The organism is Natranaerobius trueperi (assembly GCF_002216005.1).
In the GTDB taxonomy this organism is placed as follows: Bacteria; Bacillota; Natranaerobiia; order Natranaerobiales; family Natranaerobiaceae; genus Natranaerobius_A; species Natranaerobius_A trueperi.
Genome location: NZ_NIQC01000013.1, coordinates 1 through 57,671 on the forward strand (window position 1 = coordinate 1; position 57,671 = coordinate 57,671).

General features: G+C 33.7%; 56 protein-coding genes, 5 pseudogenes and 1 riboswitch (1 of these 62 running past the window's edge). Of the genes and pseudogenes, 20 read left to right on the forward strand and 41 right to left on the reverse strand.

Features of this window, described 5'->3' with window-relative positions; genetic code table 11:
- Window positions 1-560: 560 nt before the first annotated feature.
- The 7 genes from CDO51_RS06895 to CDO51_RS06925 form a co-directional block, all read right to left on the reverse strand.
- A complete protein-coding gene (locus tag CDO51_RS06895; RefSeq protein WP_089023569.1) occupies window positions 561-1,508 on the reverse strand; it encodes an RnfABCDGE type electron transport complex subunit D in 948 nt (315 codons plus the stop codon).
- Between the two features lie 18 nt (window positions 1,509-1,526).
- Window positions 1,527-2,840, reverse strand: coding sequence for an electron transport complex subunit RsxC (gene rsxC, locus CDO51_RS06900; protein ID WP_089023570.1), 1,314 nt, complete (start codon window positions 2,838-2,840; stop codon window positions 1,527-1,529).
- Between the two features lie 22 nt (window positions 2,841-2,862).
- Complete coding sequence (locus CDO51_RS06905) at window positions 2,863-3,624, reverse strand: 4Fe-4S dicluster domain-containing protein (RefSeq protein ID WP_089023571.1); 762 nt, start codon at window positions 3,622-3,624, stop codon at window positions 2,863-2,865.
- A 47-nt stretch (window positions 3,625-3,671) separates the two neighbouring features.
- Complete coding sequence (locus tag CDO51_RS06910) at window positions 3,672-5,912, reverse strand: molybdopterin-containing oxidoreductase family protein (protein ID WP_158212361.1); 2,241 nt, start codon at window positions 5,910-5,912, stop codon at window positions 3,672-3,674.
- Window positions 5,905-6,465, reverse strand: a complete 561-nt coding sequence (locus CDO51_RS06915) for a TorD/DmsD family molecular chaperone (protein ID WP_158212362.1) — start codon at window positions 6,463-6,465, stop codon at window positions 5,905-5,907. The genes CDO51_RS06910 and CDO51_RS06915 overlap by 8 nt, the downstream gene beginning before the upstream one ends.
- Window positions 6,466-6,999: 534 nt before the next feature.
- On the reverse strand, window positions 7,000-7,188 hold the full coding sequence (locus CDO51_RS06920) for a hypothetical protein (protein WP_089023574.1): 189 nt from the start codon (window positions 7,186-7,188) through the stop codon (window positions 7,000-7,002).
- A 38-nt stretch (window positions 7,189-7,226) separates the two neighbouring features.
- Window positions 7,227-7,676 carry a hypothetical protein gene (locus tag CDO51_RS06925; protein ID WP_089023575.1) on the reverse strand — a complete coding sequence of 150 codons (450 nt, stop codon included), beginning with the start codon at window positions 7,674-7,676 and terminating at the stop codon, window positions 7,227-7,229.
- Between the two features lie 304 nt (window positions 7,677-7,980).
- On the opposite strand from CDO51_RS06925, the gene CDO51_RS06930 reads away from it, so the two are divergent.
- Window positions 7,981-8,613, forward strand: coding sequence for a cyclase family protein (locus CDO51_RS06930; RefSeq protein WP_089023576.1), 633 nt, complete (start codon window positions 7,981-7,983; stop codon window positions 8,611-8,613).
- A gap of 410 nt (window positions 8,614-9,023) precedes the next feature.
- On the opposite strand, the gene CDO51_RS06935 is transcribed toward CDO51_RS06930, so the two are convergent.
- The gene (locus CDO51_RS06935; protein ID WP_089023577.1) at window positions 9,024-9,422 is read right to left on the reverse strand and encodes a transposase; all 399 of its coding nucleotides are present in this window, start codon (window positions 9,420-9,422) and stop codon (window positions 9,024-9,026) included.
- Between the two features lie 60 nt (window positions 9,423-9,482).
- Window positions 9,483-9,626 (reverse strand): hypothetical protein, encoded by a 144-nt coding sequence (locus tag CDO51_RS13775; protein WP_158212364.1) that lies wholly within the window; start codon window positions 9,624-9,626, stop codon window positions 9,483-9,485.
- Between the two features lie 202 nt (window positions 9,627-9,828).
- Here CDO51_RS13775 and CDO51_RS06940 point away from each other — a divergent pair, with 202 nt between their 5' ends.
- A complete protein-coding gene (locus CDO51_RS06940) occupies window positions 9,829-10,608 on the forward strand; it encodes an Mrp/NBP35 family ATP-binding protein (protein WP_089023578.1) in 780 nt (259 codons plus the stop codon).
- Between the two features lie 365 nt (window positions 10,609-10,973).
- On the opposite strand, the gene CDO51_RS06945 is transcribed toward CDO51_RS06940, so the two are convergent.
- Window positions 10,974-12,620 (reverse strand): peptide ABC transporter substrate-binding protein, encoded by a 1,647-nt coding sequence (locus CDO51_RS06945; protein WP_089023579.1) that lies wholly within the window; start codon window positions 12,618-12,620, stop codon window positions 10,974-10,976.
- A 121-nt stretch (window positions 12,621-12,741) separates the two neighbouring features.
- Here CDO51_RS06945 and CDO51_RS06950 point away from each other — a divergent pair.
- A pseudogene (locus CDO51_RS06950) lies at window positions 12,742-12,988 on the forward strand (IS6 family transposase); the annotation flags it as partial.
- A 203-nt stretch (window positions 12,989-13,191) separates the two neighbouring features.
- Here the strand turns inward: CDO51_RS06950 and CDO51_RS15345 are convergent.
- From CDO51_RS15345 to CDO51_RS06980, 4 genes and pseudogenes are all read right to left on the reverse strand, one after another.
- A pseudogene (locus CDO51_RS15345) lies at window positions 13,192-14,228 on the reverse strand (IS256 family transposase); the annotation flags it as partial.
- A complete protein-coding gene (locus CDO51_RS14960; RefSeq protein WP_276207002.1) occupies window positions 14,165-14,299 on the reverse strand; it encodes a hypothetical protein in 135 nt (44 codons plus the stop codon). The pseudogene CDO51_RS15345 and the gene CDO51_RS14960, both read right to left, overlap by 64 nt.
- A 147-nt stretch (window positions 14,300-14,446) precedes the next feature.
- Entirely contained in the window at window positions 14,447-16,105 is a 1,659-nt protein-coding gene (locus tag CDO51_RS06975) for a peptide ABC transporter substrate-binding protein (protein WP_089023584.1), read from the reverse strand.
- 129 nt (window positions 16,106-16,234) lie between these two features.
- The gene (locus CDO51_RS06980; protein WP_089023585.1) at window positions 16,235-17,893 is read right to left on the reverse strand and encodes a peptide ABC transporter substrate-binding protein; all 1,659 of its coding nucleotides are present in this window, start codon (window positions 17,891-17,893) and stop codon (window positions 16,235-16,237) included.
- Window positions 17,894-18,103: 210 nt separating this feature from the next.
- Between CDO51_RS06980 and CDO51_RS06985 the strand changes: the two genes are divergently transcribed.
- The 4 genes from CDO51_RS06985 to CDO51_RS07000 are packed head-to-tail and all read left to right on the forward strand — an operon-like array spanning window position 18,104 to window position 21,974.
- Window positions 18,104-19,036 carry an ABC transporter permease gene (locus CDO51_RS06985; RefSeq protein ID WP_089023586.1) on the forward strand — a complete coding sequence of 311 codons (933 nt, stop codon included), beginning with the start codon at window positions 18,104-18,106 and terminating at the stop codon, window positions 19,034-19,036.
- Between the two features lie 10 nt (window positions 19,037-19,046).
- Window positions 19,047-19,985 carry an ABC transporter permease gene (locus CDO51_RS06990; RefSeq protein WP_089023587.1) on the forward strand — a complete coding sequence of 313 codons (939 nt, stop codon included), beginning with the start codon at window positions 19,047-19,049 and terminating at the stop codon, window positions 19,983-19,985.
- Between the two features lie 16 nt (window positions 19,986-20,001).
- Entirely contained in the window at window positions 20,002-21,021 is a 1,020-nt protein-coding gene (locus CDO51_RS06995; RefSeq protein WP_089023588.1) for an ABC transporter ATP-binding protein, read from the forward strand.
- A complete protein-coding gene (locus CDO51_RS07000) occupies window positions 21,018-21,974 on the forward strand; it encodes an ABC transporter ATP-binding protein (RefSeq protein ID WP_420811484.1) in 957 nt (318 codons plus the stop codon). The genes CDO51_RS06995 and CDO51_RS07000 overlap by 4 nt, the downstream gene beginning before the upstream one ends.
- 17 nt (window positions 21,975-21,991) lie before the next feature.
- Here CDO51_RS07000 and CDO51_RS13780 read toward each other — a convergent pair whose 3' ends face one another.
- The 3 genes from CDO51_RS13780 to CDO51_RS07010 all read right to left on the reverse strand — a co-directional run bounded on the left by CDO51_RS13780 (window position 21,992) and on the right by CDO51_RS07010 (window position 24,559).
- Window positions 21,992-22,177 (reverse strand): hypothetical protein, encoded by a 186-nt coding sequence (locus tag CDO51_RS13780; RefSeq protein ID WP_158212366.1) that lies wholly within the window; start codon window positions 22,175-22,177, stop codon window positions 21,992-21,994.
- Between the two features lie 146 nt (window positions 22,178-22,323).
- A complete protein-coding gene (locus CDO51_RS07005; protein WP_089023590.1) occupies window positions 22,324-23,610 on the reverse strand; it encodes a glycine/sarcosine/betaine reductase component B subunit in 1,287 nt (428 codons plus the stop codon).
- Window positions 23,611-24,286: 676 nt separating this feature from the next.
- Window positions 24,287-24,559, reverse strand: coding sequence for a hypothetical protein (locus CDO51_RS07010; RefSeq protein ID WP_158212367.1), 273 nt, complete (start codon window positions 24,557-24,559; stop codon window positions 24,287-24,289).
- 273 nt (window positions 24,560-24,832) lie between these two features.
- Between CDO51_RS07010 and CDO51_RS15350 the strand changes: the two genes are divergently transcribed.
- The 6 genes from CDO51_RS15350 to CDO51_RS07035 all read left to right on the forward strand — a co-directional run bounded on the left by CDO51_RS15350 (window position 24,833) and on the right by CDO51_RS07035 (window position 30,668).
- A complete protein-coding gene (locus tag CDO51_RS15350) occupies window positions 24,833-24,952 on the forward strand; it encodes an ABC transporter ATP-binding protein (protein WP_420811485.1) in 120 nt (39 codons plus the stop codon).
- Between the two features lie 160 nt (window positions 24,953-25,112).
- Window positions 25,113-26,558 (forward strand): spore germination protein, encoded by a 1,446-nt coding sequence (locus CDO51_RS07015; RefSeq protein WP_158212368.1) that lies wholly within the window; start codon window positions 25,113-25,115, stop codon window positions 26,556-26,558.
- Window positions 26,555-27,640, forward strand: a complete 1,086-nt coding sequence (locus CDO51_RS07020; protein ID WP_089023593.1) for a GerAB/ArcD/ProY family transporter — start codon at window positions 26,555-26,557, stop codon at window positions 27,638-27,640. Before CDO51_RS07015 ends, CDO51_RS07020 begins: the two co-directional genes overlap by 4 nt.
- Window positions 27,633-28,763, forward strand: a complete 1,131-nt coding sequence (locus tag CDO51_RS07025; RefSeq protein WP_089023594.1) for a Ger(x)C family spore germination protein — start codon at window positions 27,633-27,635, stop codon at window positions 28,761-28,763. Before CDO51_RS07020 ends, CDO51_RS07025 begins: the two co-directional genes overlap by 8 nt.
- A 73-nt stretch (window positions 28,764-28,836) precedes the next feature.
- Window positions 28,837-28,931, forward strand: a riboswitch (THF riboswitch).
- 77 nt (window positions 28,932-29,008) lie between these two features.
- Window positions 29,009-29,566, forward strand: a complete 558-nt coding sequence (locus tag CDO51_RS07030) for a folate family ECF transporter S component (protein WP_089023595.1) — start codon at window positions 29,009-29,011, stop codon at window positions 29,564-29,566.
- A 160-nt stretch (window positions 29,567-29,726) separates the two neighbouring features.
- Complete coding sequence (locus CDO51_RS07035) at window positions 29,727-30,668, forward strand: M15 family metallopeptidase (protein WP_089023596.1); 942 nt, start codon at window positions 29,727-29,729, stop codon at window positions 30,666-30,668.
- Window positions 30,669-30,743: 75 nt separating this feature from the next.
- Here the strand turns inward: CDO51_RS07035 and CDO51_RS07040 are convergent, their stop codons facing one another.
- The 7 genes from CDO51_RS07040 to CDO51_RS07065 form a co-directional block, all read right to left on the reverse strand.
- Window positions 30,744-31,178 carry a DMT family transporter gene (locus CDO51_RS07040; RefSeq protein ID WP_089023597.1) on the reverse strand — a complete coding sequence of 145 codons (435 nt, stop codon included), beginning with the start codon at window positions 31,176-31,178 and terminating at the stop codon, window positions 30,744-30,746.
- 19 nt (window positions 31,179-31,197) lie between these two features.
- On the reverse strand, window positions 31,198-31,791 hold the full coding sequence (locus tag CDO51_RS07045) for a class I SAM-dependent methyltransferase (RefSeq protein ID WP_089023598.1): 594 nt from the start codon (window positions 31,789-31,791) through the stop codon (window positions 31,198-31,200).
- Window positions 31,781-32,323: an ECF transporter S component gene (locus tag CDO51_RS07050; protein WP_089023599.1), complete on the reverse strand. Its 543-nt coding sequence runs from the start codon at window positions 32,321-32,323 to the stop codon at window positions 31,781-31,783. The genes CDO51_RS07045 and CDO51_RS07050 overlap by 11 nt, the downstream gene beginning before the upstream one ends.
- A 255-nt stretch (window positions 32,324-32,578) precedes the next feature.
- On the reverse strand, window positions 32,579-32,980 hold the full coding sequence (locus tag CDO51_RS07055) for a DUF885 family protein (protein WP_143824692.1): 402 nt from the start codon (window positions 32,978-32,980) through the stop codon (window positions 32,579-32,581).
- A gap of 24 nt (window positions 32,981-33,004) precedes the next feature.
- On the reverse strand, window positions 33,005-33,280 hold the full coding sequence (locus CDO51_RS07060) for a zinc ribbon domain-containing protein (protein WP_158212369.1): 276 nt from the start codon (window positions 33,278-33,280) through the stop codon (window positions 33,005-33,007).
- Window positions 33,258-33,407 carry a hypothetical protein gene (locus tag CDO51_RS13785; RefSeq protein ID WP_158212370.1) on the reverse strand — a complete coding sequence of 50 codons (150 nt, stop codon included), beginning with the start codon at window positions 33,405-33,407 and terminating at the stop codon, window positions 33,258-33,260. Before CDO51_RS13785 ends, CDO51_RS07060 begins: the two co-directional genes overlap by 23 nt.
- 250 nt (window positions 33,408-33,657) lie before the next feature.
- Window positions 33,658-35,079: a hypothetical protein gene (locus tag CDO51_RS07065; protein WP_089023602.1), complete on the reverse strand. Its 1,422-nt coding sequence runs from the start codon at window positions 35,077-35,079 to the stop codon at window positions 33,658-33,660.
- Window positions 35,080-35,176: 97 nt separating this feature from the next.
- Here CDO51_RS07065 and CDO51_RS14965 point away from each other — a divergent pair, with 97 nt between their 5' ends.
- Complete coding sequence (locus CDO51_RS14965; RefSeq protein ID WP_276207003.1) at window positions 35,177-35,308, forward strand: hypothetical protein; 132 nt, start codon at window positions 35,177-35,179, stop codon at window positions 35,306-35,308.
- A gap of 235 nt (window positions 35,309-35,543) precedes the next feature.
- A complete protein-coding gene (locus CDO51_RS07070) occupies window positions 35,544-35,936 on the forward strand; it encodes a hypothetical protein (protein ID WP_089023603.1) in 393 nt (130 codons plus the stop codon).
- An 8-nt stretch (window positions 35,937-35,944) separates the two neighbouring features.
- Here CDO51_RS07070 and CDO51_RS07075 read toward each other — a convergent pair whose 3' ends face one another.
- From CDO51_RS07075 to CDO51_RS07120, 12 genes and pseudogenes are all read right to left on the reverse strand, one after another.
- Window positions 35,945-36,373, reverse strand: a complete 429-nt coding sequence (locus CDO51_RS07075) for an MBL fold metallo-hydrolase (protein WP_089023604.1) — start codon at window positions 36,371-36,373, stop codon at window positions 35,945-35,947.
- A 237-nt stretch (window positions 36,374-36,610) separates the two neighbouring features.
- Entirely contained in the window at window positions 36,611-37,069 is a 459-nt protein-coding gene (locus CDO51_RS07085; RefSeq protein ID WP_089023606.1) for a hypothetical protein, read from the reverse strand.
- Between the two features lie 2 nt (window positions 37,070-37,071).
- Window positions 37,072-37,629: a helicase-related protein gene (locus CDO51_RS14970; RefSeq protein ID WP_276207004.1), complete on the reverse strand. Its 558-nt coding sequence runs from the start codon at window positions 37,627-37,629 to the stop codon at window positions 37,072-37,074.
- A gap of 9 nt (window positions 37,630-37,638) precedes the next feature.
- Window positions 37,639-38,091: pseudogene (locus tag CDO51_RS14975) on the reverse strand (SNF2-related protein); the annotation flags it as partial.
- 7 nt (window positions 38,092-38,098) lie between these two features.
- Complete coding sequence (locus tag CDO51_RS15355) at window positions 38,099-38,437, reverse strand: MBL fold metallo-hydrolase (RefSeq protein ID WP_143824693.1); 339 nt, start codon at window positions 38,435-38,437, stop codon at window positions 38,099-38,101.
- Between the two features lie 102 nt (window positions 38,438-38,539).
- Window positions 38,540-39,850 (reverse strand): PDZ domain-containing protein, encoded by a 1,311-nt coding sequence (locus CDO51_RS07095; protein WP_089023608.1) that lies wholly within the window; start codon window positions 39,848-39,850, stop codon window positions 38,540-38,542.
- Window positions 39,851-39,852: 2 nt separating this feature from the next.
- On the reverse strand, window positions 39,853-41,274 hold the full coding sequence (locus CDO51_RS07100; protein ID WP_089023609.1) for a S41 family peptidase: 1,422 nt from the start codon (window positions 41,272-41,274) through the stop codon (window positions 39,853-39,855).
- 118 nt (window positions 41,275-41,392) lie between these two features.
- Window positions 41,393-42,595, reverse strand: coding sequence for a murein hydrolase activator EnvC family protein (locus CDO51_RS07105; protein ID WP_089023610.1), 1,203 nt, complete (start codon window positions 42,593-42,595; stop codon window positions 41,393-41,395).
- A 34-nt stretch (window positions 42,596-42,629) separates the two neighbouring features.
- Window positions 42,630-43,535 carry a permease-like cell division protein FtsX gene (ftsX, locus tag CDO51_RS07110; RefSeq protein ID WP_089023611.1) on the reverse strand — a complete coding sequence of 302 codons (906 nt, stop codon included), beginning with the start codon at window positions 43,533-43,535 and terminating at the stop codon, window positions 42,630-42,632.
- Window positions 43,525-44,211: a cell division ATP-binding protein FtsE gene (gene ftsE / locus CDO51_RS07115; protein WP_089023612.1), complete on the reverse strand. Its 687-nt coding sequence runs from the start codon at window positions 44,209-44,211 to the stop codon at window positions 43,525-43,527. Before ftsE ends, ftsX begins: the two co-directional genes overlap by 11 nt.
- A gap of 226 nt (window positions 44,212-44,437) precedes the next feature.
- A pseudogene (locus CDO51_RS15360) lies at window positions 44,438-44,503 on the reverse strand (helix-turn-helix domain-containing protein); the annotation flags it as partial.
- Between the two features lie 145 nt (window positions 44,504-44,648).
- Window positions 44,649-45,398 (reverse strand): annotated as a pseudogene (locus CDO51_RS07120) (IS1595 family transposase); the annotation flags it as partial.
- A 442-nt stretch (window positions 45,399-45,840) separates the two neighbouring features.
- Between CDO51_RS07120 and CDO51_RS07125 the strand changes: the two are divergent.
- The 5 genes from CDO51_RS07125 to CDO51_RS07145 are packed head-to-tail and all read left to right on the forward strand — an operon-like array spanning window position 45,841 to window position 51,537.
- Window positions 45,841-46,818: an ABC transporter permease gene (locus CDO51_RS07125; protein WP_089023613.1), complete on the forward strand. Its 978-nt coding sequence runs from the start codon at window positions 45,841-45,843 to the stop codon at window positions 46,816-46,818.
- Between the two features lie 22 nt (window positions 46,819-46,840).
- On the forward strand, window positions 46,841-47,758 hold the full coding sequence (locus tag CDO51_RS07130; RefSeq protein ID WP_089023614.1) for an ABC transporter permease: 918 nt from the start codon (window positions 46,841-46,843) through the stop codon (window positions 47,756-47,758).
- A gap of 2 nt (window positions 47,759-47,760) precedes the next feature.
- Entirely contained in the window at window positions 47,761-48,798 is a 1,038-nt protein-coding gene (locus CDO51_RS07135) for an ABC transporter ATP-binding protein (protein WP_089023615.1), read from the forward strand.
- A 1-nt stretch (window position 48,799) separates the two neighbouring features.
- Window positions 48,800-49,822 carry an ABC transporter ATP-binding protein gene (locus CDO51_RS07140; protein ID WP_089023616.1) on the forward strand — a complete coding sequence of 341 codons (1,023 nt, stop codon included), beginning with the start codon at window positions 48,800-48,802 and terminating at the stop codon, window positions 49,820-49,822.
- A 44-nt stretch (window positions 49,823-49,866) separates the two neighbouring features.
- On the forward strand, window positions 49,867-51,537 hold the full coding sequence (locus CDO51_RS07145) for an ABC transporter substrate-binding protein (RefSeq protein WP_089023617.1): 1,671 nt from the start codon (window positions 49,867-49,869) through the stop codon (window positions 51,535-51,537).
- 439 nt (window positions 51,538-51,976) lie between these two features.
- Here CDO51_RS07145 and CDO51_RS07150 read toward each other — a convergent pair whose 3' ends face one another.
- The 5 genes from CDO51_RS07150 to CDO51_RS07170 all read right to left on the reverse strand — a co-directional run.
- Complete coding sequence (locus CDO51_RS07150; protein ID WP_205842139.1) at window positions 51,977-53,917, reverse strand: TRAP transporter permease; 1,941 nt, start codon at window positions 53,915-53,917, stop codon at window positions 51,977-51,979.
- Complete coding sequence (locus CDO51_RS07155; RefSeq protein ID WP_089023618.1) at window positions 53,910-54,425, reverse strand: DUF1850 domain-containing protein; 516 nt, start codon at window positions 54,423-54,425, stop codon at window positions 53,910-53,912. The genes CDO51_RS07150 and CDO51_RS07155 overlap by 8 nt, the downstream gene beginning before the upstream one ends.
- Window positions 54,425-55,378, reverse strand: coding sequence for a TAXI family TRAP transporter solute-binding subunit (locus tag CDO51_RS07160; RefSeq protein WP_089023619.1), 954 nt, complete (start codon window positions 55,376-55,378; stop codon window positions 54,425-54,427). The genes CDO51_RS07155 and CDO51_RS07160 overlap by 1 nt, the downstream gene beginning before the upstream one ends.
- Window positions 55,379-55,541: 163 nt before the next feature.
- Window positions 55,542-56,501 (reverse strand): DNA-binding domain-containing protein, encoded by a 960-nt coding sequence (locus CDO51_RS07165; RefSeq protein WP_158212371.1) that lies wholly within the window; start codon window positions 56,499-56,501, stop codon window positions 55,542-55,544.
- Window positions 56,464-57,671, reverse strand: the 3' portion of a protein-coding gene (locus tag CDO51_RS07170) for a sensor histidine kinase (RefSeq protein WP_089023621.1). 154 nt of this gene lie beyond the right edge of the window; 1,208 of the gene's 1,362 nt are visible here — the last part of the coding sequence; the start codon falls outside the window, past its right edge; it ends in the stop codon at window positions 56,464-56,466. Before CDO51_RS07170 ends, CDO51_RS07165 begins: the two co-directional genes overlap by 38 nt.

The window sequence follows — 57,671 nt, forward strand, 5'->3', positions numbered from 1 at the left end:
AGTTAGTACTCCGCGCTTCCTTGGTACTCTCTGGTTCCACCATACCCTTGTAAGGGTAGCCTGTTTTCACAGTTTTCTGCTCTCTTTACAGTATCTCACCTTCTCTCTAGTTTAAAAGACTACCATTATTCGGTCCTTCCCGTATCCGGTACTATGACCTCGGCTGACTTCTTACGGTTCAACCGTGCATCACTGCACGATTTGTCGCTGTGGGTTGTTGGTTAAACCCTCTTGTCGGCAACCCCCGTAAGACCTCCCCTGTTAAGAACGGTACCTTTCCTCTCATACATCTGCCACATTTACACCGTGGGGTTCGGGTGGTATTGGACTTTGTGTTGATATGCACACTCATCCACCCCACGTATGCCTTGTATGTGGTTTCTATTCGTCAGACCAAGAGTTTGCATTAGGCTTCCTTCAGACTCCACCTCGCGATGGACGCCCTTGCCATTTGCTAACAGTTCCTACCACCAAGCCTGTAGCGGACTTTCACCGCCTAGACACCGCCCATGCAGGGCAAACATACTAAAACGGCTCAGTAATAGCTGAGCCGTTTTATTTTAACCAGGAAACTTATCAAATTTGGGTTCTGCTAGTGAAGGATGTTTAGTCACATTTTCTATTTGAGGTACTAACACATTCATTATTAGTATAGCCAGTGCTACTCCTCCTGTCGGTGGGAGTAACATTCTAAACATAACTATTAATACACCTATACCAATTCCATAAATTATCATACCCTTATTATTAACTGGAGAAGTTACCCAATCAGTCGCCATAAAAAATGCACCCATTATTAATCCACCGCTTAGTATAAAATAAACTGGATTTACATCAAAGGGAAGTACCAATAGAAAGCTTGTAGCTAAAATACTGACAGGGATCCGCCAGTTTATGTGTTTTTGATATATTAAATAAACACCACCTAGAATAACTGCTAGTGCAGATGTCTCAGACAACGCTCCTCCTGGATATGCTAATAGTAACTCCCAAATTGCAGGAGGGTCCATTTGTGTTTGTATCATTGTTAAAGGTGTCGCTTGGGATATTCCATCAACAGACGTAATTTTTATATCAGAGCTAGCTAAAAATGGAAAAAAGCGTGCTAATATCAAGGTTATTACATATCCAAACAAAGCCGGGTTAAAATAATTCCAACCCAGTCCACCTACTAATTCTTTAGCAATACCTATTGCAATTACACTAGCAAATACAGCACGCCAAACAGATGAGAAGGGTGATAACAATAATCCTATAAATAAACCGATTAGTACTGCACTTCCATCTTGTATCGTTATTTGTTCACTTTTTAGTTTTTTAGCTACAATTTCTGTTAACACTGAAGATGTAATACTAACTAATATTAAAAATATTGCTTGCGCCCCATAAAAATATATTGAAGTTAGTGTCACAGGTACTAGTGCCAGCATTATATCCCTCATGGCACTTTCTAATTTTATCCCACTATCTAAGTGAGGGGACGCCATATTTAAATTGGGTTCACTCACATTTATCCCTCCTTTTATCTACCTATTTTTCTTTTTAATAATTGGCTTTACTTTTTGGATATACTTGATTATGGGTCTATAACTAGGACACACGAAGGCACATAACCCACATTCAGCACAATCAGTTACATTCCACTTCTCGCATTCATCAAACATATCAGCTTCAGCGTAAATACTTAGTTTATTTGGATATAAGTGCATAGGGCAGTACTCTACACATTTACCACATCTAACACAATCGTAATGATCTTTCTGCATTCTAGATATTTCAGATGGTAAAACAATCACACCTGTAGTGTTTTTAACTACTGGGGCATCTAAATGGCTTTGGGCTGCTCCTGTCATAGGCCCTCCCATAACTACAGTAGATTCATCTAAATCTTCTACACCAACTTGTTCTAATATAAATTTTACTGGTGTACCAACTCTGATAATATAATTACCTGGTTTTTTTACCTTTGGTCCTGTTACAGTAACAACTCTTTCATATAGTGGTTTGTTGTACGCACATGCTTCATAGATAGCTACAGTAGTCCCAACATTTCTTACTAAACAACCAATTTCTGCCGATCTAGCACCTCTAGGTACATCTCTTCCAGTTACAGCTTTTATAATATTCGTTTTATAACCTTGAGGAAACTTACAATCTAATGGTACAACTTCAAATCCCTCTATATTTTTAGTTTCTTGATTAAGTGCTTCTATTGCGTCTGGTTTATTAACTTCTATACCGAAGTAACAATTATCAGCTTCAATAATTTTAGCCATTATTTTTGCTCCCTTTACAAGCTCTTTTGCATACTCTGCCATTTGACGATGATCACAGGTTAAAAAAGGTTCACATTCTGCACCATTTATGATTAGTGTATCTATCTTTTTTGATTGGTTCACTTGAACATATGTTGGAAAGGAGGCACCACCCATTCCGACAATCCCAGCTTCTTTAATAGCTTTTTTTAACTCATCAATATTCATTTCATCAATATTTCTCTTGGCAACATCTTTAAAAGATTGCTCTTGTTCTTTAGAAGTTTTAACTACCACACAAGAAACCTCTGACCCATCATAAATAGGACGTTTCTCTATTTTTTCTACTACACCTGTCACACTTGAATGAACAGGAGCACTTATATACTCATCTGAGTCACCTATTTTATCCCCAACTTTAATTTTGTCTCCTTTTTGAACTAGACTTTCACAGTGAGCGCCAATATGCTGACTTAAAGGAATAACTACACGCTCAGGAACTAGAAAATTCGTTATCTTCTTTTTTTCAGTAAACTCTTTATAATGGGGAATATATGCTCCTCCGACAAAGCTCTTTACTTCCACACTTTAACCCCCCTTTAAACTACTATTCTGATCCATATTCATCTGAATCAGTGGATTTATTGATCTTATCTTTAAACTTTCGATTATGAAAGAAATTAAAAGCTACTAAAAAACCTCCTGCTATTAATACAGTTGGTCCAAGTGGTAATTTGTTCCACAAAGAAAGACTTAATGGTATTTGTGGATCTTTTGGTAGGCTATATTTTTCAGGATCATACCTTAACACCGATAAAACCTTTAACCCACCTAATTGTTTTTCACCATACAAGTTAGCCTCATTAAAACCTTGTTCTTTTAATTTTTCTACCCTTTTCCTGCCATATCTTATCATCTCATCTCTAGAACCTCCTTTAATTGCTCTAGTAGTACAAGTTTCCTTACATAAAGTGTCTTTACCTTCTCTAAGCCTTTCTTCACACATGCTACATTTTTCCATGACTCCATTAGATCTATCAGGAGCTATATAACCAAATGGACAACTAGTGACACACCAATTACAGTTAATACATACATCACTATTCATGACAGTTAAACCTTCTTCTGACTTATGACAAGCACCAGTAGGACATGCTTTGATACAAGCAGCATCTTCACAGTGATAACAAGCATTTTTATTAAATACAGAAGCTACATTTGGAAAATCTCCCCATTCAATTTCAGCCATTTTAGTCCGAAAAACTTCATTTGGAAGTTCGTGTATCTGTTTACATGCTACTGTACAAGCTTCACATCCAGCACAAATTGACTCATCAAATAACATAGTATAATCTTGTAAATTAACCATAGTAACTAGCTTTGCCTCCTTTCATCTATTAATTTAACTTCATTATTTTAAGCTTTAAATACTTTAACACAGAAGTCTGACATACATGCTCCAGCTCCAGGATCATTTATATTTCGCATTTCATCTACAGTCATATCAGGAATCAGATCACCTTCATTAGCACCTTTTGAGTGTGCTACAGAAAGTTCTTTACTCCATCTTCCAAATCCGTGTTTAACCATTACACAATCAGGTCTAATTCCCTCTATAAGCTTTGCATTAACTTTTATTTGAGAAACTTTAGACTCAACAATTACTTCATCTCCATCATTTATACCTAATTCTAGTGCTGTTTTTGAGTTCATAACCGCATGGTTTTCGGGACTAATTTCATTAGCTATAGGATTATTTTGAGTACTATGCATTTTATGAACTGAAGGTCTAGAAATTATAAAATAAAAGGGATACTCTTCACTAGGCTCTTCTCGTTTTGCCTTCCAGTATGGAAGTGGATCATATCCATTTTCTTTTAATACTGTAGAATATAATTCGATTTTTCCACTTGGAGTGTCAAACTCTGTCGTTGGTTCAAAAGGTAGTTGTTTACTCCAAAGCCCATCTGGGTCATTTGAAAGCTCTTCCCAACTAGTACCTATACCTTTAAGTTGTTTGTCATTCCACTTTTCTCCTGATACACCTTCGAAATATTCTCCATAACCCATTCTTTTAGCGAGATCAGTAATGATAGAACTAAAACCTCTAGTATCGTGTAGCCTTTCACTTGCAGGTAAACGTACTGCAACTTGAGGATGAAGACAATGATACCCCCTATCACTAAACCCTGAACTTTCTAACCAGTGTGGTTCAGGAAGTACTATATCTGAAAGCTGTACAGCTTCTGATGGTAAAATTTCAAAAGTAACAAGAAAATCTAGCTTTGTAAGAGCTTTAGTCATTCTTTTAGCATTAGGAAAACTAAGTGTAGTATATCCCCGTAATAAAGCTGCTTTTACTGGATAAGGATTCTCTGTTAAAATCCCTTCAGCTAGAGTCGCAAAGTCACCTCTATACATTTCTGATATAATTGGATGCTGTTCAAAGCCATCAATCCTTTGTGTTTTTGGTTGTGGAAATTCAGGTGATGGAAAAACTTCATCAAATCCAGGAAAACCAGGATTTCTTGATAAAATAGCCCCTCCTTTTCTATCTATACTACCAACTAGTGCATTTAAAATAATTTGAGCCTGAGCTAGTCTAGAGCTATTAGAATAATTAGGACCAGCAGCATCTCTTTTATGACTTGGAATAAAAGCAGGTTTATTATTTGAAAATTCTCTTGCTATTTTAACTATCGTATCTTTTGGTATCTCAGTAATTTTTTCTGCCCATTCAGGTGTATAGTCCTTTACAAATTCTTTAATCTCGTCTATCCCCTCTGTGTATTTATTCACAAAATCTTTGTCATATAAATCTTCTTCAACTATAACTTTTATCATAGCTAATGCAAAAGCTAAATCAGTACCTGGTTTTATAGGAATCCACTCATGTGCTCTAGAAGCGGTAGTAGACTTTCTTGGATCTAGCACCACTAATTTAGCACCATTTTCTAAAGCACTTGCAGTATTTCTTAAATGCATGTTCTTTGCCTTTCCTAATAAGTCACACCCAAAGGAAAGAATGTAATTACTGTTTTCTAGATCATAAGTCCAAGGTTTTCCGCCCCCAGTAACCATTGAACGCCACATCACTTCTTGTGTTGTAAAACAAGTACTTTGATGAGAAATAAAGTTTGGAGTTCCAATAGCTTTACCTAACCTAGAAGAAAATGGATTACTTCTCATGATAAACATCAAAGCTTCTGGTCCATATTCATCAACAATTGTATTAAGTTTATTTGCTATATGATCTAATGCTTCATCCCAAGATATTTTTACAAATTTGGGGTCAACCCCAATTCCTTTATCAGGATTTGTCCTTTTCATTGGATATTTTACTCTATCTGGATCATACAAAGTTTCTATTGAGTTATAACCTTTTACGCAAAGTTTTCCTCCTGCTGCTTGATCTTTAGGATTTCCAACTAGTTGTTTAACTCTATCATTTTTTACATATGCTTTTGCAGCACACCCACCACTACAGACTCCACAAACTGTTGGGACTTCTTTAGCGCCTTTTTCATATAAAGCATTTTGTTCTTTACTTTTTGCCTTAACAAAGTTAGGCACCTTTAAACCTGTCCCCATAGCCAAACCTGTACCAACAGCAGTCTTTATAAATGTCCTACGGTTTACCGCTACTTTTTCATCCATTCTTAACCCCCCCATCCCAAATTCTATTTTGCTCTTTTTTTATAAAAGCATCACCAAAACAAGCTACAGCATAATAAAAATAAGATATTTCTTTATTTTTAATATCTTGAAATAAACTAGGCAACCACGTTATTAAAAACGAGTTAAAAAATTGATTTTGTACTTTCTTATCACACTCCTCAACAAGTTTTGCCATAAAAGCGAGCTCTACACTTATGTGATCTGCTAAATAATTTTCATCTTCATCTATTTTCCAACCCAACTTCATGTAAAAATCTTTCACCTGTTCCCATGACTCTTGTTTTAATAATTTTTTTCCATCAAGATAACACGATGCATACGGAACTACACCGTTAGGAAGTAAAAAAAGTTTAGAATATTCAACTGCTATTTGGTTTAAATCTTTATCTAAAACACTTTCTATTCGGTTATTTAAAAAGTGAAGTTCATTTCGTGTGTCTTTATCACAAATTTCAGACAATCTCTTAGTGATTAATAAATAATCTTTTAATTGCAGTTCATTAGGTACATCATAAAATAAGCTAGATAACAATTGATAATTAAGAATTCTAATATCGCTAATTATTTAACCCTCCTTGTAATTAGACCCTCGAATAATTAAACTTTGATATCGCCTCCTTTTTATGTGATTGTTAGAATTAAATTCAAGTTAAAAAATTCTAAATATTCTTCATTTTGTTGTTCTGTTAATTTTACTAACAGCTTATGATTACTATCCGAGCATTTATTTCAATTTTTTACTAAAAAAATCCTCTAGGTTTTTTCTAAAATTTCATAATCAACTTTTTTATAAAAATCCTAGATAACATAGCATAATTCAAGAAATCGCCCCTCCTTCTTTAAAGTTCGAATTAACTTATATATACATTCAAAAAGCCTGCCAACTCTTTCTCTTAAAAACAAGATCGAGTTTGACAGGCTTATTTCAATTACCTATATTTGTACTAAACCACTATTCGGTAGCAATATCACTGTAGTATATTCACTACAGTGTAGGGAGCACTGAGAATCTTCTCAACCTCAGTTTGTCTATCCATTAACCCTTAAATATTAATACAAATGAATGTTACCTTACTTTAAAAAACAACACCTCTTCAATTTCTGTTTTTCTTTCTTGTAAATATTTAAGTATTTTATTACCAGCTTTTGTTTGATTCATGAAAAGTATCTTTATGAAAAAATTTAATATTTTATCAGTTGCTATTTCTTCTATTCTGAACTTACCTTCTGCTATTTGTTTAGTTATTACTTCCACCCAATTAATTTATTAAAAAAATCCTAGTAGATAGGTTTCTAAAAAGTATTTTTTCCTAATGTTTTTATAAAGTAAACTATTAATATTCCTAATAAAAGGTGATTAAATAAAAAAGCAAAGCTGCCACTTACAGTATTAGGGTCAAGTCTACTAATTTCAAGTCTAACAGCTACTATAAATATACTTATCCATGCAAAACCACCAATTAATATTCCTTTTAAAATATAATTCTCAAACCCTACGTAAAAGATAAAATAAACTGCGATAACTCCTAACATTGAAGCCAATAAAAAGTCTGTAAAAGCACCAAGTATAGAACTCAAGGTGTTTATTTTTTCCACAGGTAAAATAGCTGATGTAGCAAATTGCCAAATATGATACTCCTTAAGACCAGTTACACAACTTATAATTCCAACAATGTTTTTAATAATATTTGCTAAAATACCAGCAACAATCCCTATAGTTATTTTATCTTTATAATCTATCATTCTATTTCCCCCCTTTAGCAGTATTAGGGTAAATTAAACTTTATTAATTATCTTATCTTTTTTAGTATGTTGCTAATTTTAAACATTATGAAAATTTATAAAAAAAGAGCCCACTTAGGACTCTGAAAATATTATAGAAGGTGATTGCTATTTTCTAACCACGTCTAAAATTAGACCATGAAATAGACCAAATAAAATAGTGAAAACCTATTATAAAGATAAAACTATTCATTTACTATATTTACATTATATTATAAATGATCTACACTAATAATTAACTGAATTTTAAAAAGGTGGAATGATTATGAATATAATTGATTTAACACATAGCATTCATGATAAAATGCCGGTTTATCCAGGAACTACCCCCCCTGTTTTCGAGACTTCAAATACTCTAGAAACAGATGGGTTTATTGAAAAACGTATTACCATGTTTTCACATACTGGAACTCATATAGATGCACCCTCACATATTTTTGAAGATGATATATCATTAGATGATTTCAATATAGATGATTTTATTGGAAAGGGAACAGTTATAAATGTAAAAAGTAATTATGAAATTTCTAAAGATATTTTAATAAATCATGAACAAGATATATCTTCAGCTGATTTTCTACTATTTAATACTGAGTGGAATAAATTATGGGGAAAAGATGACTATTATCATGATTATCCCGTCTTAACTACTAAAGCAGCAAAGTGGTTAATAGATAACTTTAATCTTAAAGGAATTGGAGTAGATGCTATTTCTATGGATAGAGCTCAAGACGACCATTTACCTATCCACCATTTACTTTTAAAAAATAAACTATTAATAATTGAAAACTTAACAAACTTAGAGAAATTAGAAAATAGCTTTACATTTTACTGTCTACCCTTAAAAACACAAAATTCTGATGGAGCTCCAGTAAGAGCAATTGCAATTATACAATAAAAGGGATATATTAAGACTTGAGATTCCAGGTAGAGAAGAATATTTTATTGAAAATGTTGTATTTGATTAAAACGGAACATTAGCTGTTGATGGTGCTATGGAAGAACAGGTTAGAAGATTTCCTTACTATCTGTCCTTTAAAATAATCACTTGTTGCAGTATTTGTCCTATTTTTTGTTCTGTTATTAAGGACTTTTTGTATATAAGTTACAAATAAAATAGATCACTTTGTTCTTCATATTTCCACTCTTAAACACCCATGTTATTTTTTGTTATATCAATCTTTAAAAAGCTTGAAAATGGCAACTTTAGCAGACCAACATTTATATCTTACATGATTAATTTCTTAGTTTTACAGTATTAGGGCTTTCATCCCACGCTTTCATTCGTGGGATGAAAGCCCTATTTTTTTAATAGAGTACAATCGAGTGTGAAAAAGACCATACGCATCTATTTTTAAATGCTCTACCAAGTATTTCAGACATATTAAAATACCCTGTATCTGCTAGTGCCGTAATTTTTTGATCACTGAATATACTCCTTGTTTTTGTTACCATATTTGATAATTGACTCTGATCATTTATATCATTTACTATTTCAAAGTTTACCAAGAATTTATATTTGTTATCTACTACTGCCTGCATATTATAACAGACTTCATATTTTCCATTATTCTTCATAGATTTAGCTTCAGGATCGGTTAAACAGACCTGCTTTATTCCCTCGTCTTTGAATTCCTTTTTGAGGGAATTAAGTTGATCAATCCTAGACTTGTAACTTTCAACTTTTTCATCCATAACTTGTTTCATATCTTGGTCTTCTTTTAAAACCAATTTCTTCTAAATTTAGGCTATCAACATAAGCTTCAATTACTCTACAGGGTTATCTTCAGTAACATAGTCATCTAATGTATTTGAAAATAACTTAATTTGATTTCTATCTGCACTTTCAATAAATGCCATCGCCATCAACTCCTTTACTATAATAAATTCGACAGCGATGGCTAATATCATCTTTTTTATTGCTTAATTGTTAGACAGTCTGGCGTGTGGAGTGTCAACATTAAGTAATATAGTAATAGAATTTCTAATTAGGACTTAAGTAATTGACATATACCAAATATAGGGTTAAAATAAAATTAGCATATACCAAAATTTTATTTTTAGATTCACTATTAGATTGAATTATTTCAATTACTTTAGGAGGGTATCACTAATGGGTATGGAAAAACTATCTACAAATGAAGGTTCTAGTATCAAGAACATTGTAGCGGTTATGAGTGGAAAAGGTGGTGTTGGTAAGTCATTTGTAAGTTCTTTGTTGGCCTCTACGCTTAAAGGAAAAGGTTATAGAGTGGGAGTTTTAGATACAGATATTACTGGCCCTAGTATTCCAAAAATGTTTGGTGTTGAAAACGAAAAACCCATGGCTGATAAAGATGAAAATATTTTACCAGTATCTTCAGAAAATGGTATTAAAGTAATGTCAATAAATGTGCTTACAGAAAAGAAGGATGATCCCGTGATCTGGCGAGGACCGTTAATTGCCAATACTGTTAGTCAGTTCTACACAGATGTAGCCTGGGGTGAATTGGACTATTTAATTTTAGACCTACCTCCAGGAACAGGTGATGTACCTTTAACTGTTATGCAGCAAATCGATCTGTCAGGAATAGTGATAGTAACTTCTCCGCAAGATGTGGTTGATTTAATTGTCAAAAAATCTTATAGAATGGCTGAAATGCTATCAGTGCCTGTCTTGGGGATAGTAGAAAATATGAGCTATTTAGAATGTCCGGATTGTGGCAAGAAAATACAGGTGTTTGGGGAGAGCAAAGTTGACGAAAATAATTATGAAGTAGGGCTGGATCTAACTGCAAAACTTCCTTTAAAACATGATTTTGCTACATATGCCGATGAGGGCAAAATGGATAGTTTGAGAGGACCTCTACAAACTTTTAGTGAGGAACTAGTTTCTAAGTTACAAAATAAATAACATTAGGGAAATGAAATTTAGTTAAAACTTACAGTTTATTAAAATAACCAGCTGTCGCATTGAAATGACAGTTGGTTATTTTTATTTTATTAATTCACAAGGAAGAAATTATTTACATATGATGGTATTTATTACACATTAGGGAGATATGCAATTTTTTGTGTAAAAAGTTTATAATTTGCACGCTGCTTTATTAGTTTTAAAAGATAAATTTTGTCAAGATTTTTCCTTGAAATGAATATTCTCCCTCATTTCTTATATCCATCCTTCAAAATAAATGCTTAATAGTCCAATATTTAAACCCAATTTTTTGTTCTGCTATTCAAGACATCTAGTATATATTAGTTACAACTTTTTAGCTCACCTTATTTGTCGATATAAGCGTTTCTAATTCCCATCATACCAAAGTCTGGTTGTGTAATCCCTTTGACGTATTTTTGTTTGTAAGTATTCTCCGTATAATAAACATAAGGAATTATTACACTTTCTTCCTTTACTAAAATTCTTTCAGCCTGTTTGAAATTTTCAAACCTTTCATCTTCACAAAGGCTCAATGCCGCTTTATCGACTAATTCATCAAATTCAGAACATGACCATCCTGTAGGTATGATATCAGCATCTGTTTTCCATATTTCTAATAGAGAATTTGGATCATTATAAGGTGCATGAGCTCCTTTGAAACCCATCTCATAGTCTAATTCTCTATTTCGTTCTTGAAATACTGGCCACTCTGTTGAATCTAATACTACATTAATTCCTAATTCTTTACTAAAAACCTGTTGTAAGTATTCTGCAAAATCTTGCCTATCACTAGGTAGCATAATTTCAAGTGTGATTTCACTAGGTTCTTTTTCTTTTCCTAACTCTTCTAATCCCTCTTCAAAAAGAGCTTTAGCATCAGGATTTTCCTGAAGCAACTCCGTGATAGGATCTATACTAACTTGTTCTCGAAAGCTTTTACCATCAAGCTCAATGGGAGGTGCTAACCAGCCATATGCAGCTCTATTTACATTTTGATGAAAATTGTCTTGAATCTCTTCACGGTCTATAGCAACAGAAAAAGCTTGTCTTATTTTTGGATTAGATAAAAGTTCTATTTCCTGATTCATGAAAATATAGCCTGTTCTCGGAAGATATTGAGTAGAGCTTTTAAGATCATCGTGTTTATCTAATTCCTCTATCCATTCTGCACTTTCCACTGTAGCAACATCTACGTTTCCATTTTTTAACTCACCCATTAAAGCACTCTCTTCGTTAATAATTTTCATATTCACAGTTTCCAATTTAACTGAATCTTTGTCCCAGTAATTTTCGTTTTTAACTAACGTAATATTGTTATTATGGACCCATTCATCAACTTTAAAAGGACCAGTAAATACTAACTTATCAGATTCAGTACCATAAGAAGAACCATATTTTTCAATAATGTCTTTTCTTTGTGGGGTCATAGTACTTCCTGATGTTAAATGTAAAAAATGAGGTACAGGATTTTCTAGTTTAATCTTTAATGTGTGGTCATCAATTGCTTCTACTCCAGCTTTTTGAACATTTAGTTCTCCACTTGCAATTTCAGAAGCATTTTTTATATCATATAGAAAAGATGACATTGGTGAAGCTGTTTTAGGATCAAGAATTCTTTTAATACCATATTCAAAATGTTTAGCAAGTAAGGGTTCACCATCAGACCATTTAGTATCTCTTAAATGAAAGGTCCATTCTAACCCTTCCTCACATACATCCCATGATTTTGCTGCTCCTGGAACAATTACAGTTTCATCATCTTTAACATCTAACCTAGTTAAAGGTTCCATCACTCGTTCTATTACTTGAGCTGAATTATTATCTGAACCTATAGCTGGATCTAGAGATTCCGGTTCACCTGCTAACGAAAGACTGAGTTCCTGTTCTACTTCTCCATTTGTTGATGTTTTTTCATCATTATCACAAGCAGATAAAGTCAAGCTAACTAAAATCATTAATGATAAAATAGAAATTAAAAACTTCTTTTTCATAATTTACCCTCCTTAATACTACTTAAGTTTATTAAATTGTATGATATTTGAATCAGTCTCCGGCCCGGAGTTAAAATGTTCTTAGGCCAAAAAAACCCTCAGGGATAAAGGAGACTGATTCATGGCTAAAGTTGTGTGCCCTAGATGCAATAACAACCACTCTGACAAGTTTTATAAGTATACTTTTGATAAGTATGGTCATCAAAAGTATCAATGTAAAGAATGTTTCCGTCAGTTGCACCCGACTCTAGCTGAGGGCGGAGATAGAAGAGGCCCTAATAAACCTCATAAATATCCCTCTTACCCTAAATGCGGTAAAGCCACTTTTTTTTCATCATGACTATAAGTTCTACTCTATCTTTAGGTGCTGAGCCAAGGAGTCTGTCAAGTAATTGGTGTAAACATTCCGATAATGCATATAAGAATAATTTAATTACAGGATAAAATCATGGGTAAATCGAGGGAGTTCCTTAGATAAGGGGATCATCTCCCTCGATTTATCATTTTTGTTGTTATATGGTAACTAGTGAGTAAAGAACTCCTAGTATACAACTACCAAAGAAAAATTTTCTCATATTCGTCCTTCGAAATAAATGCTTAGTTGTCCCAGTATCTGAGCCCAATTTTTTGTTCTCATAGTCCATTTTTTAGTGATATCCATAATCGCAAGATAAAGCATTTTTAATAATGATTCATCTGTTGGGAAGATGCTCTTTGATTTAGTCACTTTTCTCAATTGACGGTTATAGCTTTCCATAGAATTATTAGTATAAATTAATTTTCTAACTTCTTCGGGATTTTAAACATAGCAGAGAGCTTGTCCCAATTATCTCTCCAAGATCTAATTGATATTTCATATTTACTTCCCCATTTTTCTTCAAGGTTATCTAGCTCTGTTAAAGCTACTTCCTCAGTCGGTGCTCTATAAACATTTTTAAGATCGTTACAAAATTCTTTTCGGTCTTTATATGATATACACTTTGTGCTATTTCTAATTTGGTGAATTATGCAGCTTTGAATTTCTGCACTTGGGTAAACAGCATGTATTGCATCTGAAAAACCTTTCAAACCATCTATTGATACAATTAAAATATCTTCTACTCCTCGGTTCTTTAATTCATTAATAATCTTAACCAGTACTTAGAACTTTCATTTTCTCCTATCCAAATACCTAAGACATCTTTCATACCATCTAAATCAATCCCAATAGCCATATATGCTGCTTTATTCACTATTCGACCATCTTGTCTCACTTTGTAGTGAACGGCATCCATGACTACATGTGCATAGACTCTTGATAATGGACGATTTTGCCATTCTTTAATCAAAGGAACTATTTTATCTGTTATTCCAGAGATTAATGTAGATGAAGCATCTACGCCATAAAGATCTTGTAAATGAGCTTGTATATCTCTTACCGTCATACCCTTTGCATACATACTTAATACTTGATATATCTCTCTGATTCTTTTTCACTAGTTGTGGTTCAAATTCGCCTTCACGATCTCTTGGTACTTCGACTTCTATATTGCCATAATTTGACCTTAGTTGTTTTTCTCTCTTTCCATTTCGACTATTTGTAGTTTCCTTTTCTCGGTAATGTCGTTTACATCTTTTAGTTTACCTTGTTTCATCATTTCTCTTACTTTTTTTTGTCTATTAAATTCATAACGGTGCAAACCTCCCATTCTATTTTTTTATACATCATTTCGGAAGGTTTACACCGTTTATTTTACACTCTCGAGCCAACAAGAGCTGAATCACTCTTTCTATGTCCCTAAAAACGAGCAAAAGATTTAATTTTTCATATAAACTTTACCGAATCATTACTTATCAATATAACCATATTTATATAAAGGTGGTCCAAATGCTGGGTGCATAACTCCCTCAACATATTCATGAGTATAAATGTTTCTCATATGATATAAATATGGAGCTATAGTAGCATCCTTTTTTAGTAAAATTCGTTCAGCCTCATTTAGCATCTCAAATCGTTCTTCGTTATCGATACTTGTAGAAGACTTCTCTATTAATCTATCATATCTCTCATTAGACCACCCGGTAGGAATTATTCCAGTTCCTGTAACCCAAATGTCTAATAAGGTTAAAGGATCATTATAATAACCTCCTCTTGATTTATATCCCATCTCATAATCTAACTGTCTATTTCTTTCTTGAAATACCGGCCATTCTGCTGAGTCTATTTCTATATTTATTCCTAATTCTTCATTATAAAGCTGTTGTAAAAATTCTGGGAATTCTCTACCTTCTTGACTTGGTGTCATTAATTCAACTGTAATATCACTTGGCTCTTCACTCTTACCTAGTTCTTTTAAACCTTCAATTAATAACTCCTTTGGTTCAGGATTTTCTTCAATTAGATCTTTAACTGGATCTCCTGCCTTCTCTCTATAATTTTCATCTCCAATATCTATTGGCGGAGCAACCCATCCATAAGCTGCTTCATATAAATCTTGATAAATATCATTTTGTATAGTTTCTCTATCTAAAACAATAGAAAAAGCTTGTCTAACTTTATTATTAGAGAATAATTCGTTTTCTTGGTTAAAGAACATATAAGAAGTTCTAACTTGATGGTCTCGCAACTTATTTAAGCCATCTTCTTGGTCCAATTTATCAATCCATTCTGCACTACTAGCATCAACAACGTCTATATTACTATTTATAAATTCACCCATTACGGCACTCTCTTCACCAATTATCTTAATATTAATCTCATTTAGATTAACTGAATCTTTATCCCAATATTTTTCATTTTTAGATAACGTAATTATATTATTATGTACCCAGTCATCTATAACAAAAGGTCCATTAAATACTAGTTTATCTGCTTCAGTACCATATGATTCACCATGTTCCTCAACTACATCTTTTCTCTGAGGTTGGAACATCCTATCATATGTAAGGTCAATGAAGTGTGCTTGAGGTTTTTCTAATTCAATTTTAAGAGTTTTTTTGTCGATAGCTTCAATACCAGCTTTTGAAACATCTAACTCATTGTTAATAATTTCTTCAGCGTTTTTTATTGGTGTTAATTGAGAAGCAATTGGAGAAGCGGTTTCAGGATCTAAAGTCCTTTGTACTCCGTATACAAAATCATCTGCTGTTACAGGTTCTCCATCTGACCATTTTGCATCCCTTAAATAGAAAGTCCATTCTAAACCATCATCAGATGTCTCCCATGATTTAGCTATCCCTGGAGCCACCACATCATTGCCCTCTTCATCGACTTCTAATCTCGTTAGGTTTTCCATACACTGGATTAACACTGTATATCCATTAACATCAGAGGCTCTTGCTACATCTAATGTATCGGGTTCGGAGTTAATTGATACATTTAAAACCTGTTCACTTTTTCCACTCACTTCACTTGAATCTGACTTATCTGTTTCTTCTCCTCCACAAGCAGTTAAAATAGAAGCACCTATTAAAACTAGAACTAACAACAATAAATTTTTTCTCACTTTAATATCCCCTTTCAAATTATAATTTACTTAGATTACGCTAATTTTAAACGTTTAATAAAATATTGTTTCAATGATATTATCTCAAGGACTAATATTATAATAATCAGTCCTTGAGAATACTTTAGTTTACTTCTCAATATAAGCGTTTCTAATTGTCAACATTCCAAAGTCAGGTTGCATAACACCTTTGACATATTCATGCTTGTATAAGTTTTCAGTATGATATGCATAAGGAATCATAGCACTTTCTTCTTTTAATAAATATTTTTCTGCTTCTTTAAACTTTTCAAGTCTTTCTTCTTCACACATACTTACTGCAGCTTCTAGAACCAATTCATCATAATCCGAACATGCCCAACCAATAGGAACAGTATCGTTATCACTCAGCCATAAATCTAAGAACCCTGCAGGATCATTATAGTGGCTTCCCCAAGATTTAAAGCCCATTTCATAATCTAATTCTCGGTTACGTTCTTGAAATACCGGCCATTCTGCTGGGTCTAACTCTACTGTTATGCCTAATTCTTCACTAAAGACTTGTTGTAAGTATTCTGCGAAATCTTCTCCTTGACCACTAGGTAACATAATTGTTACTGTAATATCGTTTGGATCCTTCCCTAACTCTTCTAATCCCTCTTCGAATAAAGCTTTAGGGTCATTATTTTCATCAATCAGCTCTTTTAATGGAGCAGTACCGACTTGATCTCGAAAACTTACACCTTCTTCGATGTCTACTGGAGGAGCTACCCAACCATATGCAGCTTCCTTAATACCATCATGTATATTATCCTGAATTTCTTCGCGGTCTAAGGCGATAGAGAAAGCTTGTCTTACTTTTCTGTTAGAAAATAATTCAATTTCGTGATTCATGAATACATAGGAAGTTCTAGGGATCAATTGAGTAGAACTTTTAAGACTATCATGTTCATCTAATTGTTCTATCCATTCAATACTTCCGGCAGTAGCAATATCAATATTTCCATTCTGAAGCTCTCCCATTAAAGCACTCTCTTCGTTAATTATTTTTAAATTGACTTCTTCTAAATTAACAGATTCATTATCCCAGTATTTTTCATTTTTCGACAAAGTAACACTACTATTGTGAACCCATTCATCTACCTTAAAAGGGCCACAATACACTATCTTGTCCGCTTGTGTACCATACGAGGATCCATACTTTTCAATAATATCTTCTCTTTGTGGGATGATAGCTCTCCCTGTCGTTAAGCTTAAAAAGTATGGAACAGGATCTTCTAGAGTAATTTTTAAAGTCTTATCATCTGTAGCTTCAACGCCCGCTTTTTCGACAGCTAACTCTCCACGAGAAACTTTGGATGCATTTTTTATAGGATTTAACAATGTAGAGTTTGGTGATGCAGTTTCAGGATTAAGAATTCTTTTTATTCCATATTCAAAATGTTCAGCAACTAATGGCTCACCATCGGACCACTTAGCATCACGTAAATGAAAAGTCCATTCCAATCCATCATCACAAACTTCCCATGACTTAGCAGCTCCAGGAACAACTACTGTTTCACCCTCTTCATTTACTTCTAACCTAGTTAAAGGTTCCATCACCCTCATTAATACTTGGGCAGAGTTATTATCCGACCCTTTAGCCACATCTAGTGATTCCGGCTCTCCCGCTAATGCAAGGTTTAGCACCTGTTCTACTTCGTCTAATTGGTCTGTTTCAGAAGTATCAGCTTCACCACCACATGCTGATAGTAATAAACTTCCAAAAAGCATTGATAGTAAAACTACAAAAACATTTTTCTTGCTCATAAATTAGGCCCCCTTTTTTAATTTGATTTATGTGATTGTTATAACAAAACTAGATTAAATATAACACGCTTCAAAGTACACAACAAATCGTAACTTTCTATGTTTTAGTCTACAAGTATAGACATAAACAATTACAAAAAGTGCTTGTTCAATGTTACTATTGTTGGTGTATGTCGTTAATTACTTCACAAATTTGAAAGGGGGACTATTATGATACAATTTATTGCTAAAAGATTTGCATATGCAGTATTGACATTATTAATTGTAACAACACTAACTTTCATACTAGTTAGAGTTATACCAGGAAATCCAATTGAAAGAATGACAGAAGAATTACCCCAAGAACAAAGACAACAAGTTTTTGAGCAGTATGGTTTTGACCAATCAATCCCTATGCAATATAAACAGTTTTGGAAGGATGTAATTGTTGACCAAGATTTAGGAGAGTCTTTGAGTTATAGAGGAAGAGGTGTTACTGACACAATAATAAGTTATGCCCCTATTTCGGCTAGACTTGGGGTCCAAGCTATTTTTATTGGTGTTACTTTGGGGGTCATTTTGGGGGTTATCGCAGCTATTAACAGAGGTAACTGGCCAGACTACTTTGTCATGTTTATAGCGATATTAGGAATATCTATCCCTAGTTTTGTTGTAGCTTCAGTATTACAATACTTTTTTGCAATTCGATGGGGAGTGTTACCCACAACAGGTTGGGGTGGCTTCGAATATACTATCCTCCCATCTATTGCTTTGTGCTTTCATCCTCTAGCTAGGTATGCAAGATACATGCGGGCTAATAGTCTAGATGTCCTTCATCAGGACTATATATTAACTGCTCAAGCAAAAGGTGCTTCTAGATTTCGTATAATTCGAAAACATGTTATAAGAAATGCCATTTTACCAATTGTAACACTATTAGGTCCACAATTAGCTATGATTTTTGGAGGATCATTTGTAATAGAACGAATTTTTTCTATACCTGGCCTTGGTGCTTATTTTGTGACCTCGGTCATTGATCGTGATTACACAATGGTTATGGGACAAACTATTTTTATTGCTTCCCTTTACATATTCTCATTAGTTATAGTTGATATTTTGTATGCTATTATAGACCCAAGAATTCAGGTATCTAATGATTCATAGGAGGTATAGTATGAGTACACATAATATTGAAAAAGACCAACTAACTAAAAATGAGTTTCAATTTTTAGAACAAACACAATGTCTAAGTGAAAGTATTTCAAGGCCAAGTACTACTTATTGGCAAGATGCATGGAGGCGTTTAAAAAAAAATAAAGTTGCTATTGTTGCATTATGCATACTTTCTTTTATCATAATAATGTGCTTAATTGGACCTTATTTAACACCGTATGAGTATAACATCGGTGAAGTTTCAAATAATAATGAACCTCCTTCTAAAGAACATTGGTTTGGAACTGATAGTTTAGGACGAGATATTTTTACAAGAGTCTGGATGGGTGGAAGAGTTTCTATCGGTATTGGAATTATCGGAGCTATTATAGATATCATAATTGGACTTACTTACGGAGGCATTTCTGCATACTTTGGGGGTAAAGTAGATAATATTATGATGCGTATAGTAGAAACATTAGTCAGTATCCCCTATTTAGTTGTTGTGGTTTTAGTTTCTCTTATTATTGGTCAAGGCTTACTTTCATTAATAATTGCTATGACCATAACAGGTTGGTGTCATATGGCGAGATTAGTAAGGGGACAAGTTTTGCAAATCAAACAACAAGAATATATATTAGCTGCTAGAGCATTAGGGACAAGCCCAGTTAGAATCATTGCTCAACACCTAATTCCAAATACCATTGGGGTAATGGTTGTAGCAGCAACTTTTGACATACCTTCATTTATTTTTGGAGAAGCATTTTTATCTTATATAGGACTTGGAGTCCAATCACCAATGACGAGTTGGGGAGCTATGGCATCTAGTGCACAACAACATATGATGTTTTATCCTTATCAATTGTTCTTTCCAGCATTGCTGATTAGCTTAACAATGCTATCATTCCAGCTCTTAGGTGATGGGTTAAGAGACGCATTAGACCCTAAATTGAGAGAATAAATAAGGGGGGTAAATTATGAAAAAAATTTTAGAAGTACAAGATTTAAAAATATCTTTTAATACATACGCAGGTAAAATCAAAGCTGTAAGAGGAGTATCTTTTGATTTGTTCAAAGGTGAAACATTAGTAGTTGTTGGTGAATCAGGCTGTGGAAAAACCGTGATGGCTAAATCTATTTTAAAACTACTACCGGAAAATATCACTGAGTTAGGATCGTCTTCAAAGGTGGTTTTTCAAGAGAAAGATCTTACAGTTATGAATGAAAAAAAAATAAGAAAATTTCGTGGCAAAGACATATCAATGATTTTTCAAGATCCCATGAGTTATTTAAACCCTACTATGACAGTGGGAGAACAAATAGCTGAAAGCCTTATTATTCATCAAGACATGAACAAAAAGCAAGCTTTAAAGAAGACTGTTGATATTTTAAAACTAGTTAAAATACCTAATGCAAACGAAAGAATTAAACAATATCCCCATGAGTTCTCAGGAGGTATGAGACAAAGGGTTGTCATTGCAATAGCTTTAGCCTGTAACCCACAAATTCTTTTAGCAGATGAACCAACTACAGCTTTAGATGTTACAATTCAAGCAGAAATTTTAGAACTAATACAAGAATTGCAAGACAGGTTAGATACTGCAGTAATGTTAATCACTCACGATTTAGGTATCGCAGCAGAGGTTGCAGATAGAATTCAGGTGATGTATGCAGGTGAAATTGTCGAAAGAGGAACAAAAGAAGAAGTTTTTAATTCCCCCAAACATCCTTATACCTGGGCTTTACTTAGATCAGTACCCACTTTTAAAACTAAAGATCAAGGGACGTTGTATTCATTAGGAGGAACACCGCCTGACTTGTTAGACCCTCCTTCTGGCTGCGCTTTTGCAGCAAGGTGCGAATATGCTATGAACATATGTAAAAAATCAAAACCCCAACATGATTCCTTAACTAATACTCATTTTGTTTCATGTTGGTTAAACCACCCGATGGCTCCTAAAGTTGATATTCCTAAAAGCATAAGGAAGGTGATTTGATGAAGGAACCATTAATTAAAGTAAAAAACTTAAGTAAATTCTTCACTTTAAAAAGAAATCGAACTCTGAAAGCTGTAGACGATGTTTCAATTGACATATATCCTAATGAAACCCTAGGAATAGTCGGTGAATCAGGTTGTGGTAAAACTACCCTTGGAAGAACGATCCTAGGACTATACGAGGCCACTTCCGGAAGTGTATGGTTTGACGGATTAAATGTACACAAAGCAGATAGAAAAGAGATGAAATCCTTTAAAAAGAGAGCACAAATTATTTTACAAGATCCTTATGCCTCTTTAAATCCTAGAATGACAGTTGGTGATATTATAGCTGAAGGAATTAATGTTCAAAAACTATATTATGGCCAAGAAAAAACAGAAAAAATTTATGAACTCCTTGACTTAGTTGGTTTAAATAAAGAACACGCTTCTCGGTTTCCTCATGAGTTCTCAGGTGGGCAGAGGCAACGAATTGGTATTGCTAGAACTTTAGCAGTAAACCCAGAGTTCATTGTATGTGATGAACCAATTTCCGCTTTAGATGTATCCATTCAATCACAAATTGTTAAATTGTTGATGAAGCTTCAAAAAGAATTAGGATTAACTTTTCTATTTATTGCGCACGATTTATCAATGGTTCAATATATTTCTAATAGAGTGGGAGTTATGTATTTAGGCAATTTAGTGGAATTAGCTTCAAGCGCAAAATTGTATAAAGACCCAAAGCATCCTTATACTAAGGCACTTTTATCTGCTATACCAAGTATAGATTTAGAGAACCCAATGAGTAGTAGAAGAATTAAAATGGACGGAGAAATTCCTAGCCCAATTAACCCCAAAGATGGATGTCGATTTGCTTCTCGCTGTCCAAATGTCAAAAGTATTTGCGAGTGTACAACCCCTAAATTAAAAGAAATTGAAAAAGATCATTACGTAGCTTGTCATATTGTTTAATACTGACTTATAATTGATCAAACCCACAAATTTATACCAGGGTTTGATTTTTTTTGCAATAGTTTTCGTAAACTTACTTTTCTAAGTGTCTTCACTTTAATTTCTTCAACTTTTTCAGGAACAGCTTGTACCTCAACTTTGTATTCCTCTGGAGTACAACCTGTCATAAAAGCTACTGAAATAGATAAGCATGTAATAAACAATAAATGAACAAGATATTCGGTACTAAACCTTAATTAATGGTTCTGTTAAAGTTTATTGTTGATTTGGATAAAAATATTAAAGCGATAGCAAATAGCTACCGCTACAGTGAACAATAATCTATCATCTTTCGAGTCCAAATGGATATTTAGGATTCAGTTGCTCCCATCTTATTAAAACCTAATTCATTGGTTGCCCCTATAATGGCATGTATCTCTACTTCGATACTCTGATCTTGCTTGAGGCTACTTTCAAAATCACCTGCAACCCGATCCGTTGAATCGGTTTCACCAATCACTTTATCCATAAGGGGTAGCATGATCGTTTCGTTGGCATTTCCGGTAGTCACTACAGCATTCGCTTGCGGGTCAGCATCTGCTAGGGATTGGGAAGAACCATCCCTTCCTGCGTACTCATCTGTTACAAGTACCGTTTTGATCCCCTTCTCTTCAATCTTCTTGCAATTCATTATCAAATCGGTGTCCGTGTTTCCGTACTCTTCTTTTGAAATAATGACACCATCAAATCCAAATTGCTCTGCCAATTTTGCTGTATGATTTGAAGATCGCTCTTTGCCCGCCAGGGTAACGTTCTGATTGGTGATAATTACGCCGCAGAAATTAATTTCTTTGCCGTGACACTCAAATAAATCTTCAATGATGGGGTTATTCAAATGATGGTAGGTGGTGTTATTGTCGCAAGCTATAATACTATTTCCGTTGACAATAGCACCGTCCATGACTTCTGTTGGATAAATATAAGTGGGTAGTATTTCTTTGGCATTCACACCATAGACATACGTATCGTGTTGGAGTCCCTGGCTTTGAAGCATGTAGACGTAACCCACCTTAGGCAGTTCCGGGTACTTTTGTTTTTGTTGCTCTACAGGTAGGGTTTCATAAACGACTTTCTCCTGTGCTGTTGCCTCTTGACATTTTTCACCGATATACTGGGCAATTTTCAGACTAGCCAACCGTAAGGCCTCATCATATTGGTGGCTATCCAATCCAGAAATCGGTTCGCAGTCCAGTACAAGGTTATTCGTACAAGAAAAAGGTGTATACTCTGCTCCCGGACCAGACATATCTATAATGCCTTCCTTAACCCCATCAATTTTTCCTGTAGTTACTACCGTGACACCTTTGAATACTTTGGTGACACCTTCCCCGACACTGCCTATCTTGCCTATCATACCGGGAAACATCTCCCCCGTACCGTCTACTTTTACTCTAGGTTCAATCACCTCTCTTACAGAAATTACGCGGACAGATTCGCCTGGCTTCGCAGTGTCTATATTTACTTTAGCAATCCGTCCATCTTCCTTAATTTTTTCTATGATTTCGTCTCTGTTCACGGTTAAAGTGGTGCCGCTAATCATGGTGTTACCACCCAAAACTAAATCATCAACCTTTACTTTTTCTAAAGTCAGCTTCATAATCATCCTCACCTCATTTAAATCTTGATTTCTTCTTCAATATCTTTTACTTCTAAATCATCCCCTATCAGTGGTTTCTTTATTTTTAAATAATATGTAATGGTGTTTTCATTCTATAAATAACAAAACATTCCTGCTTTCGTAGCTGAAAAATAGCATTATTAGCCCAAAATGATTTTAGTAGAAAACCCGCATATGCTTAACTTTAAAATCATTTTAATCATAATTTAAACCCCTTCACCCTTTATTATTATCAATTTTTACAAATGGTAAACATGCTTCAGAATTTAATTCATTTCGCCGTCTTGTCCCCTATCAACGCAAGTTCTAACTCAGTGTACGAAGCATGAGTTTGTACAAATAGGTGTACAATTAAATTTTAGAGATTTTATAATTAAAAAAATAAAGCGATAGCAATTAGCTACCGCTTTAAGGCACATAAATCAGATATTAGATATTATACATGGATTATAAGACCTGTCGAGTAAAACTCGCTTTAAATTAATCTTCTAAAACTTCAATTTCTAGCATGTTAGTTTCCAGACCTAATCGCTATTTAAGTTCTGGTACAATTTTGATTTTTACCGTCTCATCTTTTGGTACTTCCTTAAATTCTAGAATGTAAAGTTCTCCCCCGCCTGAACCAATCCTGTATCCATATTCTACACCTTCTGTTTTAACATCTAACCATCCTGAGTGGGGGGGGGGAAGGTGAACTTTCTTCTTGATCTATCTCTTGTTCCAGTCTATTAGCCCTCACCTTTTCTTTAAAATTTTCGTCAAGTCCTTCCAATGTGAATGGAGCTGCTTCGTCAATGGTTATAGAAAAATTCTTATTATTAATTTCTACTTTCCCATCTGAAGGTATTTCTTTGACCTTCCCTTTCAATCGTAATCCCCATACTATACTGATAACCTTTTTCTGCAACTTCTCTAATTTCTCCCTCATCTAATCTTTCTAAAGCTGCCTCTAAAAAAATTTGGTACTATTCCATTTTTAATTCATAAGTTCTGGGATTTTCCATTTCAGATATTTCTGTTTCTAATTCTTGAATTTTATCTTCTTTAATTTGTACCGTTTCTTTCTTATTTTCTAGCTCTTCTTCCAGGTTAATAATTTCATTAATGAAACAACTATAATTAAAGCTAACAAAGAAACGGATAATTTGTTACTCACTTTAATCAGTCCTCCTAAAGTTATTATATAACCATTAAAATACTCCTGTGTTCTTTTAACCCCAGACATCCTTATACCTGGGCTTTACTTAGATCAGTACCCACTTTTAAAACTAAAGATCAAGGGACATATCAAAAAAATGCATACTTTTTCTCAAATTGGTAAAAATGATTATAGATTATGAATAAGGAGGTACTTTCAAAGTGGTAATGAAATTTTTACAAAAAATCATAAAAAAAAAGTTTCCTCCAAACTAAACCAACCAAATAGTGGTAACGAAAGCAGGAAAAAGATTAAAGGTAATCTTAAAGATAATCATAAATATTTGAAGCAAGTCTTTGAAAATTGCGATGATATTGATTTTCGAAAGATTAAAATTTCTGATTCAAATATAACTATACTTACAGTCTTTGTAGATGGGCTAGTAAATGAAGATATGTTAAATCGTGATGTCATCAAAGCTTTAAGTAATCACGCCCCTAATGAAACATATTCAAAAAAAATATCAAAAGAAACTGTAAGAGAAAGGTTATTCACTACAAGTACTGAGGTAGAAGAAAAGACACAGTTCAATGAACTAATTAATGATATTTTAGCTGGACAGACTGCTGTAATTGTAGACGGACTTGATAAGGGTTTTACAATTGACCTTAGGGAATGGGAATCTAGAGGAATAGAAGAACCGGCAAATGAGCAGTCAATCAAAGGACCAAGAGAAGGTTTTACAGAAACTATAAGGTTCAATACAGCACAATTAAGAAGAAGGTTGAAAACACGTGATTTTAAAATTCAACATTTAAAAGTAGGACGACAAACAAAAACAGATATAGCTGTAACTTATTGTGAGAATATCGCTGATCCAAAGGTTATCGAGGAAGTATTGAACAGAGTTAATAAAATAGATATTGATGGAGTTTTAGAAAGTAGTTATATCCAAGAATTAATTGAAGAACGATCAATTTCTATTTTTCCTGAGATTCTTGATACTGAAAGACCTGATAAAGTTGTAGGACATTTATTAGAAGGAAAAGTGGCTATATTAACTGATAATACACCATTTGCCTTGATTGTACCAGTAACTATGATAGAGTTTTTTCATACACCAGAGGACTATTATAACAGATACATTTTTACTATTGTACAACGACTTTTAAGATTTAGTAGCTTTTTTGTTGCTACTTGTTTACCTTCTTTATATATATTATTAACTACATTTCACTACGAATTAATACCAGTTGATATAATTTTTGCAGCCGCTCAAGCTAGAGAGGAAGTTCCATTTCCCCCAATCTTAGAGGTAGTATTAATAGAGTCAATGGTAGAATTTTTACGTGAAGCTAGTTTACGTCTACCAGGTCCTATAGGTCAAACAATAGGAATTGTAGGAGCTTTAGTTATCGGTGATGCAGCAGTTGATGCAGAGCTTATAAGCCCAGCTTTGGTTATATTCACCGCAGCCACTATGCTAGGTAGTTTTGCAATTCCAAACTATTCTATGGCATCTGCTGTAAGATTACTAAGATTTCCGTTACTACTTATGACTGGCGCATTTGGAGGGTTTGGGTTTGTAATTACTTGGATTATAATTGCAGTTCACCTGTGTAATTTTTATAGTTTTGGAATCCCTTTTTTACAACCAGTTGCACCATTAAAAGCTTCAGAACAGCGAGACACCATTTACAGAACACCTTTAAGATGGATGAGAAAACGTCCTACTGGTTCTGTAAATAAAAATGTCAGACGACAGAAAGGAGTGGAGGAAGAGGATTGAATAAGCATGAGAAAAGAGATATCAGCGAGTTTCAGTGGATCACATTACTTCTAGGTATGACGGTAGGTGTAGGAGTAACTACACTTCCTAGAGAAGTAGCTACTGAAGCTGGTAGAGACGGTTGGATCACAATTTTAATCGCTACTTTTTGTGTTCTAATCTATTCTTATTTATGTCTTTACTATGCTCGGCTATTTCCTGATAAAACTCTAGCAGAGTCAAGTAGAAAAGTATTAGGAAAGTTTCTAGGATCAGTGCTTATTATAATATACTCCTTATACGCTTTTGCTTTATCAGGGATAGTTTTAAGAATTTTTCTTGAAATAGCTTATGTTTATTTAGATATTACCTATTCTCTTATATTTTCATTAATCCTAATACTACCTGTTGTTGTATATATAGCTCGCTGTGGGTTAGCTACACTATCCAGATTTAGTGAATTGGTGCTATTCTTTACAGCTCCGTTATTTGTACTTTTTTGGGTTCCCATTTCGATTACAGAGTATTTAAATATCTTACCAGTATTTGAACAGGGTGTCACTACCCCTGTTTTAGCTATACGTGAACCTATATTAGCTTTTTTAGGTATTGAAATCATTTTGGTTTTTTTCCCTTATCTAAATAAACAAGAATCTGCCACTAGGTTAACTAGTATAGCAGTAATGAGTGCTGGATTTATATATACCTCTATTTTTCTAGTAACTTTAATGATGATGGGATTAAAACAACTAGTGTTAACATACTGGCCTTTTATAGAGTATTTAAAGATTATCGAACTAGTAGTCGTAGAACGTGTAGATACTACTTTTATACATTTTTGGCTTATAAAGATAATATTAGTGACTTCTATAAAATACTTTGCTGCAACTTTTTCTCTAGCTCATCTTACTAATAAGAATTTTCATGATAAATGGGCACTTTTTTCTTGGGTCATTATTCTATTTGTCTCACTCTATCCAAAAAATCTCGCACAGGCTTCAGAAATTGCAGAACACATCTCTTTTTATGGGGGAATATTTGTACTTTTTACCCCTATTATCTTGATTATAGTTGCTAAGTTAAGGGGAGTAGCAGATGTATAAAATATTAATTTTGCTTATAATATTAATCACTTTCACAGGTTGTGTAGATGACCATCAAATAGTTGATGAATTAGCTGTAATCTTAGCTATGAGTTTTGATTCTGAACCAGAAGAGGAAAATTTAATTACTTTAACCACATCAAACCCATTATTTGCTGAAGAAGCTGAAGACCCCATTCGCGTTATGTCAGTACAAGGTTATGGAGTGTCTGGAGCTTTAGATAATTGGCAAAAACATCGTAATAGAACGATTGCGCTTGGAAAGGTAGAAACTATGTTATTTGGCGAAACTTTATCAGAAGAAAATTTATCTCAAATAGTTCAAGATATCAGAAAAATTCCTGAAGTAAATGCAAATGCACTTGTTTCCTATTATCCAGGTGAAGCCCGTGATGTATTATATGAGCACCCTCCTGAAGATGGTAGAATTGCAATTTTTTTAAAAGATATGTTAGAAGTAGGAGCTACTGATCATTTAATACCAAGAATTACTCTACATGATTTATGGACAGCAATATTAACTGAAGGTAGAGACGGTTTTCTACCTATAATTGATTTAAAAGTTGAGGGTGAAATTGAAACACCTTTTATAGCTGGAGTTGCCGTATTAGATGAAGAGGGAAATATTGCAACTACTCTAGAAGATGAAAAAGGAAAGTTATTAACTAATATGCTGTTTCGTGAAACTTCGCCTAGTCTTTCAAGTAATATTTCTATTGAAGGTAATGAAGGATTAGTTAAATACACTATCCAAAGTTCTAGTATAGACTTTAATGTTGATTACAATGATAAAGAAGTTTCTGTAACCATTGAAAAAGATGTTACAGTAAATATTGATGAATTACAAATACCAGGTGTAGAAATAGTTGACGAAGAAATTTTTGATCTTATTTCTGATTTAGTAGCTAAAGATTTTGTTAATAATACACAAAGGATTTTAGAAAAATTACAAGAATATGAAAGTGACCCCTTAGGAATAGGAAGACATGTTAGAATACAACAACAAGAATATTATACAGAAGATACTTGGCGAAATGACTATCCAGACATCACCATAGATAACGATTATACTGTTTCAGTAGTTAGAGGGAACACATTAATTGAAACTTTTGACACAGATTAATGCCTGAATATTTTTAAAACTTATTGTGAAATATTACAAAATGTGTTACAGTGTAATTAATATTAAATCTCGTGGTAGAGTAGGTGCTCTGCGTTAAGTGGTAAGGGATGGAACGTTGCCCTTAGACGAAAGCTTTTTAAGCTGCGTTAGATCACCGCGTTCGCTACTACATCTATAAGGAAGACAGACCTCGTTCCTTAGGTGTGGTAGACTACCACACTAATTTTATGGAAGGAGGTTTTTTTATGAAAAAATTATTAAGTAGTCCGCATGCACTTGCAACTATGGCTTTATTAGCCGCGATCAACATCATTTTAAGTTTTGTAACATCAGGATTTACAATTTCATTTGGAGGTATTGCAGGGATTAAAATTGGTCTAGGTGGCCTTCCTGTAATTATCGCAGGTATTTTATTAGGACCATTAGCAGGAGGTGTTGTAGGGGTAGTTAGTGATCTAGTAGGCTATTTAGTTATGCCTATGGGACCTTATATGCCGCATTTTACTCTAACTGCTGCACTTACTGGAATAATACCTGTGTTAGTTATTAGAATGATTTCTAAAAATACTGACGTCCCAAACTTTTTTCAGCTAACAGTAGGTATTGGCTTAGGACAGATAATAACAACCGTACTATTAGTATCTTTCTTCTTATACAGTCTATTTGGACTTCCTCTTTGGTACACTATGGCTGGAAATGCTATCAGCCAACTCATAAGTATACCAATTTATTCTTACTTAACTTTGATTGTGTTAAAACCTGCAACTATACGGACTTTGGCTAAAGAAGCAGTCCAAAATTAAAGTAACTATTAAAGAGTCACACAATGTGTGGCTCTTTAATAATTTTCTTCGTCGAGATTTTTCTAACTATGCAGGAATTTGGTTCTTTATATGTAATTATATAATATATACAATCTATATTTTGACTTAAAATATAACTCTAATCTTAGGAGGAAATGATATGAAGAAAAAAAATAAACTGATATTTTTTATGATTCTTTTTGGGACAGTATTTTCTTTAGGTTTTTATGCTAGATCTATAGAAATTACTGAAATTTTTAATGATCTAAAAAATGAAGCAGAAGAAGTCATTGAAGAAGACGAAAATACTGTTGAAGATAATCCCCCATCTGAAAACCCTAGTGACAATGAACTTGTTAATAATAAATCAAACGAAGAAAATAATCAGAATGAAAATACCAAAGATGAGCCAAATAACCCTGAAGATGAAGATACCGAAGAAGAACAAGACAATTATTCAGAAGAATTAGCTGAACATATTGAAGAACATGAAGAATCTTTAGAAAAAGACCCTGAAGGTGAAAAAATTGTTACTAATGTTTTGGACAAGCTTGTATTAGTTAACAAAGAATTCAATTTACCTTCTGATTTTACTCCACCTGATCTTGTAGAACCTAATATTCCCTTTATTGTTGATGAGGGAGAAAGAAGATATATGAGAGAAGAAGCAGCTAGATCTTTAGAAGATTTGTTTTCATGTGCAGAAAAAGAACAGATTGGAATTATAGGTGTTTCTGGTTATCGTTCTTATGAAACACAAAGAAGAATTTTCAATAATTATGTAGAACAAAATGGTGAAGAAGAAGCTAATAAATTTAGTGCTCGACCAGGTCAAAGTGAGCATCAAACTGGGCTAGCAATGGATGTAAGTAGTGCTAGTGTAGACTTTGGCCTTAGACAGTCATTTGGTGAGACTAAAGAAGGACAGTGGTTAATTGAAAACGCACCTGATTTCGGGTTTATTATCAGATACCCTGAAGGTAAAGAGCATATAACTGGATACATATATGAGCCTTGGCACCTAAGATATGTAGGTGAAGAACATGCTCAAAAAATATCAGAAAAAGGTGTCACATTAGAACAGTATCTTGAACAACACTAAAAAATGAACAAAAAAGTCGCAGATTTTACCCTCTGCGACTTTTCTAATTATTACTCATAATTTGAATTTATGGTCTTAGAACAATTGATACATTAAAACACCAACAACCATCATTATTAAACCAATTATATTTGGAATTGATAATTTTATAATAGGATCACCAAACAGTCCAAGTAAACTTATTAGTAAGCTTGCAATTATTTGTGTTACTAACAATATAGTTACTGAATGACTTGCTCCTAAAGCACTTATCCCTTTCATGACACTAAAAACAATTACAGCTCCCATTGCTCCACCTAATAGATAGTGAGGTTTTACAGTAGTAATAGAATTGAAGTTTGGGGTACCTTCAATACTCATTAATAAGATAAAGGCAACTACAAAACCTGTACCATGGACCCAAGTGTTTGTGTGCCACAAATTAATCTCATCACTTAATCTCGCATTAAAAACTCCCTGTAGTGATACAAAAACGCCAGCTACAATTGAAAATATAATACCCTGAGCCATTAAAACACTCCTCTTCCTTTTATGTAATATTAGCTTTAGCTAAAAAGAAATATCCTTTTTCATCAGATATAGATTTTAATACCTTAAAATTATTATCTATTGCCATGTTCTCTAAATCTTCAATTTGTGGTAAGAAATGATTTGATACTGGTTCTCCAAGTTTTGTATGCATATTATTGATTTCTTCTCTAGATTTAGAATGCATAATACAAATTAGTCCACCAGGATTTAAAGATTTTGAAAATCTCTTTAAAGCTTTATCTTTCTTCTCTAAATGAGGAAATACTGAATATAAAAGGATCAGGTCAAAATCATCTTCTATATAATCCCTTTCGACATCTAAATTTTTAAATATTACTCTTTGGTCTGTAAATTTCTCTCTAGCTTTTTCTATCATTTTTGAAGATAGATCAACAGCTATTATAGATGTGTTTTGTGATACTTTCGGAAGTATGTAATTTAACATAATACCAGTACCAGTACCAACATCTAAAATCTTTTGTTTATTTGAAAAGTCTATTTCACTTAGAAACCTAGTGATCTGGGATTTATCATGGTAGATTTTTTCATCCCAATATTCGGAAGCATTATCAAAAAAGGTTTTAGTATCCATAATTACCCTCCTGTTGTATCGTATGATTATCAACCGTACGAGGTACAATTAATGGTATTAAGATTAATTGTAGGATTATCCCTGGTAATCCAGTTATAACGGCTCCTCCTACAAATATAATCGGAGAGGCTAAATTACTAAACCCAAATAATAAAGATAATAACCAAACAACAATCCCTGCTATAATTCGTCCTCCAACCATTCCACCTAATAAAGAGTAGCTGATCTTGTTAGTATTTTTAAATATTAAGCCTGTTAGAAATCCATATCCACCTAACTCAAAAATCATTATATAAAGCATCGGAACAGGTGTTATTGGTGGCATCCCTGTCACTAAATGACTTATTATTGGTGTTATCATACCAACCAATAGGCCATATCGACCTCCAAGATAAAAACCTGACATTATAACAGGAATATGCATTGGTAGAATTATTGTCCCTCCAACACCAACTAGGTGAAATATCATAGGTAACAATACACCAATTGCAATAAATAGTCCAGCATAAGTTACTTTACTTGAAATTTTCACTTTTACTTTTCAACTCCTTATGTATTAGTTCTACACCTTATATTATATAAAAAAACGGCTTTGGACAAAGGCCAAAAGCCGTATTAATACTTTTTAGTGGTGCGCCTTAGAGAACAAGACACCGTATTTAACCCAATGTTTTGCCCTCTAGGGGGCGCTACCATGTTACATTTTCATGACATGTAATACCTGACTAACAAACTCTTCTAATTCACTAATTATATTTTACATTACTTGCTAGCATTTAAGCAAGAACTAATTTACAAAATTTCTTTTATAAGTGCTGGGGGGAAGGATAGTTCCATAAGATAAAAGCTTATGATGAAATTCTTTCAAATCAAAATTTTCACCATGCTTTTCTTTATATTCATTAACTATTTTCAAAATCTCTAATTTACCTATTAAATAACTCATTGGTTGAGTAGGTGTTTGAGTATAACGTCTTACCTCAGTTTCTGCACTTTCTTTTTCTAGTAATGCATTTTCTACTATATAATCTACAGCTTTTTCAATAGACATTCTTTTTGTATGCAAACTTACATCTACTACTATCCTTGCAGCTCTCCAAACTTGATCCTTTAATCTATTTAGTTTTGTTTTAAGATCATTAATATAACCTAGCTGTTCCATTAATTCTTCACATTGACATACTCCCACAGCTAAAACAGTGGGATTCTGGGGTCAAACAGAAACAGCCTCTGTGTTAGCAGGTCTTACATTTCCTAACCCAAGGGTTGATGCCCCAACCCTTTGTATATTGATTGCTGCATTTAAATCTTGAGTTGTATTGCAATGGCTACAGATCCACGTTCTGTCTTTTAGCTCTAAATTCTCGTTTATAGTATCGCATTCGCTGCAGACTTTAGAGCTAGGATAAAATCTATCTACTTTTACTACTTCAGAACCTTTTATCCCGGCAACATATTCTAAAATTTCAACGAAAGTTAAGCAATGCAACAAATGTGGGGTAAAAAAGTCCAAGATTTAGGTTATTCAATTTTTCAGCTAAAAGTTCATTAAAAAGTTCACTACCTACTGCAAAATCACCACTAGCTTCTTTTTCTAATTTATTTAAGTACTCCATAAACTCAGTTAATACTTGCAGTATTTTTTCTGACTCCTTTAAGACATCATCCCTTAATCTTGGTATTTTTTCAGCATTTTTTCAAATGATCGATCTTCTAATTCACTATCATAATAATGAATTCTAACAAATGTTGCAGTGGTTGGATTATTCTTAAAAACCCAATTTTAAGACCTCTTCAGATAACTCTTCAAACCTTGTTACTTCACCCAATAATCGATACCTCCTAAAAAAAATTTTAAAACATAAGTTATCCAGTTACTGCTAAAAAACTTAATATAAGCAGTCCTACTATTAACACATATACACCAAATAACCCATTCCAAACTACACCCACTTTAAATGGTGCTCTGTGTACTAAGTCTGCAGTAATTAAAGTAGCAGCTGAAAAAGGAGAAATTAACAGAGCGAGAGATCCTCCTAATAAAAATGAATAACCTAACAGTTCATTCGAAACTACACCATCCATAGCACCAAAGCCCTCTCCTAATATAATAATAGAGATTAGTGGATGTACACCTGCAATAGCTGTTACAATGATGACAACAGGTATTAAGTACAAGATACCTAAGCTTCCTATACCAACAATTAATCCTTCTAAAACTCCAGCTACTAAATCTTCTGCTTTACCAATAGCACCTGCAAAAAAGCCAGCACTTAAAAATAATGAAGCTTGGTTACTATATCGTGGTAATGAATCATAAAACAGTTCTCGTGCTTTTTTTAAATAAAGCTGTCCTTTATTAATTATTAAACACCAAATAAATGAAAAGATTACAGCTACTACTATAATAAGATCTAACATACCAAAATCAGACAATTGTTCTAAAGTAACTAATAGTACTATTAACATTAATAAAATAACTATAAGTGCTTTTGTTTTGCCTGAACCAAAAGCTTTCAAAAGTTCAGGTGGATGTGATTCATCAGGTTTATCTTCGCTTTTGGTAGAAAATGTAAACATAATTAGCTCAGTCGCCCGTTTTACTCCACCAGGATGATTGAAAATTGTAGCTAGTGATAACCCAATAATACTTACTACAAATGCTGGAAGAAACACCTGATTAAAAGAAGCATTAGATGCATCTAAAGAAACTGCCATCAAAGGTGATGCAGGAGTCCATAATAAAGCTAAAAATAGTCCTCGTTTAATTGCCATTGATAAAAACTTTTCAGGTTTTCTACTAACACTTTTGACAGCACGTTCGATAGTGTAAAAGACAACTGGTACACTTGCTACTACAATAGACATTCCTATTAAATATGCAATTACTGTTGTCATAATGTATAATAAACCTTCACCTTTTATTTCCTTATTCACAAAGCTTCTAATATCATCAGAATAACCACCCAATTCCATAGGTACTCCTAAAGCCCTAATTAATGTAACCAATGCAAATATATTAGCCATCCTTCTAATAGAGATAAAGTAGGCATCAAAAGTTGCACCTTCCATAACTAAAAGTAAGCTACCAAAAATCAAAAAAACTAAAGATAGCCAAAAAGTGATACCTTTGATAAATGGGATTGAAACTAATAAAGCAAGTAAACTAAAAATAGAAGTAAAAATATGAAAACCTTCATGAACAAAAATTCCACTTATGTAAGTTAAAATGAGCCCAAGATAAAATATGCGACGAAGTTGATCTATAGAACTATTATTTGTATTCATTTTTAAATCTCCTTTCTTAATTGCAGGAAAAATCACTTCCTTACCTAATAGTATAACTAGAACCTAATAAAAGTAAAAGACTAAAGGAGGCTAGCTTATGAAGTCTTTATTTACATTACAACCCCATGAATCCAAAAGACTAATAGCAAGAGCAATAACTAAACTACCAGAAGTAACAAACGCCCTTTCTAATGGTAAAGTTGGTTTAGCTGGAGGAGCTAACTGGTGATAATATAGATAAAGGCAATTATACTGCTGGGATTATAACACAAGGAGTTCAATGTACCACTTCTAGTGAAACTAGATTAGCTCCAAAATTATTTGTACAAGGTAAGGAACAAGATGAAAACTTATTAGAAGCTGTTAAAAATTTTAAATCACAAGATGTTTTTATAAAAGGTGCAAATGCTATTGATTTTGATTATAATGCTGGTGTTCTTCTAGCTAGTGATATAGGTGGAACCATGAGTATTTATCCTCTACTTAGCGCCCGTGGTGTTAACCTAATTATACCAGTTGGAAGAGAAAAGTTAATACCTTCTGTTAAAGAAGCTTCTAAAACCTTAGGTATTAATAATATTGATAAGAGGATTGGTATGTCTTGTGGTATGATGCCAATTACAAATGGTAAAGTTATAACAGAAATTGAGGCCTTTGAAATTTTATTTGAAGTTTCTGCAACTCATGTTGCTTCTGATGGTGTTGGTGGTTCCGAAGGTTCTTGTACCTTTGTCCTTGAAGGAGATGAAGACAAGATAGAAAACGCTTTTCAATTAGTAAAAGACATAAAAAAAGAACCAGCATTAACTGGTAATAAAAAAACATGTACTGACTGCCATGATTTTTGTGAAAAATAACAGGGAGATTATCCTTCCCTGTTTTTATATTTAACTTTACCATTTACAATTTGTGATTCAATTTCACCTAGTCCTTCTAAGTAGCTTAAATAAGCTAAAATGGTTGTTTTAAGTAAATAGAATAAACCTTTACTCGGATCAGATACACCACGATATGATAACACCTCTGCTATAACTTGTTCTTGTGTAATTGGTGCTTTTGAAATTATTTTTCTTATTATATTTAGATTTTCTATAATTACATCTTGATAATTTCTAATTACTTGTGATAGTTGTTCTTTTGTAATTATGCTTGAATGACCTAATACACCCCTATTAACTTGAATATTCTCTAGTTTACGTAAGGTATTAAATACTTCTTCTATAGTAACATTAAAAGGTAAATTGTTATGTTTTTTTAATATTTCTGATGTAAAAAGAGCATCTCCTGCAAACATTATATCATCAAAATTTGATTTGATCGGGATAGTGGGGTTTTACGAGAGCAAGAACGTTTTTCGCAGCTTGGTAGCACGTTTTACATATTCGAATTGTTGTCGGGTCGTTCTTACGTTTAAAAGTCAACGGTATTAGCTCGTTATATTCAACCTTTTCATCGCAAGCTGGGCACCTGCGTTCTGTGTTGTTAGCCATAGGCTTGTCCCCCTCAAAAAAAAAGTAGAGATAAAACCGGTCTAGTTAAAATAACCAGACCGGGCGTCCTCGACCCACTGTTCGAGGTAATCAACAACTTTTCCGACTTTATAACTACCTTCTTGAATGTTTACCAGCATGTCTTCCATTCGGTGCGACTTTCCATATTCTACAACGTCAAGGTAAGCGTGCATTGCTTCTTCTATTTTATCTAATCCTTCCTCTAATTGCAAATGTTGGTCTTCGAACTCTTCATGGGGTACTTCGAGATCGTCAAACTCTTCAAGCGTTTGGTCGATTTTTAAAATACTTCTCTCCATTTCGTCAAAATCGCCCATCTGAACGGCTATTTCAAAGGATTCAATATGATCAAACAATTCATAAGTTTTTTCATCGATCGTGGTTACATACTCTTCCATGTCATTTATAAGCTCTTCGTCCTGACAACCGACAAACATAACCGAACTAACAAATAGTAATAAAATTAGGATTTTTCTCAATCCTATTCACTCCTTTTAAATAATGATTTTAAATCTTCAATGGTCATAGCAAACAGCTCTTCTTTGTCTTGCAAGATTTTCAGTTTTTGCTCTTCATAACTTCCCCGAGTCGCCATGTGTATACCGAAAACGTCGCCCTGCACCCCGCTTCGGTGGGCTCTGGATAGCACCTGATTCATTTTCTGGGGATTAAATAGTTGATCGTAGCAAATAACATAGTTAGCGCTTGGGAGATCCAAGCCGTAGTTACCCGCTTCCGTTATTATCATTATTCTAACTTCGTCACGTTCGTTGAAGTCGTCTTGGTAGATCCCTTTAAGCTGACCGTTGGTATCGCCGTTAATATAGCGAAGCGCTTCTTCGCCGTACTTCCCTTTTAAATAATCATAAAGGATATTCGCCATGGTCTTAAACTGACTAAAGATTATGACTTTATTTTCTTTAAGGTTTGCGTCTTCTAATATATTTGGGAGTTCGCGGAGTTTACCGCTTTCTACCGGCAGTTCAGGGTCGTTGAAAGTATCACGTAGTAACGCCGGACTATCTAATAGTTGCTGCATGCGGGTTATTTGGTTCAATACGGTTAGGTATTGTGTAGAGTCGTCTTCTTCACCTAATAAGATCCGTTCTTTTGGATTATGTTCTTCGAGTGATTCGATTACGCCTTCTTGGATCTGGGAGTATAATTCTTTCTGCTTTTCGGTCATATCTACCCAGTACTCTTGCTCAACGAGCTCTGGCATATCTAATACCTCGTCTTTTCGCTTTCTGAATATGATTGGCGCTATAGTCTCTTTTAATTCAGGGAAATTCGCCTTTTTAATGTCGACCGCGTTGTAGTAGTGGTCTAGTATCAAATAGCGGTTTCGGAATTCGCTCCAGTTCCCGAGAATACCTTCACGGGCAAAGTCCATGATCGTCCAAAGCTCTTCAATGTTATTTTCGAGGGGTGTTCCGCTTAACAGGTATTTACGCCCGGCGTCCTTGCAATGCTTGATAAGGTTCTCCGTTGTTTTAGCCTTCGGGTTTTTAAATTCCTATTTGTCCTTCAGTATGCCCCCTTAAAAAAATTACATCAATTTCAAAACCTAAAAAATCTTGCTTTTTAGTTATTAAGATATGATCAACTTCAGTTTCAATAGCTTTTAAAAACTTGTTTTGAAAATAATCAGGTGGATATGCTCCACCATAGATAGCTAATGGACTTAATATTGGATATTTAATCCCTGCCTCTTCATACGAAGGGGCACATATTTTAACACCTTTTTTTCTTAACCAATAATGCCCACCGCAGTGATCAGCATGAGCATGGGTAGTTAAAACACAAAAGACTTCGACTCCTATTTCTTCTTTTGTTAGACGATATATTTTTCTAGTTTGTGAATCTCTATAATTTTAACTAAAATTCCTGAACTTGTTAAAGATAAATTTCTCTTTAACAAGTTCAGTTAACATAGACAAACATCATAACTACTTTTTACCTAATAATTTTTTAACAAACTTTTCTATGGGATTATTACTTTTTAATGTAACATAGCCTGTATCTCGAACATTTCCTTCTGGAGCTAATACTATCCCTAAATGAGTTTGGTGCTCATATAAAGGTGCTTTTACGAACTTCTGTTCACCAGAAACGGTTTCAATATTTAACCTAACATAAGGTTGACTTAAATATAAATTAGTCATTAACTCTTCTTTAGTTGATACTGAAACATTATTAACAGTCAATATAACATCACCAGATTGTAGTCCCATCTTCTCACCAAGACTTTTTGGCATAATATCTAAAACTTTAACTCCTCTACCTTCTTGTTTGTATAATGGTTCTTTAGAAAATTCACTTGAATTTCCAAGGATAATTAAAGCTTCATGCCCAAATGGTGCAAATAAGGCAGCCGGCCATAAAATTGGCTCATAGAATACAGCTCCTAAAGATAACAGTAATAACACTATACTATATAACGCTAAATTTACAGCAGACTGTTTACTTTTTTCTCTTGGGTTACTCGCAATAGACATATCACCATATCCTAATATTGCAACTAATGGAATTAATGCATAGGTTAACTCACTGTCAACAGCCATCACTGCTCCAATCTCTCCACTAAAGATAGGCCACCAGTCTGGCATAGAAAATAGATTTTCTGTTTGTTCTATTGAAGTTGGTCCAATTAACCCAACAAAGGGTAAGGGCCAAAATTTTTGTAAACTAAATGCACCTACAACATTCCCATCAGGGTGTTTTACATATACAGGTCCCGGACCTATATGCCCACTAATATAGATCATTACACTTTCTGTAAGATGTAGAACTGCAATTAAAGCAATTAAGGATGGGATATTTATCTCTGTTAACCCCTTTAAAAAGCCTACTTCTAAAACATTTGGTTCATAATTTGCTATATTTGATATAACTAAACTTACTACACTTACTACACCACCTGCATATGCAAAACAAAGATATCTAGGATGAAACAGTAATAAAAACAGTAGTAATGGGAAAATATACACGATCCCTATTTGATCTAGGTTTACTCCTAATAAAACTAGAATAAAACTAGCGAAAGCTCCTGCTATTAGCCCTACACCTAATGATATAATGGTCATTTTTTTAGGGCTATTCTTAGATCTTCCCAATAGTTTCTGTTCCATCCTAATAGACCTTTTATACTGACTATAAGTCAGATATAAAAATACCCAGAATACAGGATGTAAAATTGATAATGGCAGTGTTTGTAGTACTAATTGTATAAATGATACTAACCAATCTAAAATTTCCACTGTTAGTCAACCTCTTTCTCTAAAATTTCAATCCCCTTCTCGAGTTTATCATCCTGTTTTTCAAGTAAATCTTCTATCTCTTCGTAAAATTCACGAATAACCATCTCGTTCATCTCACCAGTAACCTCGATGTTGCGACTTTGTTGAAAAGCTTCTAAAGCTACTTTTGTGTTTTCTCCAAAGTATCCTGAAATTTCATCATCAAAATATCCAAGTTCAGTTAATATTTCTTGTAAAGTCTTTACTTTCTCACCCTCATCACCTATGCCAAGATCGGTACTAATAGGTTTTCTAGTTAACTCTATAATAGCTGGTGGATCTACCTTAACATCAGGAGTTAATCCTTTTTCATCTATCTCCCTACCATCAGGGGTTTGATACTTTGCCATGGTATATCTCAATGCTCCACCATGTGCTAATGGTTCAACATTTTGAACAGATGCCTTACCAAAAGTAGTAGAACCAACTAATGTTGCTGTTTCTGTATCTTGTAAAGCTCCAGCTAAAATTTCTGAAGCACTAGCACTCACTTCATTAACAAGTACTACAATTGGAAAATCAGGGTCTTCTCCTTGTGAGTAATCTGTTTCCATCTTACCATCTCTTCCTACTTGATGAACTATAGGTCCTTCTGGAACAATTTGTTCACTTACTTCAATAGCAGCAGTAAGTACTCCTCCGGGGTTGTCACGTAAATCAAGTACTAATCCTTCCATACCACTTTTTTGAAGGTCAGTTAAAGCTTTTTCAAATTCATCTCCAGTAGTTTGTGAAAAGTTAGTGATTTTTAAGTATCCCACACTATCATCTACCATTTCATATTCTACTGAGTCAATTTCAATTTCTTTTCTTTCTATCTCAAATTCTAATGTTTCTTCCATACCAGGACGATCAATCTCTATTTTAACATTAGAGCCTATTGGTCCTCGCATTCTATCAACTGCTTCATCTAAATCTTTACCTACAATCTCTTCCCCGTCAACAGAAATAATCCGATCCCCTGATCTCAGTCCTTCTTTTGCACCAGGTGTCCCTGCAATTGGAGCCACAACAGTTACATAATCATCTTCTTTAAATACTTCTATCCCAATTCCACCATAACTTCCTTCAGTCTGTATCATTAGGTTTTGAAATTCATCCTGTGTTAAATAACCCGTTTGCGGGTCATCTAAGACTTCTAGCATACCTTCTAAAGCACCATCTAAAAGTTCTTCTCGATCAACCTCTTCTAAATAATTATTTTCAATAGTTTGTAAAACTTCTTCTAAAAGTTTGAAATCAGCACTAGCTTCATTTCCAATCTCAAAATCAGGGCTTGATGGATAATATGTATCATTTTCTCCTAATGCATGAGCTCCCATAAAAGTTAGCACATTAGTTACAATTAAAACCAAAAAAACAATCAATATTTTCTTTATTCTCAAATTAATCCCCCACCTTTAAATATAATACTTATTACAATTATAATCAAAAAGCCGGCTGTTTACGCCGACTTTTTATTTTAATCTAATTCTACCATATATTTTTATATTTTGTCATTTCCTATTGTAAATATCCCATAGGATTTTGAGTATTACCATTTTTTCTTACTTCAAAGTGAAGATGCGGCCCAGTACTACTCCCTGTTGAACCTACTATAGCAATAGGTTGTCCTCTTTGTACTTGTTGACCTTCTGAAACATTAATCGAACGTGCATGAGCGTACCAAGTAGTATAGCCATCACCATGATCTATTATCACAAGACGACCATAACCAGATGATAATGAACCTTGAATACCTGCAAAAATAACTGTCCCTGAATCTGCAGCTAAAATGTTAACTGGACTTCCGGTATAGTTACCTGATCCTGGCCATCTAGAACGTGGGATTCCTATATCTACACCACTATGAAATGTTTTTCTTCCAGTAATAGGGTGAATTCTATTACCATATCCAGATGTTATCCATCCACTACCAAATCCATCTACAGGCCACTGTAGTGATGTTGTTATTCCATCACCATCTTGTTGTAGGTCTTGAATTATACTAACTAATTGTTCAGCTTCCTCTTTTTTTGCTTGTAAAAGCTCTTCTTCCTCTTGACGCTTTTCTTGTAATTCAGCGTATAAGCGTTCTTGTTGCTGCTGATTACTTTTAATTTCTTGTTTTTTCTCTTCTGCTTCAGCAAAAAGGATATTTAAATGATCTTTTTGATCTTCTAAATCTTCTTTTTTAGCTTGTATTTTATTTCTTTCTTGTTCAACTTCCTCAATTAATTCTACATCTCTATCTACAATTGATTGCACATATGTAAGACGAGATAAAAAGTCTATAAAACTTTGAGCATCAAATAACACTTCTAGATAACTTACATCACCACTTTGATAGGATGCTTTCATCCTTGTTCCTAAAAACTCTTCTTTTTCTTCTAGTTCTTCTTCAGCTCTTTCTAATTCTTCTGTGGTCTTTTCGATTTTATCTTCTGTTTCATTAATTTCTGAATTTATCCTTACTAACTCTTGTTCTTGTTCGTTTAGTTCATTACTTATTTGTTGTAATCTTTGTAAGGCAGTAGTTTCTCTTTGTTCTAGTTCTTCAATATGTTCTTCTAGGTTGTCCATCTCATTTTCAATCTGTTCTCGTTCCCTTCGAAACTCTTCTATTTGCTCTTCAATATCTGAAGCTTCTGTTGGTCCCGAATTAAATAAAAGCCCCATTACTAATACTAACAAAAAGGTTAAAAAACGTTTTTTATGACTAATCACCTGGGCTCGCCCCCTTTTTATAGACTTATTTATTTTAGACTTTTAAAAACTTACGTAATGATGAGATACTACCAATAGCACCTAAAGTTGTCCCTAGTGCTATTAATGTAATATCCATATTCTCGAAAATAGCTTCTGGTTGTTGTAAATCTAAAAATCCAGTAGTAAAAAATGCTGTATTATCATATAACCACTGCATTAGATTTACATAACCATACCTTAAAAGTAAAACAGGTATAGCTGATCCTAAAAAACCAAGTAATAATCCTTCTAATAAGAAAGGCCACCTTATAAACCAATTAGTAGCTCCAACTAATCTCATTATTTTGATTTCTTCACTTCTAGCATAAACTGTTAGCTTTATAGTGTTTGCAATCAGAAAAGTTGCAGTTAATGCTAGTGCAATCATTAAAATAAATGCTATATATTGAACGACATCTGTTACCTGGAACAATGTTTCTACCACTTCTTCTCCGTAATCGACCATTTCAACTTCACTATATTGTTGTATCTTTTCAGCTACTTGTGGCACAGCTTCAGGTTCTAAAGTACTTACTTCAAACATATTAGGTAAAGGATTTTTTTCAGGATCTTCATAATAACCCTGAACAACTTGTTCACCCATCTGTTCTTTCATTCGGTCAAGTCCTTCATCTTTTGAAACAAACTTCACTTTTTCAACTCCATCAGTTTTTATTAATTCTCTTCTGATGTCATCAACTTCATTATCCTCTAAATCACCTTCTAACCAAACTGCAATCTCAACCTGACTACGCATCTCTTCTGTGATGTGTTCAACATTGTAGTTAATAATCATAAACACACCAAGTATCAGTAAGGTTACTGTTACCACCCCTACTGATGCAAAACTCATCCAACCATTTCTAAATACACTTTTAAACGCTTCTCCTATAAAATAGATCCAGCTTCTAAACTTCATAACCATAACCACTCCTTGCCATATCTCTAACAACTTTACCTTGATCGATTCTTATTACTCTTTTTTGCATCCTATCTACAATTTCTCTATCATGTGTTGCCATAATAACAGTAGTACCTTGCACATTTATTTTCTTAAGAAGATCCATAATCTCATCAGAAGTTTCTGGGTCTAGGTTACCTGTGGGTTCATCAGTTATTAAAATAGAGGGTTGGTTTACTAACGCTCTAGCAATTGCAGCCCTTTGTTTTTCTCCACCAGATAGCTTGTCTATTTCTTGATTCTTTCGATGACTAAGTCCAACCATATCTAAAAGTTTCGGCACTCTCTCTCTAATTTCTTTATTTGAAGCTTCAACAACTCTCATAGCAAAAGCTACATTTTCATACACAGAACGACCAGTGAGTAGATGATAATCTTGAAAAACGATCCCGATACTTCTTCTTAATTTTGGAATATGTCGTTTTTTCATCTCTGTCACATTCCAACCATTTATCATCACCTTACCCGACGAAGGAAGCACTTCTCTATAGAGAAGTTTAATAAAGGTTGATTTACCTGCTCCACTGGGGCCTACTAAAAACACAAATTCACCCTTATCAATTTTCACATTAACCTCTTTTAAAGCTTCGACATTCTTATCGTAAAATTTGTTTACATTAGATAGCTCGATCATAAACTTCCACCCCTATAAGTCAAATTTCAATGAACAGTAAATCATTGATACTAAATCTAACACTTTTTGTCCTCATTTGTCTTAGTACTCGAGATTATAATTCGACAGTCTTTTTCTAAATCCTTTTTTTATCGCTCATTTCCAAAAAAAAGAATTTACTTCCCGTCACTTTTTGGATTAAAAAAACATGCCCCAAGTGATACTACACTTGAGGCATGTTTAAAATTTAATTATTTATGTTTAAAGCTTTCATTCTATAGTAAAGTGTGCTTCTTGGAATATTTAACTCACGAAATCAAAATAGTTTTTTTACTCATCCTAAAACCTCCTTATCGCTTTTCAATAACATAAAAAACCTATTTAAAGGCTGATATTTGCTTGTTACGTCATTTTAAATATTTTCATACTGAACTTACTAAACCCACACATTTCGTATGCTAAGTTAAATAAGTAAGGGCGATTATGTCGTGAATTTTAGCTAACCTAAGTGTATCATATGTTTCCCTGTTTTCTATTAAATTCCCTTTAATAATCAAATCATTCATCGTAATTTCATTTCTTTGATGTTGGATACTTTCCAAGACCTGAAACCAAGCAAGGTAATTGTTTAAATACTTGGTTGCAACACCATTAAATCGTTGTTTCCATCCTTTTAGTCTTCTATGATAATTATTCACGTTTTGGATGTGGTAAAGCCCCTTAGTACGAATTTTACCATCGGACTTGAATTGGTAAATATCCATTCCCTTTTCAGAAGCATATGTTTTAAATGCACGCCAAGCATCCGTGCATAGTATATTTTTATTTGAAAGCCTATGCCCGATGGCTTTGTCCAATTGGTCTTTTGTTAATCTACCCATACCTGATATCTCCGAAAAAGTGGTCTTGTTACGGTCCCTTGCAACCAATACACATACTTGTTCATTGCTTATACCACGTTTCTTTGCAGAACCACCACGCTTGCGTGGCTTTCTTTCTGTCTTTAATTTTTCTTTGTCCTTTTTCTGAGTAAAGGAAATAGGTCTCATCCATTTCAACGATACCCTCGAAATTTGATATATCCATTAGTTTTAACGATGATAATAGTTTGTGTCTCCAATAACTAAGGTGACGTGAGTGATGTTGCCGATTAAGTCAACGGACTTTCTCAGAGAATAACCTTCTATCATACACTCGATATATTCGACAGTTTTTAATTACTGTCAATTTGACACTTATATAACTACCAATTAAAAAATATATAATTTTCTAAAATCATATTGACAAAAATAAACTGTGTGTTTATAATTCTTTAACAAGGAAACGCTTTGCTTCGTTAAAATATAAATAACAAATATTTCACATGGGAGTGTACCTAGGGTTCCGATCTTCAAGATGACTGGTCCAAGGGGTACAAAGCATCTAATTGAAGATGCTACACCGTGAGGATAAAAGCCTCCAGCGGTAGGTTCCATCATGGGCCTACTTACGCTTTGGGGGCTTTTTTATATACTTTTTTATCTACAACAAATAATTTATAGGCTCATAGCCTAAATAATTTTTAAAATATTTAAAAATTAACTGGGGGGTGGTCAATTTATATTCAGTTAAAACATTTTTTTGTAATTACATGAAAAGGTGGTGAATTATATGGGTACACAGCAATTTATAATTAGACGTTTGTTTCAAATGATAATCAGTATGTTTATAGTAGCTACAGTGGTTTTTTTCTTATTTAGACTCCTTCCAGGTAATCCTACAACAGCTATGATAGAGCCTGGTTGGTCAACTGAAGCAAGAGAAATGCTTTTAGAACGATTTGGACTTAATGAACCCCTACACGTTCAGTATTTTAGATATTTAGGTAATTTAACTCAATTAGATTTTGGAATTTCTTTTCATTATTCTAGACCTGTCATTATGGTAATTGGAGATATGATTTGGAACACACTTATTTTAATGATCTCATCTATGATAGTAGCTTATACAATAGGTACTTTAGGTGGGGTACTTCTTGCTTGGTATCGAGGTACTAAGTTTGAGGCCTTTGGAATAACTACTGGTTTAATTTTTAGAGCGCTACCCCCATTCTTTGTTGGGATGCTTTTTATAATGTTATTTAGCTTTAATTTAGGATGGTTCCCCCATTCAGGTATGAGAACCGCAGGTTATGTAGCTGAAGGTTTTATGGACCGTTATATCAATCTTGATTTTTTACGACATCTAATTCTACCAATGACTGTATCTTCACTATACTTCTTAGCTCAACCAATGTTGATAATGAGAAATACTATGATGGAAGTTATGGGAGAAGATTTTGTAGAAATGGCAGAAGCCAAAGGTTTAACAAAAGCTAGGATAATGTATGTTCATGCTGCTAGAAACGCTCTACTACCAGTAGTAACTCAAGGAGCCTTGTTTTTAGGGATGGCAATTGGTGGTCAGGTGTTAATAGAATATGTATTTGGTTGGCCTGGACTTGGTCAAGAAATTGTGCTAGCAGCCCAGCGCCACGACTATCCAGTAGCACAAGCTTCCTTTTTAATGATGGCAGGACTTATTATGATTATGAACTTCATTGCCGATATGTTATACGGTTATCTAGATCCCAGGGTTGTATATAAATAAGCTATAAAGTGAGGTGAATTAAATGGAACCAAAACCTGCTAACCCAAAAGTAAACTCTTTTTCATTTGTTGAAACATTTAAAAACCTTTTTAAATCAACTTACAATGTATTATCTCAAGATAAACTATCTTTTATTGGTATTGGTATGTTATTAATTTTCTTTTTGGTAGCCATATTTGCACCCTATATTGCTACTCATGACCCTAGTGAAATAAATAGAGATGAAAATAATGAGGTTAGAAGAGTTGAACCTCCTTCTAGGGATCATCTATTTGGAACAACCAATTATGGTCGTGATGTATTTAGCCAGCTAATTTTAGGTTCAAGAATAGCTCTTATGGTTGGTATTTTAGCTGCCTTTTTTGTAACCATTATAGGTACACATATAGGCCTTTTTGCTGGTTATTATGGTGGATGGGTAGATACTCTTCTTATGAGATTTGTTGATATTATGTATGCTATACCATTTATACCTTTTGTAATCATATTAGTGGCTCTTTTAGAGCCAAGTATAGGAAATATAATCTTATCAATTTCTTTACTTGTCTGGAGAACTGTTGCAAGAATTATTAGATCCCAAGTTCTAACAGTTGTACAAAGACCTTATGTTAAAGCTGCAAAAGTAGCAGGAGCAAGTAATTTAAGGATCATATACTTGTACGTATTACCTAATGTACTACCACTAATACTTTTAGAAATGTCTTTAATGATGGCTTGGGCTATTTTAGCAGAAGCCAGTGTAAGTTTTATCGGATTTGGTGATCCAAATTCCACCAGCTGGGGACAGATGCTTCAAGAAGCCTTTATATCAGGTGCCGTCCGTGAGGCGTGGTGGTGGATAGTTCCTCCTGGTGTTGCTATTTCCTTAACATTATTAGCTGTATTCTTTTCATCAAGGGCACTTGAAGTAGCGGTTAACCCCCGTTTAAGGAGGCGATAGAAATGTCTTTGTTAGAAGTAAATAACTTAAAAATATATTACCAAACAACTAAAGGAGACTTAAAAGCTGTTGATGATGTTAGTTTTGAGATTCCAGAGGGAAAAAATCTAGGGCTTGTAGGTGAAAGTGGTTGTGGAAAAACTACTGCCGCTAAATCTGTAATGCACCTACTTCCCAAAAATGGAAGAATAGCTGGTGGAGAAATTATCTACAAAGGACAAGATTTATCAAAACTATCACAAGAAGAGATACGAAAATTTAGATGGAATGAAATATCTTTGATTTCTCAAAGTGCTATGAGTGCTCTAAACCCCGTTTACCGAGTTGGTGATCAAATTATAGAAGCTATGAGAGCTCATAAAAATATTTCTAAAAAAGAAGCTAGAGAAAGAGCAGAAGAACTTTTTGATATAGTAGGTCTAGAAAAAAAACGACTAAAGGCTTATCCTCATCAGATGAGTGGAGGTATGAAGCAACGTGCTGTTATAGCTATGGCTCTTTGTTTAGACCCAGGATTAATCATAGCTGACGAGCCTACTACCGCACTTGATGTGGTAGTTCAAGATAGGATCTTAAATAAAATTGTAGAGATCCAAAAAAGTCATAAAAGTTCTATGGTATTTATAACACATGATATCTCTGTAGTTGCAGAAACATGTGAACGTACCTGTGTTATGTATGCAGGTAAGGTAATGGAACTTGGCCCTACAAACAAAATATTCAATGACCCAAGACATCCTTATACTTTAGGACTACAAAATGCTTTTCCAAGTATTCAACTAGATCAAAAGGAACTAATTTCAATTCCAGGTTTTCCACCGGATCTAGTAGATGCACCAAAAGGTTGTAGATTTTTTGAAAGATGTCCTTTTGGTGATGAACAATGTGAATTAGAAGAACCTACTATCAGTCAGGTGGGAGAAGAACATTATGTAGCTTGTCATTATATTGACTCTTACAAAAAATTTAAAGAAGAAAGTAAACTAAAAGAAACATGGGATGCAGTAAAAAGACGCCAAGAAGAAAGAGGGGTGGTATAAGATGACTAAAGCCACTAAAAAACCAATTATTGAGGTTAATAATTTAACAAAATACTACCCTGTTGAAAGTGGTTTTTTATATTCTCTTCTAAAAAAAGAACAGAGATATGTAAAAGCAGTTGATGACATTTCTTTTAACATTCACGAAGGTGAGATTATCGGATTAGCAGGAGAAAGTGGTTCAGGTAAGACAACTACTGGTGAGATTATAACCCAACTTCAAGATCCCACTTCAGGTGAAATAATTTATAAAGGAAAAGAAACATCTGATTTAGCTGGAAAAGAATTAAAAAACTTTCGAAAAGTATGTCAAATGATCTTTCAAGACCCATATGGAACCTTAAACCCAAGGTTTACTATTAAGAGAACAATTGAAGAACCACTATTAATTCATGGCTATAAAGATCCTGAGAAGAGATTACAAAAAATTAAAGAAGCTATTGAAAAAGCTGAGCTCAGACCAGCTGAAAAATATATGTATCGCTATCCTCATGAACTTTCAGGAGGACAAAGACAGCGTGTAGCTATCGCAAGAGGGATTGTATTAGATCCTAAGATAATGGTAGCTGACGAACCTGTATCTATGTTAGATGTTTCAATTAGAGCAGGAGTACTAAACCTATTAAAATCTCTAAGAGATGAAATGGGCCTTTCTATGCTTTATGTATCTCATGACCTTTCAACTATTAAATATATCTGTGATCGCACTATTATCATGTATCTTGGAAGAATAGTTGAGATTGGTCCTACTAAAGATGTAATTGATAAATCTGTACACCCCTATACTAAAGCTCTAATAGCCTCTGTACCAATTCCTGATCCAGAAATTTCTAGAGAAGGTGCAGGGATTGAAGAAGAATTACCTGACCAGATTGATTTACCTTCTGGTTGTAGATTCTCTCCTAGATGTAATAAAGCCACTAATAGATGTAAAAAAGAAGACCCGAAGCTAGTTAAAGTTAGTGAAGGCCACTATGTAGCTTGTCTACTAGCAGATAAAGGTGGTGATAACTCGAGCAATTAAACTTAAGTTAGACTAGATTAAATTATTTGAGGGAGGTCAATATTATGAGAAATTTTAAACAGTTAATAGTTTTAATGACAATTCTCTCCTTATCTGCATTCTTTATCGGATGTGGAGGAGAAAAAGCAACTTCTGATGATCTTGATCCGGATAGATTAGTTCCGGAAATCAGACTAGTTACTTCAACAGCTGATGATAATCCAATCAGAAACGAAGCAGCTCTACTTATTGAAGATTGGTGGGGTGAGCTTGGTTTAGAAGTAGATGTACAGCCACAAGAATTTAATTCACTAGTTAATAGAGTACTATCAGACCCTGATAATAAGGATTTTGAAGCATATATGCTTGGTTGGAGTGGGCGTGTAGAACGTTCTGACCCTGATATGTTCTTATATTCTCTATACCATTCTTCACAAGCTATAGATGGTGGTAATAACTCAAGTGCTTTTAAAAGTGATGAATATGATGAACTCGCATCAGCTCAAAGAAGAGAGATGGATCTAGATAGTAGACAGGAAATTGTTATGGATGCACAAGAACTTTTAGCAAAAGAAGTACCTGACATTACAATGTATTATAGGGATGAGATTCAAGGCTACAATAATGAAAGATGGGGTAACCTTCCTAGTATGGCCGGAGAAGGAATTTTCAATGAACAGTTTCCTTATGAAGCAAAGCCACTTACAGACGACAAAGAATTTGTAATTGCTAACTCTACTAATTTTGATACCTTTAACCCATTTGCTGCTGATACTGTTTATGAATGGAAATTTTTAAGACTGGTTTATGATAAACTTGTTAGATTAGATGAAAATTTTGAGCCACAACCCTGGGCTGCAAAAGAGCTAGAAGTAAAGGAAGATACTGTTGTGGATGTTGTATTAAGAGATGATTTAGAGTTTCATGACGATAACCCGGTTAGACCTGAAGATGTTAAATTTACTTTTGATTACATGATAGAAGAAGGCTTGCCATATTTTGATGCTTTCTTGCGACCCATTAAAGGAATAGAATTATTAGAAGATAACACTATCAGGTTTAACCTAAAAGAACCATATGCTCCTTTCATAACAAACACACTAGGTCAAATTCCAATCTTACCTGAACATATTTGGGCTGACATCATGGAAGAAAAAAATCTTGATCACCCTTCACAATTTACAAACGATGAATATGTAGTTGGAAGTGGACCTTTTGAGTTTGATAACTGGGAAAGAGGAGAATACATTAGATTAGTTAAAAATGAAGATTACTTTAAAGCAGATGAGATTGATGTTGAAGCCATCAGATATGATAAATATGGTCACTCTGAAGGTGTTTTTGGAGCACTAGAAAATAAAACAGCTGACATAAATGAAAATACATTTGATCCAGAATATGTAAGTCGAGCTGAAGATCTAGAGCACTTAAATGTTGTTTATGAACCAGATATTGGATTTGATTATCTCGGTCTAAATAACTCAGCAGAACCATTTAATGACCCTTCGATGAGAAAAGCTGTTGCTCATGCTGTAAACCTTGAAGAAATTGTAGATATTCTATTATATGGATATGGTGATATAGCTGGTCCAGGTCAACCAATCTCAACAGGTAATGAAATGTGGAGAAATGATGATGTTAAAGAGTATCCTTTTGATATTGATAAAGCAAGAGAAATATTAAAAGATGCTGGATATGAATGGGATAGCCAAGGAAGGTTATACTTCCCTGAATAAAATCAAGTAATGACTACTGAGTTAGATTCAATTAATTTTACCAGGTAACCTAGCTACGATATAAAAAGGCCCTATTATGGGCCTTTTTATATGTACTAATACTTATCTTCTTTTATATTATAAGACATATCTTTGAAATCAGCTGCTACACTTGTTATTTTTAGCATAATTGCTAATACTTCTTTTTGTATCTCCTGATTAACTTTCAGTCAAATCACTAATTCCTTCAATTTCATTGTTTATATAGTTTATCTGTACTATATTCCTACACGTGCTGCCTCTAATGAATCATTTAAAACAATTATTCTAGTCTAATTTGGAACTACTTCTATAATCTCATTAGTTTTATCTGCATAAGTTTTAGTTCTCTTAATTGTTTCATTTAATGATTAAAAGGCTCACCCCTCATACAAGGAGTGAGCCTTTTAATCATCACATTTTAAGCACTTTCTGAAGATGTAACTTGTTGATCCTGTTTTTTTCTCATATATTGAATTCCTAGTGCTAATCCAAAACAAACTACTCCTCCGATATCTGAAGTAATTCCAGGCACTAATAATGTTAAAGCTGAGAGTAAAAAAAGAACCTGGTCATAAAATTTAGTATGTGTAATAAGATATTTTTGTACAGCACTTCCTAAACCGATTACTCCTAATACTGCTGTAATAATAGCAATAGTTGCTTGTAAGAAAGTTGTATCAATTAGTAAGATCGTAGGTGAAACAGCAAATACGTATGGAATGATAAATCCTGCTAGACCAAGCTTTAAGGCATTTACCCCTGTCTTAAATGAGTTTCCACCTGCTACTCCAGCACCCGCATAAGCAGCTAAAGCCACAGGAGGTGTTACATCCGCTACCACACCAAAATACAATACAAATAAATGTGCTGCTAAAAGATGAACTTCTAAACCAGTAAGAGCCGGTACCGCCATAGTAGCTAATATAATGTATTTAGCTGTTGTCGGTAGACCCATACCAAGGATGATAGACGCAATCATAGTTAGAAACAATGTTAATAGTAAATATCCACCAGCCAAATTAATAACTAAGTTTGCAAATGTAGTACCTAACCCTGATAAGGTTACTACCCCAACTATAATACCTGCACATGCACATGCAGCTGCTACACCAATAGCCTTTTTAGCACCCTGTTCTAAGGCATATAATATCTTTTTTAGGTCTATTCTAGTATGTTTTCTTAGTAAACTACTGAATATTGCTAATAAAATACTGTAATAAGCTGCTGCTAAAGGTGATCTAATCACTAGTAAGATCACAATACCAACTATTGGGATTATCAAGTGAAAACCATCTTTAATAACTTTTTTAAAGTCTGGGATTTCACTTTTCGAAAGTCCAGTCAAACCTTGTTTACTAGCTTCTAAATGTACCATTGTCAGTACACCTAGATAATACAACATAGCAGGTATTAAAGCTGCTACTATTATTTGCACATAAGCAATCCCAGTAAATTCTGCCATTATAAAAGCTGCAGCACCCATAATTGGTGGTAATATCTGACCACCAGTAGAAGCAGCAGCTTCTACTGCACCTGAAAAGTTAGGGTGATAACCTACTCGTTTCATTAACGGAATTGTAAAGGAACCGGTAGTAACTGTGTTTGCGATAGAACTACCTGAAATTGAGCCCATAAAACCACTTGCAATTATCGCTGCTTTTGCAGGGCCTCCTTTTAGATGTCCGGCTATAGAAAATGCAAAATCAATAAAGAACTGCCCGACACCTGTCACCTCTAAAAAGGCACCAAACAAAATAAATAGAAACACAAAGGTCGCTGATACCCCTAAAGGAACACCAAAGATCCCTTCTGTTGTCATATACATTTGATTAACTATTCGATCTAAATCATAGCCAATATGACCAAGTCGTCCAGGTATAACATGACCGAGTAAAGCATAAGCCAAAAATACTATAGCTATTGTTGGTAACTCAGGTCCAATAGATCTACGAGTCATTTCAAGCACTAAAATGATAGTTACTATCCCCATAATCATATCTAGAGTTGTAGGTTGTGCACCTCTTCTTACTAAATCTTCATAGAAAATTAAAATATAAGAATTTATAATTACACTAAGACCTATAAAGACCCAATCATAAATAGGTATTTTTGCATCTTTTTTATTCTTTTTAGCTGGGTATAAAGAGAACCCAAGCACTAATACAAATAATAGGTGAACAGCACGTTGCTTATGCGCTATCATAATTCCTGTTGCTGCTGTCCAAAGATGAAATAAGGACATAACTACTGCAATTACAAAAACGATTTTACCTAATTTATCAGTTAGATTTCTAGTAGAATCTACTTCTTCAGCCTCACTTTCACTGTTCATATTATTTTCTGTTAAGTTATTACTCACTATTTACCCTCCTTTCTAGAGGAAACCGCCAAATGTAAGTTGGTTTAATTTTAACTTGTTCACCTGGTGCAACATGTTCTGATAAGTTTATTGTTTTTTTTTCATCAGAATCTTTAATTATAATTTTTTGATCAGCGGTTTCCCCATATCTAAAAGTGAGTACTTCAAAGGGTTTATTAATACCCTTTAAGATAAATCTCCCATTTTCAGTTGTAAGTTCTCCCAAATCACCTGATTTAAATTCAAAACCTGCTCCTAAAGACTTATGAACACTTTTAGAGTGTACTAATTTCATTTCTTCTTGATCAAAAGTATAAATATCTTCTACAGGTGTTTTCATAGCAGAATGTGTATACTTTAATAACACCTTATCTAATCTTATTACTTGAACTAATATATCCCCTTGTTGGTCAACTATTTTTAACCCAGGACTTCTACTTATAAGTGAAATTGTAACAATAGCTATTAGAACAAAAGCTAGAATGGGCTTTCTAGTTCTAACAAACATTACTGTTCATCGAAAAATCTTTCAGCCCCTAGGTGAAGTTCTAATGACATACCTTCTAGAGCATCTTCTGCTGTTACTTCATAACCTCTTTCGTGTGCTTCTCCTAGTTCATCTGTGCTAGTAAAGATTCCTTTAGTCATTTCATAAACAATATCTTCAGGTAAATCTTCATGTACAATAATCATAGCCATTACAGCAAGAGCTCTAACATCTTCTTGATCATCACTATAAGTTCCTTCATCAATAGTAACTTCTGCATAATAAGGATAATCCTCTTGTATTTCTTCACTCATCTCCTCTGAAATTGATACTAGGTCTATATTATGAGTAGTAGATAAATCAGTTATAGAAGCTGTTGGGGTACCAGCTGTAACAAATGCTGCATCTAAATGTCCGTCCCTTAAATTGTCAGAAGCTTCAGAAAACGATAAATAATCTGCTTCGATATCATCATAAGTTATACCGTGAGCATTTAAAAGCTGTCTTGCATTAGCTTCTGTACCACTACCAGGTGCACCTACTGCTACCCTCTTACCATCAAGATCCTCTACAGTTTCAATATCTTCACCTGCATCAGCTACAATTTGAATAGTTTCAGGGTATAAAGTCCCCATACCTCTCAATTCTTCCATTGGTTCCTCATCATCAAACATTTCTATTCCTTCATAAGCATAATATGAAATATCATTTTGTACTAGAGCTAAATGAACATCTTCATTCGCAGTTAAGTTTACATTTTCAACTGAAGCTCCTGTTGATTCAGCACTGATATCTACCCCTTCTAGTTCATCATTTAAAATGTTAGACATTGCTGTACCAAGTGGATAATAAACTCCTCCACTACCTCCAGTTGCTATAGCGTACCGTTCACTCTCATCACAACCAGTAACTGCCATAGCTCCGGCTATCACTAGGAATAGTGATAAGACCAGATAAAGTGATGTTCGTTTCATTAAAAGACCTCCTTTAACTTTAATTCTATTACTCTATCTTTACTTTAACCTATAACTACTCAAAAGGAACAAAAACATACAAAAATATACTAAATATTTTTTAATTTTTTTAAATATTTTAAAAATAGAGTAATCGCTCCTTAAAAAGGAACTTTTACTCTATTTACTCAATATTATTTATCTGATTATAAATATCTCTAGACAATCCCTCTAAAAACTTTTTGACATTTATCTTTATAGATGGTTGTTCTCCACGGTCCATAGTTTGCATAGCTTTTCGTAGTTCAAGAAAATCAAAGCAATTATATGAAAACCTTTCAAACTTTGGGTGATGATAATCATCTACTCCTAATGCAGCTATATTTAAAGCTGCATATTCTATAGCCCTTCTAAGCCGTCTTTCAATAGCTTTTTCAGATACTGCTACTTGATATTCTTTTTGTTTAATCCTTGTACCGATTTCCTTATAAAGCTCTTTTAGGTTTTGTAAAAGGTGTAAAGATTTTTCTGTTGATGCATTCATTAAAATATCCATAGTTTCTATAATGTCTGTACTTCCAATATGGTTTAATATTCCTAAAGAAGCAAGTGTTTTTTCAGAAGTTTCTTTAATATCAGCTATTGAATAATCAATTTCATTAATTGAATAATTATTTTTAGAAAGTAGATCATCGGTATTAGAAAAAATCACAGTTTCTCGTATCTTAGATAGAATAGATTTTAGCTGTTGTTTTTCTAAGACTTTACTTACTACTGAAATAACTTCACGTTCATCTATTGGTTTAGAAATATAAAATTCTATCCCTGATTCATAAGCTTTAGTAATTAACTTTTTATCTGTAACTTGGGATAAAATTATCACATCACCACTAAATCCTTTTTGAGATAATTGTTTAGTTAAAAATATTCCATCTAATTGTGGCATTAATAGATCAGCTATCACTATATCCGCTTCTAACTCTAATAGTTCTTTTATGGCTACTTCACCATCACCTGCCTCACCAACTATTACACCTAATTGTTTAAATTCAATTATTTCTCGAAGTTGATCTAACACAACAGGATCATCATCAACAATATAAAATTTATAGGGGGTATTTTTCTGATCTATTCGTTTCCCCAAAATACCACTCCTTAACAACTGTTTCTACCGGAAATGTAATTAACATTGTAGTACCCTTTTCAATAGCACTATTAATATTGATACTTCCATGTAGATAAGATACTAAATTATCAACATGTGTTAGTCCAAGGCCGGTTGAGCGTTTCTCTATACAATTTCCTTTTCTAGAGTAGCCTGTTCTAAAAATTAATCTCTGCTTTTCTTCAGTTAGCCCAGGACCATCATCACTAATAGATATTTGAAGATTTGACTCATTATTACATAATGCAATTATTTTAATTTGACCTTTATAATTAATTGCTTCAACAGCATTAGAAGCTAAATTATTAATGATTGATACGATCATCATGGGATTAGTAGGGTAAAAATCCACTCTTAAGTCAGTTATAAAATCAATTTCTTTTCCCATTTTTTGTGCATAATCAATATTAGCTTCTGTCATTAACTTTACAAGTTCAGTAAAAGTATTTCCTTTTAAGGAAGGTGGTTTTAATAGACTTCTTAGTCCACTAATAATTCTGTCATAGTCTTTTTTTATTTCATGACTATTAGTTGATATGTTAAGTGCCATATTAGCTAGCTCTGGCTTTTCATTTTCTAGTAATTGTTCATAAAGACTATAACCATCATATATAAGTCTCTCAATATCCTTACTAGACTTTTGAACAAAAAATACCTCTGATTGAAGATTACTAGTTAAAAGTAATATTTCTCTTCTTTTCTGTCTTTCTACATTATTAATAGCTTCTAAATGATACTGTCTAATTGACGAGTAAACCCCTGTGACAATTATCATTCTAAGAAATCCAACTATAAATAATTCAATAAGTTTTAGTGATAGTGATGTAGAAAATATCGGTTCATAAATAAGTAACCATCTAAGAGTCAGTTCAATAACATTAGATCCAAAATCAATCACACCCAAAATTATCCCTTGAACTAATGGGTTACTATAATACTTGTTAACATTAGTTAATTTTATCAATATTCCAAAAGTTAAATAATAAACAGCACCAGGTATATTAGTTAATAATGCTTCTAACACATCACCTGAAAAGTAGAAATCTCCTAATGTACGAAATGTTAGTATAGCAATTGCTACTCCAAAGGTTAATGTAGATAATGAAATTTGACGTATATAAAGGGCAGCAAAAGCAAAGGTGATTACCC

Excerpts from the sequence above, each read along its gene's own strand:
- CDO51_RS07130 (WP_089023614.1), top strand. The coding sequence starts at position 46,841 with ATGGAACCAAAACCTGCTAACCCAAAAGTAAACTCTTTTTCATTTGTT.
- CDO51_RS07160 (WP_089023619.1), bottom strand. The coding sequence starts at position 55,378 with ATGAAACGAACATCACTTTATCTGGTCTTATCACTATTCCTAGTGATA.
- CDO51_RS06935 (WP_089023577.1), bottom strand. The coding sequence starts at position 9,422 with ATGAAACAAGTTATGGATGAAAAAGTTGAAAGTTACAAGTCTAGGATT.
- CDO51_RS06985 (WP_089023586.1), top strand. The coding sequence starts at position 18,104 with ATGATACAATTTATTGCTAAAAGATTTGCATATGCAGTATTGACATTA.
- ftsE (WP_089023612.1), bottom strand. The coding sequence starts at position 44,211 with ATGATCGAGCTATCTAATGTAAACAAATTTTACGATAAGAATGTCGAA.
- CDO51_RS06910 (WP_158212361.1), bottom strand. The coding sequence starts at position 5,912 with ATGGATGAAAAAGTAGCGGTAAACCGTAGGACATTTATAAAGACTGCT.
- CDO51_RS06995 (WP_089023588.1), top strand. The coding sequence starts at position 20,002 with ATGAAAAAAATTTTAGAAGTACAAGATTTAAAAATATCTTTTAATACA.
- CDO51_RS06925 (WP_089023575.1), bottom strand. The coding sequence starts at position 7,676 with ATGATAGATTATAAAGATAAAATAACTATAGGGATTGTTGCTGGTATT.
- CDO51_RS06930 (WP_089023576.1), top strand. The coding sequence starts at position 7,981 with ATGAATATAATTGATTTAACACATAGCATTCATGATAAAATGCCGGTT.
- CDO51_RS06980 (WP_089023585.1), bottom strand. The coding sequence starts at position 17,893 with ATGAGCAAGAAAAATGTTTTTGTAGTTTTACTATCAATGCTTTTTGGA.
- CDO51_RS13785 (WP_158212370.1), bottom strand. The coding sequence starts at position 33,407 with ATGGAGTACTTAAATAAATTAGAAAAAGAAGCTAGTGGTGATTTTGCA.
- CDO51_RS07140 (WP_089023616.1), top strand. The coding sequence starts at position 48,800 with ATGACTAAAGCCACTAAAAAACCAATTATTGAGGTTAATAATTTAACA.
- CDO51_RS07010 (WP_158212367.1), bottom strand. The coding sequence starts at position 24,559 with ATGAGGGAGAAATTAGAGAAGTTGCAGAAAAAGGTTATCAGTATAGTA.
- CDO51_RS06990 (WP_089023587.1), top strand. The coding sequence starts at position 19,047 with ATGAGTACACATAATATTGAAAAAGACCAACTAACTAAAAATGAGTTT.
- CDO51_RS07070 (WP_089023603.1), top strand. The coding sequence starts at position 35,544 with ATGAGTATTTATCCTCTACTTAGCGCCCGTGGTGTTAACCTAATTATA.
- CDO51_RS06945 (WP_089023579.1), bottom strand. The coding sequence starts at position 12,620 with ATGAAAAAGAAGTTTTTAATTTCTATTTTATCATTAATGATTTTAGTT.
- CDO51_RS07030 (WP_089023595.1), top strand. The coding sequence starts at position 29,009 with ATGAAAAAATTATTAAGTAGTCCGCATGCACTTGCAACTATGGCTTTA.
- CDO51_RS07125 (WP_089023613.1), top strand. The coding sequence starts at position 45,841 with ATGGGTACACAGCAATTTATAATTAGACGTTTGTTTCAAATGATAATC.
- CDO51_RS14970 (WP_276207004.1), bottom strand. The coding sequence starts at position 37,629 with ATGCAGCAACTATTAGATAGTCCGGCGTTACTACGTGATACTTTCAAC.
- CDO51_RS13775 (WP_158212364.1), bottom strand. The coding sequence starts at position 9,626 with ATGATATTAGCCATCGCTGTCGAATTTATTATAGTAAAGGAGTTGATG.
- CDO51_RS14965 (WP_276207003.1), top strand. The coding sequence starts at position 35,177 with ATGAAGTCTTTATTTACATTACAACCCCATGAATCCAAAAGACTAATA.
- CDO51_RS07035 (WP_089023596.1), top strand. The coding sequence starts at position 29,727 with ATGAAGAAAAAAAATAAACTGATATTTTTTATGATTCTTTTTGGGACA.
- ftsX (WP_089023611.1), bottom strand. The coding sequence starts at position 43,535 with ATGAAGTTTAGAAGCTGGATCTATTTTATAGGAGAAGCGTTTAAAAGT.
- CDO51_RS07135 (WP_089023615.1), top strand. The coding sequence starts at position 47,761 with ATGTCTTTGTTAGAAGTAAATAACTTAAAAATATATTACCAAACAACT.
- CDO51_RS07075 (WP_089023604.1), bottom strand. The coding sequence starts at position 36,373 with ATGTTTGCAGGAGATGCTCTTTTTACATCAGAAATATTAAAAAAACAT.
- CDO51_RS07065 (WP_089023602.1), bottom strand. The coding sequence starts at position 35,079 with ATGAATACAAATAATAGTTCTATAGATCAACTTCGTCGCATATTTTAT.
- CDO51_RS07005 (WP_089023590.1), bottom strand. The coding sequence starts at position 23,610 with ATGAAGCTGACTTTAGAAAAAGTAAAGGTTGATGATTTAGTTTTGGGT.
- CDO51_RS06905 (WP_089023571.1), bottom strand. The coding sequence starts at position 3,624 with ATGGTTAATTTACAAGATTATACTATGTTATTTGATGAGTCAATTTGT.
- CDO51_RS07155 (WP_089023618.1), bottom strand. The coding sequence starts at position 54,425 with ATGTTTGTTAGAACTAGAAAGCCCATTCTAGCTTTTGTTCTAATAGCT.
- CDO51_RS07025 (WP_089023594.1), top strand. The coding sequence starts at position 27,633 with ATGTATAAAATATTAATTTTGCTTATAATATTAATCACTTTCACAGGT.
- CDO51_RS07040 (WP_089023597.1), bottom strand. The coding sequence starts at position 31,178 with ATGGCTCAGGGTATTATATTTTCAATTGTAGCTGGCGTTTTTGTATCA.
- CDO51_RS07145 (WP_089023617.1), top strand. The coding sequence starts at position 49,867 with ATGAGAAATTTTAAACAGTTAATAGTTTTAATGACAATTCTCTCCTTA.
- CDO51_RS07045 (WP_089023598.1), bottom strand. The coding sequence starts at position 31,791 with ATGGATACTAAAACCTTTTTTGATAATGCTTCCGAATATTGGGATGAA.
- CDO51_RS06940 (WP_089023578.1), top strand. The coding sequence starts at position 9,829 with ATGGGTATGGAAAAACTATCTACAAATGAAGGTTCTAGTATCAAGAAC.